This window comes from Clostridium arbusti SL206, from assembly GCF_000246895.1.
Lineage (GTDB): Bacteria > Bacillota > Clostridia > Clostridiales > Clostridiaceae > Clostridium_I > Clostridium_I arbusti.
On the sequence record NZ_BAEV01000015.1, the window covers coordinates 1 to 49,917 of the forward strand.

54 protein-coding genes and 1 riboswitch are annotated in these 49,917 nt (G+C 29.5%); of the genes, 9 read left to right on the forward strand and 45 right to left on the reverse strand.

Translation table 11 applies throughout. The annotated features are described in order from the left end of the window. The first annotated feature begins 284 nt into the window (after positions 1-284). From RH99_RS04500 to RH99_RS20025, 5 genes are all read left to right on the forward strand, one after another. A complete protein-coding gene (locus tag RH99_RS04500) occupies positions 285-1,208 on the forward strand; it encodes an ABC transporter ATP-binding protein (RefSeq protein ID WP_010234517.1) in 924 nt (307 codons plus the stop codon). Then, positions 1,201-2,094 (forward strand): DUF2705 family protein, encoded by an 894-nt coding sequence (locus tag RH99_RS04505; protein WP_010234519.1) that lies wholly within the window; start codon positions 1,201-1,203, stop codon positions 2,092-2,094. Before RH99_RS04500 ends, RH99_RS04505 begins: the two co-directional genes overlap by 8 nt. Before the next feature lie 287 nt (positions 2,095-2,381). After that, a complete protein-coding gene (locus RH99_RS04510; RefSeq protein WP_010234521.1) occupies positions 2,382-2,885 on the forward strand; it encodes a DUF1648 domain-containing protein in 504 nt (167 codons plus the stop codon). Between the two features lie 178 nt (positions 2,886-3,063). Further along, positions 3,064-3,960: a sensor histidine kinase gene (locus RH99_RS04515; protein WP_010234523.1), complete on the forward strand. Its 897-nt coding sequence runs from the start codon at positions 3,064-3,066 to the stop codon at positions 3,958-3,960. A 26-nt stretch (positions 3,961-3,986) separates the two neighbouring features. Beyond that, the gene (locus RH99_RS20025) at positions 3,987-4,145 is read left to right on the forward strand and encodes a hypothetical protein (RefSeq protein ID WP_373854700.1); all 159 of its coding nucleotides are present in this window, start codon (positions 3,987-3,989) and stop codon (positions 4,143-4,145) included. 180 nt (positions 4,146-4,325) lie between these two features. On the opposite strand, the gene fsa is transcribed toward RH99_RS20025, so the two are convergent. The 15 genes from fsa to RH99_RS19345 all read right to left on the reverse strand — a co-directional run bounded on the left by fsa (position 4,326) and on the right by RH99_RS19345 (position 18,548). Beyond that, positions 4,326-4,973, reverse strand: coding sequence for a fructose-6-phosphate aldolase (gene fsa / locus RH99_RS04525; protein WP_010234525.1), 648 nt, complete (start codon positions 4,971-4,973; stop codon positions 4,326-4,328). 55 nt (positions 4,974-5,028) lie between these two features. Next, on the reverse strand, positions 5,029-5,640 hold the full coding sequence (locus tag RH99_RS04530) for an NUDIX hydrolase (RefSeq protein WP_010234528.1): 612 nt from the start codon (positions 5,638-5,640) through the stop codon (positions 5,029-5,031). A gap of 211 nt (positions 5,641-5,851) precedes the next feature. Beyond that, positions 5,852-6,154 (reverse strand): hypothetical protein, encoded by a 303-nt coding sequence (locus RH99_RS04535; protein ID WP_010234531.1) that lies wholly within the window; start codon positions 6,152-6,154, stop codon positions 5,852-5,854. 76 nt (positions 6,155-6,230) lie between these two features. Then, positions 6,231-7,484, reverse strand: coding sequence for a type II restriction enzyme NmeDI-related protein (locus RH99_RS04540; protein WP_010234534.1), 1,254 nt, complete (start codon positions 7,482-7,484; stop codon positions 6,231-6,233). A gap of 84 nt (positions 7,485-7,568) precedes the next feature. Then, the gene (gene dapA / locus RH99_RS04545; protein ID WP_010234536.1) at positions 7,569-8,435 is read right to left on the reverse strand and encodes a 4-hydroxy-tetrahydrodipicolinate synthase; all 867 of its coding nucleotides are present in this window, start codon (positions 8,433-8,435) and stop codon (positions 7,569-7,571) included. Between the two features lie 109 nt (positions 8,436-8,544). Beyond that, a riboswitch (Lysine riboswitch) is annotated at positions 8,545-8,718 on the reverse strand. A 406-nt stretch (positions 8,719-9,124) separates the two neighbouring features. Beyond that, on the reverse strand, positions 9,125-9,349 hold the full coding sequence (locus RH99_RS04550) for a hypothetical protein (RefSeq protein WP_010234538.1): 225 nt from the start codon (positions 9,347-9,349) through the stop codon (positions 9,125-9,127). Positions 9,350-9,421: 72 nt separating this feature from the next. Next, positions 9,422-10,159, reverse strand: coding sequence for an ABC transporter permease (locus RH99_RS04555; RefSeq protein ID WP_010234540.1), 738 nt, complete (start codon positions 10,157-10,159; stop codon positions 9,422-9,424). Further along, a complete protein-coding gene (locus RH99_RS04560) occupies positions 10,152-11,075 on the reverse strand; it encodes an ABC transporter ATP-binding protein (RefSeq protein WP_010234542.1) in 924 nt (307 codons plus the stop codon). The genes RH99_RS04555 and RH99_RS04560 overlap by 8 nt, the downstream gene beginning before the upstream one ends. Before the next feature lie 158 nt (positions 11,076-11,233). After that, on the reverse strand, positions 11,234-12,589 hold the full coding sequence (locus RH99_RS04565) for a sensor histidine kinase (RefSeq protein ID WP_010234544.1): 1,356 nt from the start codon (positions 12,587-12,589) through the stop codon (positions 11,234-11,236). Further along, the gene (locus tag RH99_RS04570; RefSeq protein WP_010234546.1) at positions 12,586-13,305 is read right to left on the reverse strand and encodes a LytR/AlgR family response regulator transcription factor; all 720 of its coding nucleotides are present in this window, start codon (positions 13,303-13,305) and stop codon (positions 12,586-12,588) included. Before RH99_RS04570 ends, RH99_RS04565 begins: the two co-directional genes overlap by 4 nt. 76 nt (positions 13,306-13,381) lie before the next feature. Next, positions 13,382-13,531, reverse strand: coding sequence for a hypothetical protein (locus RH99_RS18505; RefSeq protein WP_010234549.1), 150 nt, complete (start codon positions 13,529-13,531; stop codon positions 13,382-13,384). 257 nt (positions 13,532-13,788) lie between these two features. After that, complete coding sequence (locus tag RH99_RS04575; RefSeq protein ID WP_010234552.1) at positions 13,789-14,898, reverse strand: GerAB/ArcD/ProY family transporter; 1,110 nt, start codon at positions 14,896-14,898, stop codon at positions 13,789-13,791. A gap of 257 nt (positions 14,899-15,155) precedes the next feature. Continuing rightward, positions 15,156-16,340: a Ger(x)C family spore germination protein gene (locus tag RH99_RS04580; protein WP_010234554.1), complete on the reverse strand. Its 1,185-nt coding sequence runs from the start codon at positions 16,338-16,340 to the stop codon at positions 15,156-15,158. Positions 16,341-16,376: 36 nt separating this feature from the next. After that, entirely contained in the window at positions 16,377-17,978 is a 1,602-nt protein-coding gene (locus tag RH99_RS04585) for a spore germination protein (protein ID WP_010234556.1), read from the reverse strand. Between the two features lie 426 nt (positions 17,979-18,404). Continuing rightward, entirely contained in the window at positions 18,405-18,548 is a 144-nt protein-coding gene (locus tag RH99_RS19345) for a hypothetical protein (protein WP_010234558.1), read from the reverse strand. An 892-nt stretch (positions 18,549-19,440) separates the two neighbouring features. On the opposite strand from RH99_RS19345, the gene RH99_RS04590 reads away from it, so the two are divergent. Beyond that, on the forward strand, positions 19,441-20,460 hold the full coding sequence (locus RH99_RS04590; protein ID WP_010234560.1) for a rod shape-determining protein: 1,020 nt from the start codon (positions 19,441-19,443) through the stop codon (positions 20,458-20,460). 359 nt (positions 20,461-20,819) lie between these two features. On the opposite strand, the gene RH99_RS04595 is transcribed toward RH99_RS04590, so the two are convergent. From RH99_RS04595 to RH99_RS19180, 21 genes are all read right to left on the reverse strand, one after another. Then, complete coding sequence (locus RH99_RS04595) at positions 20,820-21,251, reverse strand: hypothetical protein (protein WP_010234566.1); 432 nt, start codon at positions 21,249-21,251, stop codon at positions 20,820-20,822. A gap of 480 nt (positions 21,252-21,731) precedes the next feature. Next, positions 21,732-22,031, reverse strand: coding sequence for a hypothetical protein (locus RH99_RS04600; protein ID WP_010234569.1), 300 nt, complete (start codon positions 22,029-22,031; stop codon positions 21,732-21,734). 286 nt (positions 22,032-22,317) lie between these two features. After that, positions 22,318-24,702, reverse strand: coding sequence for an endopeptidase La (gene lon, locus RH99_RS04605; protein ID WP_010234571.1), 2,385 nt, complete (start codon positions 24,700-24,702; stop codon positions 22,318-22,320). A 29-nt stretch (positions 24,703-24,731) separates the two neighbouring features. Then, on the reverse strand, positions 24,732-24,953 hold the full coding sequence (locus RH99_RS04610) for a NifU family protein (RefSeq protein ID WP_010234573.1): 222 nt from the start codon (positions 24,951-24,953) through the stop codon (positions 24,732-24,734). Between the two features lie 107 nt (positions 24,954-25,060). Beyond that, positions 25,061-25,477, reverse strand: a complete 417-nt coding sequence (locus tag RH99_RS04615) for a MarR family winged helix-turn-helix transcriptional regulator (protein ID WP_010234575.1) — start codon at positions 25,475-25,477, stop codon at positions 25,061-25,063. A 121-nt stretch (positions 25,478-25,598) separates the two neighbouring features. After that, on the reverse strand, positions 25,599-25,784 hold the full coding sequence (locus RH99_RS04620) for a hypothetical protein (RefSeq protein ID WP_010234577.1): 186 nt from the start codon (positions 25,782-25,784) through the stop codon (positions 25,599-25,601). Between the two features lie 88 nt (positions 25,785-25,872). Next, positions 25,873-27,366 carry a WD40/YVTN/BNR-like repeat-containing protein gene (locus RH99_RS04625; RefSeq protein WP_010234579.1) on the reverse strand — a complete coding sequence of 498 codons (1,494 nt, stop codon included), beginning with the start codon at positions 27,364-27,366 and terminating at the stop codon, positions 25,873-25,875. A 198-nt stretch (positions 27,367-27,564) separates the two neighbouring features. After that, complete coding sequence (locus RH99_RS04630; protein ID WP_010234582.1) at positions 27,565-28,488, reverse strand: aminoglycoside phosphotransferase family protein; 924 nt, start codon at positions 28,486-28,488, stop codon at positions 27,565-27,567. Between the two features lie 349 nt (positions 28,489-28,837). After that, positions 28,838-29,173: a YnfA family protein gene (locus RH99_RS04635; RefSeq protein ID WP_010234584.1), complete on the reverse strand. Its 336-nt coding sequence runs from the start codon at positions 29,171-29,173 to the stop codon at positions 28,838-28,840. 63 nt (positions 29,174-29,236) lie between these two features. After that, positions 29,237-30,118, reverse strand: coding sequence for a pentapeptide repeat-containing protein (locus tag RH99_RS04640; RefSeq protein ID WP_010234587.1), 882 nt, complete (start codon positions 30,116-30,118; stop codon positions 29,237-29,239). Positions 30,119-30,333: 215 nt separating this feature from the next. Continuing rightward, the gene (locus RH99_RS04645; protein ID WP_306301450.1) at positions 30,334-32,769 is read right to left on the reverse strand and encodes a Helicase associated domain protein; all 2,436 of its coding nucleotides are present in this window, start codon (positions 32,767-32,769) and stop codon (positions 30,334-30,336) included. A 220-nt stretch (positions 32,770-32,989) separates the two neighbouring features. Next, the gene (locus RH99_RS19635) at positions 32,990-33,202 is read right to left on the reverse strand and encodes a cysteine hydrolase family protein (protein ID WP_243441448.1); all 213 of its coding nucleotides are present in this window, start codon (positions 33,200-33,202) and stop codon (positions 32,990-32,992) included. 36 nt (positions 33,203-33,238) lie between these two features. After that, positions 33,239-33,634, reverse strand: a complete 396-nt coding sequence (locus RH99_RS19640; protein WP_243441449.1) for an isochorismatase family protein — start codon at positions 33,632-33,634, stop codon at positions 33,239-33,241. Between the two features lie 90 nt (positions 33,635-33,724). Next, positions 33,725-33,859 (reverse strand): hypothetical protein, encoded by a 135-nt coding sequence (locus RH99_RS19870; RefSeq protein WP_010234593.1) that lies wholly within the window; start codon positions 33,857-33,859, stop codon positions 33,725-33,727. A gap of 248 nt (positions 33,860-34,107) precedes the next feature. After that, positions 34,108-35,700, reverse strand: coding sequence for a P-loop NTPase family protein (locus tag RH99_RS04655; protein WP_010234596.1), 1,593 nt, complete (start codon positions 35,698-35,700; stop codon positions 34,108-34,110). A 255-nt stretch (positions 35,701-35,955) separates the two neighbouring features. After that, positions 35,956-36,174 carry a GNAT family N-acetyltransferase gene (locus tag RH99_RS19475; protein WP_202802433.1) on the reverse strand — a complete coding sequence of 73 codons (219 nt, stop codon included), beginning with the start codon at positions 36,172-36,174 and terminating at the stop codon, positions 35,956-35,958. A gap of 8 nt (positions 36,175-36,182) precedes the next feature. Then, positions 36,183-36,341, reverse strand: a complete 159-nt coding sequence (locus RH99_RS19480; protein WP_010234600.1) for a hypothetical protein — start codon at positions 36,339-36,341, stop codon at positions 36,183-36,185. 113 nt (positions 36,342-36,454) lie between these two features. Then, positions 36,455-37,195 carry an HAD-IA family hydrolase gene (locus tag RH99_RS04665; RefSeq protein WP_010234603.1) on the reverse strand — a complete coding sequence of 247 codons (741 nt, stop codon included), beginning with the start codon at positions 37,193-37,195 and terminating at the stop codon, positions 36,455-36,457. Positions 37,196-37,331: 136 nt separating this feature from the next. Then, positions 37,332-37,457, reverse strand: coding sequence for a hypothetical protein (locus tag RH99_RS19875; protein WP_279373302.1), 126 nt, complete (start codon positions 37,455-37,457; stop codon positions 37,332-37,334). Between the two features lie 378 nt (positions 37,458-37,835). After that, on the reverse strand, positions 37,836-38,807 hold the full coding sequence (locus RH99_RS04670; protein ID WP_010234605.1) for an NADH:flavin oxidoreductase: 972 nt from the start codon (positions 38,805-38,807) through the stop codon (positions 37,836-37,838). Positions 38,808-38,899: 92 nt separating this feature from the next. Next, complete coding sequence (locus RH99_RS19180; RefSeq protein ID WP_158511934.1) at positions 38,900-39,055, reverse strand: hypothetical protein; 156 nt, start codon at positions 39,053-39,055, stop codon at positions 38,900-38,902. A gap of 292 nt (positions 39,056-39,347) precedes the next feature. On the opposite strand from RH99_RS19180, the gene RH99_RS04675 reads away from it, so the two are divergent. Next, entirely contained in the window at positions 39,348-40,802 is a 1,455-nt protein-coding gene (locus tag RH99_RS04675) for a Sapep family Mn(2+)-dependent dipeptidase (protein WP_010234609.1), read from the forward strand. 167 nt (positions 40,803-40,969) lie between these two features. Here RH99_RS04675 and RH99_RS04680 read toward each other — a convergent pair whose 3' ends face one another. From RH99_RS04680 to RH99_RS04690, 3 genes are all read right to left on the reverse strand, one after another. Then, positions 40,970-41,944 carry a magnesium transporter CorA family protein gene (locus tag RH99_RS04680; protein WP_010234611.1) on the reverse strand — a complete coding sequence of 325 codons (975 nt, stop codon included), beginning with the start codon at positions 41,942-41,944 and terminating at the stop codon, positions 40,970-40,972. A gap of 190 nt (positions 41,945-42,134) precedes the next feature. Next, the gene (locus RH99_RS04685) at positions 42,135-42,323 is read right to left on the reverse strand and encodes a DUF6440 family protein (protein WP_010234613.1); all 189 of its coding nucleotides are present in this window, start codon (positions 42,321-42,323) and stop codon (positions 42,135-42,137) included. A 1,017-nt stretch (positions 42,324-43,340) separates the two neighbouring features. Continuing rightward, positions 43,341-43,790 (reverse strand): hypothetical protein, encoded by a 450-nt coding sequence (locus tag RH99_RS04690; RefSeq protein ID WP_010234616.1) that lies wholly within the window; start codon positions 43,788-43,790, stop codon positions 43,341-43,343. A gap of 286 nt (positions 43,791-44,076) precedes the next feature. Here RH99_RS04690 and RH99_RS04695 point away from each other — a divergent pair, with 286 nt between their 5' ends. Continuing rightward, positions 44,077-44,439, forward strand: a complete 363-nt coding sequence (locus tag RH99_RS04695; protein WP_010234620.1) for a DUF6483 family protein — start codon at positions 44,077-44,079, stop codon at positions 44,437-44,439. Between the two features lie 146 nt (positions 44,440-44,585). On the opposite strand, the gene RH99_RS04700 is transcribed toward RH99_RS04695, so the two are convergent. The 6 genes from RH99_RS04700 to RH99_RS18250 form a co-directional block, all read right to left on the reverse strand. After that, positions 44,586-45,779 (reverse strand): MFS transporter, encoded by a 1,194-nt coding sequence (locus RH99_RS04700; protein WP_010234622.1) that lies wholly within the window; start codon positions 45,777-45,779, stop codon positions 44,586-44,588. Between the two features lie 81 nt (positions 45,780-45,860). Continuing rightward, a complete protein-coding gene (locus RH99_RS04705) occupies positions 45,861-46,652 on the reverse strand; it encodes a carboxymuconolactone decarboxylase family protein (RefSeq protein WP_010234624.1) in 792 nt (263 codons plus the stop codon). Further along, positions 46,642-47,019 (reverse strand): MerR family transcriptional regulator, encoded by a 378-nt coding sequence (locus RH99_RS04710; RefSeq protein ID WP_010234626.1) that lies wholly within the window; start codon positions 47,017-47,019, stop codon positions 46,642-46,644. The genes RH99_RS04705 and RH99_RS04710 overlap by 11 nt, the downstream gene beginning before the upstream one ends. 832 nt (positions 47,020-47,851) lie before the next feature. Then, positions 47,852-48,328 (reverse strand): GNAT family N-acetyltransferase, encoded by a 477-nt coding sequence (locus tag RH99_RS04715; RefSeq protein WP_010234628.1) that lies wholly within the window; start codon positions 48,326-48,328, stop codon positions 47,852-47,854. A gap of 133 nt (positions 48,329-48,461) precedes the next feature. Next, on the reverse strand, positions 48,462-48,884 hold the full coding sequence (locus tag RH99_RS04720) for a hypothetical protein (protein ID WP_010234630.1): 423 nt from the start codon (positions 48,882-48,884) through the stop codon (positions 48,462-48,464). A gap of 68 nt (positions 48,885-48,952) precedes the next feature. Further along, positions 48,953-49,591, reverse strand: a complete 639-nt coding sequence (locus RH99_RS18250; RefSeq protein WP_010234632.1) for a CPBP family intramembrane glutamic endopeptidase — start codon at positions 49,589-49,591, stop codon at positions 48,953-48,955. Between the two features lie 82 nt (positions 49,592-49,673). Between RH99_RS18250 and RH99_RS04730 the strand changes: the two genes are divergently transcribed. Beyond that, the coding region (locus RH99_RS04730; protein ID WP_010234637.1) for a transposase at positions 49,674-49,917 on the forward strand (244 nt) is incomplete at its 3' end.

The following is a 49,917-nucleotide window of genomic DNA, read 5'->3' on the forward strand; positions in this document are numbered from 1 at the left end:
CCATGGGTGTAATTTTAAAATCTTAATACTTTCTTAATATTTGTTTTAGCTGATTTTATTGATTATATTGCATAATAAAACTGTAATTACATTCCACTAAAGATTACTTTTCAAATATAAGTTTGATAAACTCTACTATTACGTATTTGTAAGTATGGTATAAAATTCTTAGGTTTCTAGTGGAGATGTATAGTATCATCTACAGAAAATAATAATTTAATACTGTAGATAAATAATTGAAACTTATTTATTAAAATTAATCAATAAAATTAAGGGGGCAAACTATGAAAGATACAATTTTAAAAACTCATAACCTGTCTAAGAAATACGGCACTGAAATGGCCGTAAACAATGTAAATATGACTATAAACAAAGGAGACATATACGGATTTATTGGAAGAAATGGTGCTGGAAAAACCACTTTAATAAGAATGATAACTGGCTTAATCTCCATAAGCAGTGGTGAAATGGAACTTCTAGGCGCTTCATCCCCTAACCAATTAAATGAAGTAAGAACTATGCTTGGCAGTGTAGTAGAAATTCCAGCCTTCTATCCTCATATGACCGCTAGAGAAAACTTAGAAGTATCTAGGCTTGTGAGAAATATTCCAGGAAAAGAGTGTATTGAAGAAGTTTTAAATTTGGTGAGTCTTAATGATACAGGAAAGAAAAAGGTCAAAAATTATTCCTTAGGCATGAGGCAGCGTTTAGGCATTGCCAATGCACTTTTAGGTAATCCAAGATTTTTAATTTTAGATGAACCAACTAATGGTCTAGATCCTGTTAGTATTGTTTCCATAAGAGAACTTCTAAAGAAGATAAATAAAGAAAAAGAAGTGACTATATTAATATCCAGCCACATACTAAGTGAACTTTCTGAACTCGCCACCTGTTATGGAATAATCAATGAAGGTAAATTAATAGAAGAAATTTCTGCTGAAGAGCTAATTGAAAAATGTAAGCAGTATATAGAGCTTAAAGTAAGTGATGCTAAGAAAGCAGTGGTATTACTTGAAACCGAGCTTAGTATTAAAGATTATTCTGTACAGGAAAATAATATAATTAAAATATACAGCAATCTTCAAGATGTAGGTAAAATAAATACCCTTCTAGCTTCCAAAGGTATAGAGGTTGAAAAAATACTATCTAAAGGACAAAATCTAGAAGAATATTTTTTAAGAATAATAGGGGGTGAAGTTCATGCTTAGACTAATTCATGCAGAAATTTATAAATTGTTTAAAACAAGGATTTTTATTGTACTATGTATAGTGGCTATAGTCATAGGCATGATAATTGTAGGTACATCAAAAATAATGTCCTCAGAAGATGTTATACGAAGCAGCCTACAGGGGATGTCAAAACAGCAACAGGATCAAATGATAAATCAACTGAAACAAGACAGTAGTAATAACAGCAACAACTCTGTATTTAAAGGTGGAAATTTAGGTTTTCACAATATTAGTAAAGATTTATTCCATCCTAAAGTTAGAGAAATATTTCATAACTCCTTTGGCAGCGGCATAATTGAAATACTTATTGCAATATTAGTAGCTAACCTAATTGCCAAAGAATACACCACTGGTACAATAAAAAACATTTTAGCTTATGGTAAAAAAAGAGAGCATTATTATATTGCAAAATTAATCGCTACCTCCATAGGTTTTACTATTTTACTTGGCATTATGGTAGCTGTAGGAACTTTAGGAAGCACACTATTCTTTACTTGGGGAGTCCCTTTTAACGGAGCTGAACTTCTTGGTATAATAAAAACCTTCGCCCTTGCAATATTAATTGGTATAGCTACTACTTCATTTATAATGCTAATCTCCACCCTATTAAAGAGTAGTGCATTAACTATAGCCATAGGTGTAGTAGTATTTTCTAATGTAGCTGCTTTATTAGGTATTTTATATGGTAGCTTTGATTGGTTTGATAAAATATATAGATGTACTCTGTCCTATAACTGGGCTGTTGGAACTTCTATTAACGCTGGTAGTTCTGATATATTTAGAGCTGTAGTTGTAAGTATTATTACCATCTTCATAACAGGAATTTTAGGTATATTAGTTCTTAAGAGACAGGATATAAAATAATTATATGGACTCATAGCAGAAACTCTTGCTAGTATCTTTAAATAAATAAAATTTCATGACTTATTTTACAATATATGTAATAGAATTTACTTATTTATATCATCAATAAATTTTACTTACAGCGAGTTTGTAATTTCTTTAAATTTATCTGAATTACCTAGAAATGTAATCTGTTATCTTCAGCTTTAGATTTGTAAGTTGGAGTATTACAGATTCTAGCTGTTATATAAATATGATACAATATAAGAAATAATATCAATTATATTCATGTATTGGAGGGTTATCCTATGAGTGAAAAAAGACCAGTTTTAAAATTAAGATATTCTTTCTTAGAAAAGGCTTCTATAGTTTTATCTGCTATACTTTTCATAATAAACTTCATAGTTGTAATATTCTATTGGAACAAACTTCCGAGTATAATACCAACTCATTATGATGCTGCTGATAATGTTAATGGGACAGGAGCCAGAGGAAGTATTCTTATATTACCTATAATAAATCTAGCTATACTTTTAATGCTCACAATTTTGAGTAAATTTCCTCATCTTTACAATTATTCTGTTAACATAACTAAAGAAAATGCACAGTATCAATATAAAAATGCGCGTAGTCTAATGCTTGTAATGAATGTAGAGATAACCATTTGTTTTTCTTATATATCACTGAGAACTCTATACTCTATTTTTACAAAAACTAATAGTTTAGGTGTTTTATTTCTTCCTATTTTTCTCTTGTTAATTCTTGGTACTACAGCATATTTCATGTGGAAGATGTATAGAAACAAAGAATGAGGCATGTGAAAATAAATAGTAAGTCAAAGATGCGACGAATATTTTGAATCCAACAAGGAAGCAGGTTCCGAAGATAGTTGGGCTATCTGAGGGTTCTGCTGACGCAGTAGGATTCAAAATAGGCTAGTATACTGACTAGTTATTTATTTGAATATGCCTAATTAAGGGAGTGAGCAAAATGCAGTTTTTAATTCTAATTCTTATTATAATTATTGTGGCCCTGCTCACTTTTATAATAAGGTATAAAAACGAAGTTAAATACATTACCAATCAAGTTACAAACAGCAAAGGTCAATACTGTAGTCTTAGAATGAACTCTATGAATAAAGATATAGAAAATTTAGTATTATCCATTAATGATATATACGAAAAAAATCAGAATGCAACCGTTAAAATGAAACATAGTGAAGAAGAACTAAGATGCAGCATAGCCAACATGTGTCATGATCTGCGAACTCCTCTTACCTCTATAATGGGATATGTTCAGCTTATAGATGAAAACAATCTTACAAAAGAGCAAAAGTATAAATATATGGACATTATTAAAAAGAGAACATCAAGGCTGCAAGACCTCATTACAAACTTTTATGAATTATCAAGAGTTGAAGCTGGTGACTGCAAATTTGATTTAAAGTCCATAAATCTAAAGGATATTTTATGTGAAGCCATAGCTCTTTTTTATGATGACTTCACTAAAAATGGAATAGAACCTAACATAAACATTGAAGAAAATATACCTAACACAATAACAGATGAAAAAGCCGTTATGAGGATATTTTCAAATCTAATGAACAACATTATAAAGCATGGAGAAAAAAATGTAATTATATCTTTAAAAAAAGAAAAAAATTGTGTAGTTACAGAATTTGAAAACAATGCCCCTGGACTAAAAACTAAAGATATAAATCATCTCTTTGATAGAACCTTCACTGCTGATTCAACCAGAAGCAATAAAAACACAGGGCTTGGACTCAGTATAACTAAAGCTTTAGTAGAACAGCTTGGTAATAAAGTTGAGGCTGAATTGTGTGAGGGCATGCTTAAAATTAGAGTTTGCTGGAATATGATGAATTAGCATTATGTAAATTTATAGGTAACTTAATGCTTGCTTTCTCCATAATATTCTTTATAATTGGAATCGCCTTATTATTAAAATTTTCATATCAGAATACTATAAGCCGTATTGGAATATCTTTGTTTGCCTTAATAGCAATCTTAGGTGTTGTTTATGCAAACACTGGTAAGAGATTTAAGAATTAAACTTATACCAATTATTAAAAATACTCTACAGTACATCGAATCAAAATTTTATTTTGATCCAATCTCCTGTAGAGTATTTTCACTTTATAAGTAACTACACTTTATTCAATGACTAACTGCTGTAATACTTCACCGCTATGAAGAGAAAAATGGAGCTAACGGCGACACGTCCCTTGATAATTATCTCTTATTTGTATCCTCATAATCCTTTAAGAATTTTTCTATTCCTGCATCTGTAAGTGGATGATTTATCATTTGGATTATTATTTTATATGGTATTGTAGCTATATTAGATCCCGCCTTGGCACACTCAAGTACATGAATTGGATGCCTTATGCTAGCTGAAATGATTTCTGTATCTATGTTATGAATCTTAAATATTTCTGATATATCCTTAATCAATTGAATTCCAGTGCTCCCTATATCATCTAATCTACCTAAAAATGGGCTTACATAGCTGGCTCCAGCTCTTGCTGCAAGTAATGCCTGTAATGCAGAAAATATAAGTGTTACATTTGTTTTTATTCCCTCTTTATGCAAAATGCTTACAGCTTTTAATCCCTCTTCACACATTGGAATCTTTACTATCATATTCTTATGAATTTTAGCTATTTCACGAGCTTCTTTAACCATTCCAGTACATTCCATTGATATGACTTCTCCACTTATGGGGCCATCAACTATTTCAGTTATTTCCTTTATTACTTCTTTAAAGTCTCTTCCCTCTTTTGCTATAAGTGACGGATTTGTTGTTACTCCACATATTACTCCTAATTCATTGGCCTTTCTTATTTCTTCAATATTTGCTGTATCCACAAAAATTTTCATTATTAATTTCCCCTTTGTATAATATTAAACTTGAAATTTAAGACAACCTTATAACCTATTTAAACATCTTCTCCCCAAGCTGTACAAAAGCCTGAAGCAATATGAAAGCTCTCATATCAATCTTAACTTCTTCTTGTTTAAGTAATTCTTTTACTTCTTCTTGTGAAAGCAGCACTACTTCTATTTCTTCTTCAGCTTCAAGATATTTATCTGACACTTGACCTTTACAAGTACAAAATACCAAAGCAGAGGATTCATCCGTCATACCTGCAGAAGCATATACTTTTTTATTAGTTTTTTCATAGTCTATCTTCACAAGTTCAAGTCCTGTTTCTTCTCTCAGTTCTCTTTTGGCAGCTTCATCAAATTTCTCACCCTTGTCAATAAGTCCTGCTGGCAATTCATATATATAGTCATTTAGAGGTACTCTGAATTGTCTTATACAAACTATCTTATTTGATTCTTCATGCAGTGCTGCAATTATAGACGCATCTGGATTATCTTTCTTTCCATGAAAATACTGACCACTAAGAGTATCAAAACTCTTTCTTGAAGCCATAGTCCAGTTCCTTGTCTTACCTTTTTTATCTTCATATTCTAAATCATAAAGGCTTAAAAATTTTGTCTTTGCTAATGTAGTCAATTTTTTTATTCTACTTTTACTCATAATAACACCTTCAGTTTCTATAATATATAAAGTGACATACTTCTATTTTCTTTTAAAAATATTTTTCTAAATCCCCTACTTTATCCATATCCAATATATCTGTAGTAATAAATTCAAGAGTATTATAAGAAAAATCATCCAAAAGTATATCATTATTCTAACATAACAAATATAAATTTGGATGATTCTTACATGATTTTAATTTATTTTTTTAATTTCTTTCAAACCACTTAACTATATTATTAACTCCATCTGTATCATATTTATTTTTAAGTATAAAACTTCTTACAGAAGAATTATCATCTATACTTATATCTACTGCAATTGACCCTTTATCCTCACCAATTATAAGCATTCCATTTTTTATAGGATTACTTTTAGATTTAAACATCATACCTTTAGTATCAAGATTACTTTCAATGGACCTTACACTATCACATTCAGCTACACTACCTATTTTATATTTTATATTATTTAGTATTTTATCAAAATCATGGCTATTAAAATCGCTCATACAAAGTAAACTCCTTTCAGATAATCTTATATGAGTTTATGTATTATTGATAAGTTTATTCTTTAAAAATAATTTACTACTGATTTTTTGCAATCTTAAATAGTATTTTATAATCATCTCCAAATTTGCAAATACCTCTACAGTTATTATACAAATCAGAAAATAATATATATCTTAAAGTCACACAATCCACGTTTCTGAAAGAAGGTCTTTTTAATTGAGCATCTAGCTCTTTCCTTCTTGAATCTGGTGCAACTAGGAAAAAGTTATGTTTTTTATCTCCCAATGAAGAAGCTAAATCCATAAGTCTTAAAATCCCTGAATATATGGATGTAGTTTTTTCAATTTCAAAAGCACATTCTATTTCTTTACTACCCTTATTTATCCATAGAACATCAATTAAAGAGATTGTCTTTATTACCTCTTTTGAAGCATCTATTTTAGGAGGCTCTGGTAATGTCATGAATTGTAGACTTTTCCCATCAATAGATTTAGTTCGATCATTTACAGCCACAAAAACATCATAGCCCAATTCACTACCGATTTCAGTTAACAAACATTGTACTTTTAAATGTTCATTTTCTTCTTTAATCTCATTTTCAACTTCCTTATGACGTTTTCTTAAAATTTTTTCTAATTTATTTTTATCAAGCTTTAAAGCAGGTTCCCAATTTTCATCAAGTATAATTTTACCAATTCCTACATCAAACAATAACCCAGATATAGCTCCTAAATCTTTAGACAATATAGATTTTAACTCTTCATTTGTTTTTATAATTATTTCTCTCATTTCTAGATAATGCGTCCATGATCCTAATTTCTTCTTTTCATCAAAAATTGTATTGAACCCTCTGACCATAGCCGTATTAAATGGGGGAATTATAGTAGGATGCAAAAAATAAAGTATGTTAGCCACAGCTGGCCCTAATCCTTTAATTTTATATCCGTCTAGTTTTATAATCTCCTTAACAATTTTTTCTTCACTACTAGCAGACAAACAAGCTTCTAAAAACTGTCCAAAAATCCGTTTATTATCTTCATTTTCATATATATCTGGTATTCTAAGCTTTGGTTTCCAATAAAATGGATGAGCTGCACCTTCAAATACTTGTTTTTGTTCAGTTATACAATTTAATACAAACTCTAACGGTGACCCTTTAAAATCATTACCAAAAGTACCTTCTTTAATTGATCTAATAATATCCATTACTCCACGTCTTATAGAACGAAATGCTTTTATTCTCTTTGCATCATACCTAAACCATGTATTATATACAGATTCATCATCAACTTTATATTGTTCAACTAGTTCTTTTAAATTCGATTTCAAATTAAGCTCCCCTTTGATTACAATTAAAAAACATCCAAATTTATATCATTATTTTACTACAATGATACCGATTTGGATGTTTTTTTATATAACTTTATCTATTTTTTCTGATAAAGCTTCTGATATTTCAACTAGTGGCAACCTTATTTCTTGAGATTTTATGAGTCCAGCTTTATATAGACAATATTTTATTGGTGCTGGATTAGGTTCTTCAAATAATAGCGGAATAATATTAGCTACTTCTTTCCATATTTCAAAGGCTTTAAGGTGATTATTTTCTTTTACCTTTTTATAAACTTCAATAAATTTTTCTGTATTCATATGGGCTGATGCCAGTATTCCACCATCTCCACCAAGCATTAGAGTACTGTAGAAGAAACCATCTTCCCCTGTAAGTATTGAGAAATCCTTATCCGAAGGTCTATTTAATAAGAGATCCGTAGTCTGCTTAAAGTCACCACAGGCATCTTTTATCCCAACTATGTTCTTAAACTCTGCAAGTCTTCTAATTGTGTCATTTTCAATATTTCTACCAGTTCTATACGGTATATTATATAGAAGTATATCAAGAGGAGTTGCCTCAGAAATCCTCTTAAAATGCTGGTATATTCCCCTTTGATCCGGTCTATTATAATAAGGGCATACAGATAAAATACCTTTGATATCGTATTTTTCAAACATTTTTACGTTCTTTGCCATTTTCTCAGTGTTATTTCCGCCAAAGCCTACATAGATAGGTAAATTCTTTTCATTGTACTCCACAGTTTTTTCTAATACAGCTTCATATTCAGCTTCAGACAGTGTAGGAGTTTCTCCTGTAGTTCCAAGAGGAATAAAGCCTGCTATATCCATTTGAGAATAATGCTCTATCATATTTTTATAAGATTCAAAATCAACTTGTCCATTTTCAAATGGAGTAATAATTGGTACTAAAATACCTTCAATTTTCATATTTATACCTACCTTCCTCTTACCCTGGCAAAATTATAGTCACAAAAAACTAACAGCAAAGGAACACCTTTGCTGTTAGTATCATAATTTCAATATTAACAATGCACGTGTACCTTGTAGTTCTCCACTATACTATCCATAGTGACAGTTTTGCACATATTTTATGCAAACCCAGAAAACATTCCTGCCAGACTGCTTTCTTCGGCCATAATCCCTTTCTATGTTCTTCGTTGCCTGCAAGCTACGAACATATACTTATAATTACAGCTCCTCTACCCTAGGTAAGAATTCAATTTTTAATGATAATAGTGTATCATATTTTTTTAGGGAGTTCAAGGTTGTATAGCAAATCTATTTTTATGATATTTTAATTTCTACAAATTTAATTTCTTATCTACTCTTCCATATACTGATACTCTTGAATTGATAAAAAATATTTGAAATGAAATAACTAAAATCCATATAATGTATGTGCCAATTGTAATTCTCTCAATGATACCAAAGTATCTAAACTCATTAGCAGCTCCGGCGGCAGTAATACCCCCACTGATAAATATAATTAAACTTGAAATAAGAGAATATATAGTTAAATGTTTAAATTGTGGTATTCTTTTAAAACCTAATCCCGCCAGTAAAGGAGGTAATATACTAATTTAAAACTTTTTCATAATTTAACTCCCTTATTATGATTATTTTATTTCATTGGGTTTTAAATAATCACATATGAATTTTATATGTTTAAACATTTTTCTTATTATTGGAGCTGTATCCTTACCATCATTTGTAGCATGAGCATATTCAAAAGTCATTGCAACTAATGCATAATTGTATTCATCCGCAATCAATTCAGTATCAATTTCTCTTATTAAGTTTTTTTCAAGCATTCTAGCTAACAGCCTCAAGTGTAAATCCATACATCAGAACTCATAACTAAGTTTTATATTCTAACTTTTACTATTTATACACTTACTTAAAGTTTGCTCCCTCTACAATACTATATCCTTATTACAAATAGTAGCTACACTAAGTAATAAAAATATTAAAATATATATACATGCTGTTATAGGAAAATTTAAAATATTATGAGCCCCTGCTTTGCCAATAAACTGGTACGCATACATCCCTCCTGAAAATGTAAAATATATTATATTCTTTATACTCATATCTAATATAACCATAATGAAATTAATTCCAATTCCTAATCCTATCACGGCTCCACTATTATTAATAAATAATGCAATGAAACTTATAACTGTAGAAAATGATAGCAAAGGCAATATAATAATAGCATAACATTTAGCATTATAAATAAAATTATTTATAATGTCTCCTCTATCTCCTAATCCAAATACAATACTCCCTGTAATGTAACTTGTAATAAAGCTGATAATCATAAATATTAAGGCATACAAATATATGGATAAAAGCTTGCCAATTAACAAATCACTCTTTTTTATAGGTGTTATTAAAGAGAACTTCATAGTTCCATGAGTGTAATCTTCTGTAAGTATTTCTGCTATTACTAGCACCATGAAGATTGGTACTATAGGTTTCATTACCATTCCAGAAAGAGTTTGAACTAAAAAATTCTTTGCATTTATTGTACTGTCACTGGTTCCAATAATAGCCATAATGACTATACTTATAATTAAAATAGCTGACAATATATAAAATTTTTTACCACTGAACATTTTTATAATTTCATTTTTTAAAACCTTAAACATCTCTTTTATCTCCTTCTGTTACATTTAAAAAATAATCCTCTAATGAAGTTTCCTTACAATATAAATTTTCCACATTAATATCATTTGAAACTAAAAGCTTATTTATATTTTTAAAATTCCCCTTCTGTACCTTAATTCTTATGCCAGCCTCAAAATCTTCAATATTGCAAGAAATACTCATATCCTTTAGTAGCCTAGAAGTTTTTTCCTTTTCTATTGTATGAATTTCTATTACTTCCTGATCTGTATTTAAAAGTTCCTCAACATAACCCTGAACCCTAAGAATTCCTTTCTCTATAATTCCTATTCTATTACATACGGCCTGAATTTCATTTAATATATGAGATGATATGAGAAAGGTTACTTTATATTTTTTTGATAAATGCTGTATAAGCTCTCTTATTTCTTTTATTCCCTGAGGGTCTAGTCCATTTGTTGGTTCGTCTAATATAACTATATTAGGATTATTTAAAAAGGCCCTTGCAATTCCAAGCCTTTGCTTCATGCCTAAAGAATATTTAGATACACTTTTATTTCTAGCATAAGTCATATCTATCATTTTAAGCACTTCATCTACTCTTTTTTTAGAAATACCATATAAATTTGCCATTAGAAGCAGATTCTTATATCCTGATAATCCTCCATAAAAGCTTGGCGACTCTACCATAGCTCCTATTTTCTTAATAGCATTTTCACGATCTTTTACTACTTCATATCCATTAATAACAACCTTGCCTGAAGTAGGTTTTATAAGTCCAAGCATACTCTTTATAGTAGTGCTTTTGCCTGCTCCATTAGGTCCTAAAAATCCATATACATCACCTTCATATACTGTAATATTTAAATTATTCACTGCTTTTTTCTTATTATATTCTTTAGTTAAATTATGCGTTTCCAGTAAACATTTATGTTCCATAGCAATCATCTCCCTGTATCTATTTGATGATTACATATTATCAGATTGTGATTTCATTATTTCTATATACTTCCTAAGTGATATTTATATATTCATAAAAAGCATCTAACTTTACGGCGATGATTAAAAACTTTACGTTTATGAAAAAGACACCCCTGTCAGGATGTCTTTTCAATAGATTTTATCCATAATTCCTGGATAAACATATTATTTTCAATTGCTGTATTTAAAAATACATTATCGTACTTTTTATTTATAATATCTTTAACAGTATATAATCCTAAGCCTCTACCCTTACCTTTTGTAGAAAATCCTTCTTTATATATTTTATGAATTAATGGCTTCTTTCCAAAAAAGTTATTCTGCACTACTATAACTATGTAACTATTTTTATTCACAATGCATATACAAATTTTTGCATCCTCACATTCTCCTGCAGCTTCAATGGCATTGTCCATTAATATTCCCATTATCCTACATAAATCCATTATATTCATATATACACTTAAGATATCCTCTACAATATCAACTTTTATATCTATTTTCATGGATATAGCCTTTATTAACTTTGTAGATAAAATGGCCTTTAGACCAGTAACTTTAATATATTTTAACTTATCAATATTGCTGTTATTCCACTTTATATCCTTGTCCAAATTAATAATATTATTGTAAAAGAATTCACGAAGTCCTTCTAAATCACTATCATCTATGTATTCCTTAAGTGGTGAAAGCATATTTATGTAATCATGCTTAAATCTTCTTGTTTCACTATACATGTCTTCTATAATATTAGAATATTGTTCGATTTCATGTTTTTCTTCAATTTCTCTTTTCAATTTCACCCTATATTCAACACTTTTATCATAATTATAAACTATAATACTTGTAAGTATGATTGCTATTAGGGGCAATACCTCTGGAACAAAATTTCCAAGTATAAAATCAATTTTTTCCCTATCTACTAAATATGGAAATGTAAATATATATATCCCTTCAATAATTATAGTTAATGGTATGCTTATTATTAAAATCATTCTGAATCTTATCTGCGATGGTAAAAGCTCTTTATGTACTTTTATCCTTGAAGTAATTCTATTTATTATTAAACATGCTGGAATTATAATAAACATCATTATAATAAATTGAATTAAAGTATATTTAAAGGGTATATTATACAATTTTGCACCTGAAAATGTGTATATAAAAATGTATACCGTATTTACAAAGTAAATAATATAAATAGTTGTTAATATTTTTATTCTTATTCTATTTTCATTATTTCTCAATTGAACAATAGTGACAACAGAAAGTATAGGAAGTATTATCGCATATGAACCAGTAGCAAGTACCATTCCTATTACAAATGAAATAAGAAAGTATTTCTTCATATCCTTGATACTTGCTATATTTTTATATAAAGTATAAATTGCAATACAACACAAGCTGCTCATTAGCATAGACGGTATAATAAGATAAAATAGAAATTTATTTATAAAAGTTAAAAACGTCATAATAAAAGTCCCCTCATATACCTGAAGGAAACATAACATTCTTCTCCATTTATCATAATAATTTTATTGTTTTTTTTATCTATCTCTTCAATCTTATCTTTATTCACAATATAAGATTTATGACATCTGTAAAAATTTGAAGTGAGCTTTTCCTGTACATTTTTCAAATTTCCATAAAACTCAAACTGTCTATTTTCCTCATGCACCCTTATCCTGTGAGCTATTTCAGTAGTTTCAATAAATAAAATGTCACAAAGCTTAATATTTATTATTCTAGTATCTTCCTTTATGGAGATGTATCCTTCTTTAAGCTTTCCTTTGTAATAAGTACTGTACGCCTTTAAAAGACAACTTTCTACTCTTTGTTTAAAATCATAATCTTCCTTGATTACATAATCCATAGCTTCTACTTTATATTTAAATGCTAAATAACTCATCTCTAAATGTGTAGTAGTAAATATTATAAATCCTAAAGGATCCATTTCTCTAATTCGTTCTCCTAGCCGTATGCCATTTATATTATTCTTCAAATCTACATCTAAAAAATAAATTCCTGTAATATGATTTTTTTCTGTATAATCTATTACCTCCTCAGGTTCTCCTACACAAAGAGCTATATCTAAATCAACTTTTTCTCTTAAAATAGTATTCTCAATAAGTTGTTTAAGTTTAGCTCTATGCACTGAATTATCCTCACAAATTATTACTTTCATCATACTATTTCTCCTTAATTATGGTTATATTTATATTATATCATAATATAAATTCAGGTTATCTTATTCAGAACTTTTACTAATGAACGGTCTGAATAAAAGACATCTGAAAACTCAAAATTGATGCTCTCCATGCAAGAGACCATCCTTGTTTTATCCCACTAATTATAGCTGGAAGTGCAGAAGCCATTACTACATTCCAATAGAGCTTTATTCCTCTTGTTACCATAACTTTTCCAGCCTTTACATGAAGATGCGTATAAACAAAAATATAACTTCAATTTTCAACAAAAAGACCCGGTACTAGAAATTCTAATTATCACTGCCCTTTTTCCCTGATCCAAGTAATAATAGATAAAATAATGCTTAAAATTAATATAAATATAGGCATTGCCAAGGGATATCTTTGTAGTACATGAGGCTCCCATGGTAGTAAAAATTTCTCCACTTTTTATATCTCCTTTATGTACTTTTCTTCAAAACTCATTAACTTTTTAAATATTTTTCATTTTTCCTATACTTTCCACGAATTAAAGTAACAACAAATAATATACTCGGTAATATTATAAATAGTGGTACAAACAAATTATATTGAATCATTTTTAAACTTGTTTCAATATGTACCAATATATTAGATGACATTGTCATGCCCAAATATAATGCTATTGCTGACACTGGCAAAATGAATACTCTGCTATTCTTAACTAATGTTAACTTTTGAATAGCTCTAACTACTGCAAACATATGAATAGATATTTTGAAAAATATAGTGGTTAGAAAATATAAAACTTCAATTGCATCTAAATTGTCAACAAATTCCCCTAAACTTATTTGTTGAATTAAGGTATACATGGGATAAATGCTATTTTCAAAGATAGCACCTCCCAAAGTTGCTACTGCTATTGCATCAAAAATTGCAATAAATAATCCAGATGTAATAGTAGCTAGTAACGTGGTCCTTATAATTTTCTCAGGTTGACTTACTAATGGCCAAATCATGGCAAGTTCTATAGATTCGCCAAAGGATTGAGTAATACCTACTGGCCATACTGCCTCTAAAATTTGTGACCATCCTTTACCTGCAATAGGCTGTAAATGCTGTATATTCATAATATGTGAGCCAAAAATTAAAATTATTTCAATGGGGAACAGAAATAAAATTACCGGGAAAACTATCTCTCCTAGTCGTGCAATGACTTCTATGCCAGCAAATGCACCATATATCAATACAATCATAAATACAATCAAAACTATAAAAATAGGTGTCTTAGGTAATATTGTTATCGGTATTAAAAATTTCAAGTCACCTACACCGCGCCCTACCTCGTATAATATTAATAGTGTATAAGCCCATGCAATAGGTGTCCCTATCCATTTCCCAAATTGTGCCCGCCACCATTCCACTAAAGTTAATCCAGGATTCATACGCATAAGTAAGGTATATAATAGCATGATTATCAATCCTACAGATGAGGATATTAATACAGAGATCCATGCATCCCTACCCGCAACTGCTCCAAATCCAAACACAATAGTGGTTCCTATCTGATATAATACTGTTAATACATATAATTGATAATTAGAAATACGTTCCATAAAATCCCTCCTCATTTTAACCTGACTAACTTGGCGTAAGTCTCCCACGCACTCTGTGAAAGCGATTCACACAAAATCAAAAAAAAGATTTTGGTTCTCTGCTTGCACTCTGCGAAAGCGATTCACACAAAATCAAAAAAAAGATTTTGGTTCTCTGCTTTTCTTCAAGTGGGAGCTCAACGCCAAGTAAGCCATGCATTTGCAGTTCTAAAATTCAGATGGGGTAAAAGAATTCCCACCTGAATTAAGAACTTGCTTCAATACTTATCATAGTTAGGAGTAAGTCTTTTACTCTGAAGTCCGATATTGGGTATATTAACATCACATATGACTTTTACTTTTACTTTGCTAAATTCTTCACTCCAGTGACCTTTATAATAATTATTCCACTGCTTAGGGTGCTTTCTATATACAGCTGTGCCAAATCCAAATACATCAGATTTTAAATGTTTTTGTACCTTTTCAAGAGCTAACTGAATTGTTCCATTGATATCCTCAGCTACTTTTCCTTGAATCAAATGTATAGTCTCCGGATTACTTAAATCTAAATTTGATGAATTTTCAAAAATATCTCCTTTTATGTTGATTTTAACTTCCATCTCTACTTGCTTTCCATTAAGTATAGGATTAACCTTAGTATTTGCATTTACTATTTTTACTCCCACTACACCATTGCTCTTTTTATCTGGAATGTCTGTTATTATACCTGTCTGTATCTCATTACGAAGCCACAATGCTCCTCTAGATTCTTTTGAATTTAACCATCCAACTAATTTATACTTGTATAGTACAGCCGCTCCATCTATACCTGAAGTTATAGAATCAAAGCTTCCACTTACATCTAATGGTGTTATCATAACTTGAGCTGCAATGCCTTCTTCTCCTTCTTCATTTATCATATTTAAAAAATCCTTGAAATTAACTTTGAAGCCAGCTTCCAATTCTTCCTCTTTTACAAACTTTTCAATAATACTCCTCTCTAACTTTGATTCCATACTCAATAGTTTAGCTGCTAATCCCTTTGTAAAAAATACATATGATCGTAAATGGGATTCTGGATTTCTGTAAAGAAAATCAATAACGTCTGAAATACCATCTCGTGCCAAATTTTCTCCTATAAAAATGCCTCCATTTTGAGAAAAGAAAAGTCTTCGAGATAATTTCTTTTCAATCCTTCTATAGGCATCCATTACCCCTTCTCCCTTTTCTGATACTAATGTTGTTGATTCAGTCCTAGCAGAACCAGCAGATAATAACCCACCAAAACCCGCAGATCTAGTAACTGGAATAAGAACTGAAACAAGGATTTTACCATCTTCCATTTTATCTAGCCCTATTCCAGATACGATAGCTATATTACTTACTTCAATGGAATCACTTGTGCAACCAGTAATTAATTGTATAATTATAATAATAATCACTAAAAAGCTCTTCTTTTTCATAAAAAATCTTCCTTCCAGCTTATGATCAAAGCTTAATTACTTACTCTTAGAAGAACGATTACTTGCAGTTTTCTTCATACGATTAGAATTTTTAGTTTCTATAAAATCAGGTCTTGAAATCATAGCCCACCAAGGTGCTCGTATAAAGGTATCTTTCAAATCAGATAGGCTCAATGGAGATATTGATGTTAAAAAAGGAATACCAAAAGAACGCAGTTTTTCCATATGAATTAGAGTAAAAAAAGCACCAATAAATATTCCATATAACCCTAGAGTTCCACCAAGAATTATCATAGGAAAACGAGTTATACGAATAGCTGCTACTAAATTCTGTCTAGGCATAGTAAAAGATGCAACACCAGTAATTGCAATGACAATAACTGTTGCTGCTGAAACAATGCCAGCTTGTATAGCAGCCTGACCTATTACTAATCCACCAATGATACTTACAGTCTGTCCTGTTACCCTTGGAAGACGAATACTTGCTTCCTGTAAACCTTCAAAAAAAATCTGCATCAGTAAACTTTCAATAAATATCGGAAAGGGAACACCTTCTCTTGAAGATGCTATAGTAAGCAATAGGGGCCTCGGTATCATACCTTGATGAAATGTTAACAGCGCAATATAGAAAGAAGGTAAAAATACACTTAAAATTAAAAATAAATAACGTATCCATGTGATTAGACAAGATGTAAAGTATCTATCATAATAGTCTTCACTAGATTTCATCATATCAATAAAGGTATGTGGAGCCATTAGTGCCATTGGTGTATTATCTATAATAATTCCTACATGTCCCTCAGATAAATTAGCTGCTAACCTATCTGGTCTTTCCGTAATTCCAAATTGAGAGAAAATTGAAAAATGATTATCCTCTATTATTTCTTCAATAGTTATACTTTCCACTATTGTATCTATATCTATTTTAGACATTCTATTTAGTATTTCCGTTACCAAGGAATCTTTAACAATGCCATCTATGTACATAACTGCAATATCTGTTTGTGACAAACGACCAAGTTTCATACTCTCTATTTTTAGCTTAGAGGTCTTTAACCTTCTTCTTACTAAAATTATATTGGTACGTAAATTTTCCGTAAATCCTTCACGTGGACCTCTAACAACCGATTCTACTTGTGGTTCCTCTACATTTCTCTTATCAAATTTTTTTACATCTATGGATATAGCTTGCTGTATTCCGTCAATTAATAGAACAGTGTTACCTTTAACTACATTATCTACAACATCCTGAATATTCGTATATAATTTTATGTTTGATGCTGTAATCACTCGATTTTGTAGCAAATTTAGTATTTCGCCTACAAAAATATTTTTATTTTGTAATTCTTTTTGTCTATAATCTATTAATGGTCTCAATACATCTGAATCAATTAATTTAATATCTACAAATCCATCTATAAAAATCAATATTCCTTTTCTTGTACTAGCAAATTGAAATTTCCTATACACTATATCAGAAGATTTATTAAAAATTGTTTTAAGTTCTTGAACATCGCTTGCTAAGTTTCCACTAAGAGCTTGATTTTCTATATATTCTTCATTTGTTGAGAAAACCTTATCAATATCATCAGGGGGTACTGCTGATTTATCATAAAATTCATCCATGTTTGTTCCCATTTCAATACCTCCATTTTTATTTTAATTGTAACTTCTATACCTTGAAGTATGAATATCTAGATTTATTCTTCCTTATATATCAGTTTTTATTCTGTACTAATTTTAAAAAATTGCTGACACATGTTTACAGATGAACATTATAGAATTAATAAGGGGGTTCTGCCATCTAATTATTATTTTTATCTGTCTTTTTAGCAGATGGTGAATAATAATATATGGATTATTTTAATTTCAGGTAATACCTTGGCCTTTCTTCCCACAATAAAATACTCCCTCCATAGTAACAGTTTTATTATTTTAACTATCTACTATAAAGGGAGCATATCACTATGCAACTTGACCTAGTTTTTTATTTAATAACATGTAAATTTAAAAAAACTTTTTTACAATCTATTTGAACCGTGGTTGCCATATCCCGTTAAACACCTATGGTCTCACATACTTCTTAATAGATTCATATTTAGATTTATTCTTTTCAGAAGGATCAATGTATTCAAAATCTCCATTCTCGTTTTTTCTTATGCCTAGTTTTGCATACTGGTTATCCTTAACTTTACGTTTATTTACCATAATTATCACCTCTAGCAATTAGTATGGAAAATAATAAATTAGTTTATACCTCATAAAGTTTTTCATTTTAAAATTTATAGCTTTTAGTTCATATTATGTGCATTTTTAATAAAAGCACCTGTATATCTGGTATCAAACATTATATTAATATCATCATCTTGAATTTGATAGTATACTCCATCCGGCTCAAGAATAATTCTGTGTTTGCTCCAATTTGAAAGATTAACTCCGTTCTTATCTGCACTTATATCAAAGGAAGTCTTAGCTAAACGTTGTTCAAAAGTTCCAACTGCCTCCCCTTTTCTGCAAAGTACTTGCTATGAAAGGCTTATACTCCTCGATTAACTATTTAATTCTTCTTGGCTTTTTTTGCTTTCTCTACTCGTTCCTTAAGAGATTTCTTAAAAAACATCTTTTCATCTCACATTAAAACATTCCATATATGTTTGATATGAAACTTATAAAGTTTAAGGTTATATGTACTTTAAACATGAATTGAAACTTATAAAAATATCAGTTTAAGATCAATAATAAAAATCTCGTTTATGAACAGTTATATATTGCTTTGTAAATGTAAAATAATTCTTATATTAATAAATTATGGTTATACAAGAATTATTTGTACATTGAAAAATGAATTAATCAAATATATACTGATGGCAGGTAAACTTTATCTATGAGAGAACTTTATGGAAAATGTAAATCCACTTCTTTAATTGAAGCAAGTTCTTAATTCAGGTGGGGATTCTTTTACCCCATCTGAATTTTAGAACTGCAAATGCATGGCTTACTTGGCGTTGAACTCCCACTTTCACAGAGTGCGCGGGAGACTTACGCCAAGTTAGTCAGGTGAAAAAAAGACATGTTGCAAAATTTGAAAGGAGAAATTTTGATGAGATTTTTTATAACGTCTAAAGATATAGGCATAGATTTAGGCACATCTAATACTTTATTATATGTAAAAGGAAAAGGCATTTTATTAAGAGAACCTTCAGTAGTAGCTATAGATGTTGTAAATGAAAAAGTTTTAGCTGTAGGTTTAGAAGCCAAGAAAATGATAGGTAGAACCCCCAAGGATATTATAACTGTTAAACCTTTAAAGAACGGGGTGATTGGTAACTTTGATTTGGCTCAACAAATGTTAAAAAAGTTTATTGAAAAAGTTATTGGCAAAGGTGCTTTTAAAAGTTCTAGAATTGTAATTTGTCATCCTTCAGGGATTACTGAAGTTGAAAAGAGAGCAATTAATGAAACAATAATTCAATCAGGGGCGCGTAAGGTTATGTTAATTGAAGGGCCTGTAGTTGCCGCAATAGGTGCGGATTTACCTGTAAATGAGCCCGTTGGAAGAATGATTGTGGACATAGGTGGCGGTACTACTGAGGTAGCTGTTGTCTCTCTTGGAGGAATTGTTACAAGTAAAACTTTAAGAGTTGCGGGGGATGCATTGGATGAGGAAATTATTAAATATGCTAGAAAAGAATTTAATTTGATGATAGGAGAAACAACAGCTGAAAATATTAAAATAAAAATTGGTTCTGCATATAAAGATGAAAATGAAGAAGAACAGAGTATGAAAATAAAAGGAAGGGATTTAACTACGGGTCTTCCAAAGATTATTACTATTACAGAAAGCGAAATAAGAGAAGCTTTAAAGGAGAAAATAGCCTTGATGATTGATGCTATTAGAACTACTCTTGAAAAAACCGAACCAGAACTTGCTGCGGATATAATGGACAAGGGTATAATGCTTTCAGGGGGTGGAGCTCTTTTAAAAAATTTAAATAAACTTATATTTAGAGAAATACATATACCGGTATATATTGCAGAATCTCCCCTTGAATGTGTTGCTATGGGTACTGGGAAGTGTCTTGATATGATGGATAAAATCGGTGATATAAAATATAATTAGGGAAAGCGAACAAACGGAGTATACCCTATTTGATAGACACATAGGAAAATGTGTATAATAAGTGCATAAAGAAGTATGTTTTGGTGGAATGGTGGACAAGATCGAATTTTCAGTAGAGCATAAAAAAGAAATAATTTTTTCCCTCTAATCCATGTGATAATAGATAGTAGTAATGCTAAAATGAAAATAAATATAGGCATTATCCACGGATCATGTATCATTTTCTTATTCCTAATTTTGCATACTGATTATCCTTTGTTTTACGCTTGTTAGCCATCATTATCACCTCTAGTAATTAGTATGGAGAATAATAAATTAGTTTATACCTTTGCCTTGTGATTTTAATATATGTATACTTCCTACAATAATTCAGCAAACTTATCATTAAAATACACCTTTTTCTTTAAGGTATAAACTAACACTATAATAGACCATATAACATTACCATAAAAAAGTTTTTCACTGTACTGCTGAGATAAAGTTATATTTGTTATTAAAAAGTATATAGTGTAAATTATCATAATCCAATATCCCCATTTTTTAAGCTTCAGGTATCCATAAGCCATTATAAGAGAAATTAAAGATACTAATACTCTCATAATATTCTCAGGAACATTAGGCACCCCAAATCTAAAGGCAATTCCATATTGTTCTGTAGTGTTTGCGAATAACGTTAATATTAATACAATTGCACCTAAAATATAAAAGTATCCAATTAATACTACTCCTAAAGGTCTTTTTGCGATCATTTCATCTAACTCCTTAGAATTTTTTAAAATAAATTTTCTCATAATGACATTTCCCATTAAACTTAATAACTAGTCTTGTCCTTAGAATAAATATATCAAGAATACTTAACTTTGTTAAATTTAATTAATATTATTTTGAATATTGATTATGTTTAATTTTGGGTTATCAACGCTTAAGATAATTTTTGAATAAAGAACGTTTGTGTAAAGTTTTATAGAGATTCCTCCTCCTTCATTGTTTGTTTTAACAAAAACATTTTATCACGAATGAGAAGTAAATCTCTACAGATTTTTTTAATACAACATATTTATAAATTAATTTCTACCGGCAACACTTGCTAATTTAAAGATAGGAATTCTATACTTTTATTTTTATCCTTATTATAACTAGATTTCATACTTTTAATTCTATTTTTACTTATATTAATCTCAGGTACGTTTGTCCAATTTTTTTATAATTTAACATATACACATATAAATTAAAATATATCCAAACATACTCATATAGCTACTTTCTAATTATTAATGATGATGATGATGTCTTTTCTTTTTATCATCTTTTCCATTGTCTTTTTTAGAATCATTACTTCCATCTTCTTTATCTTCCCCACTACTTAATATGCTTTCCATTACGTCTACAGCTCCGCCTTCCGTTTTAACGTAAGCAATATGAGGTATTTCTATCATTACTATACCTTCATTGTAGGTAACCACAAGCACATTTCCAATTATAGCTTCTATAACTGCATTTTCTATTTTGTCCCCTGATTTAAAACCAATAACCACATAACTTTTAATTAATTTTGATAGTAATTCCTTCATTTGTATCCCTCCTTGTATCTATTGTCAGTAATATATTATGCTAGGTTATTTATATAGTTACTAGATATTACCAATTTTGAGATATGCAAGTGAACTCCTTTCAGCAAGCTGAAACATCGTGAAATCAGGTGGTGACTCTACCCCATCTCATTTAAAAGTTCCCCCTACGCTTCGCTTAGAGGTGGAGATATTAACCTTTAATGCATGAAAGGTTAAAAATTACAACATATAAAAAGAAGGTATATAGATTTAATTTACATAAATCTATATACCTTCTTAGTTAACTCTATACCCTAGCTCCAGTATTTATAGAATCTGTTGTCATTTCTAAAATCTCTGGTTTTGGAAGTTCTATGCCAATAGTTTCTTTCATAACATCTTCAATAGTGTCTACAAGAATGAATTGTAATTCAGCTTGAACATCTTTAGGAATGTCCATTAAATCTTTTTCATTGTCCTTTGGTAAGATCACACGTTTTATCCCTGCACGATGAGCTGCTAACACTTTTTCTTTAATTCCACCTACAGGAAGTACTGCACCTCTTAATGAGATTTCACCTGTCATTGCCAATTTAGGATCTACTTTACGACCTGTTACTAAAGAAGCAATAGTTGTAAATAATGCTACTCCTGCAGATGGACCATCTTTTGGAATAGATCCTGCTGGTACATGAATATGCAAATCATTTTTGTTAAATTCAATATACTTTAAGCTAAGTGCTAACCTTGAACGAATTAAGCTTTGAGAAATCTTAGCTGATTCCTTCATTACATCTCCTAGTTGACCTGTAAGAATTAATTGTCCACTTCCAGGCATAAGTGCACCTTCAATAAACAAGATGGCTCCTCCAACCGGCGTCCAAGCTAGTCCTGTTACAACACCTGGTGCATTGTTTTTACCCGCCTTATCATACTGAATAATTTCATGTCCTAGAATATCAAATAGCATATTATCTTTAATTACATAAGGCAAGTCCACTTTACCAAGTACAATCTTTTCAGATACTACTCTTGCAACTGCTGCTAATTGACGTTTAAGACCTCTTACTCCAGCTTCTCTAGTATATTTTTCAATAATTGCCTTTAAAGCTTCATCTTCAATTTGAAGTTGATCATCACTTAGACCATGTTGTTCTAGTACTGAAGCCCATAAATGTTCTTTTGTAATATGAAACTTTTCACGGCTTGTATAACTGCTGATATCTATAATTTCCATACGATCTCTTAATGGCTCTGGAATACTTACTAATGAGTTTGCCGTTGCAATAAAGAACACATCAGATAAATCATAAGGCACTTCTAAATAGTGATCTGAAAAAGTATTGTTTTGTTCAGGATCTAAAACTTCTAATAATGCACTGGCAGGATCACCACTTGCAGATGCCATAAGCTTATCAATCTCATCTAAGATAAATACTGGATTCTTTTCACCTGCACGTTTCATTCCCTGAATAATTCTCCCTGGTAATGCGCCAATATAAGTTCTTCTATGTCCTCTAATTTCCGCTTCGTCTCTGACTCCGCCAAGACTGATTCTAACATATTTGCGTTGTAGTGCTTCTGCAATACTCTTGCCAAGACTTGTCTTACCAGTTCCCGGAGGACCTACTAATAATAAAATTGATCCCTGTTTATTCTTTTTTAGTTTCATCACTGTTAAATGCTGAATAATACGATCTTTAACTTTCTCAAGTCCATAGTGCTGTTTATTTAATAGATTTCTTGCAGCTTCTATATCTATATCTCTAATCTGACTTTCTCCCCAAGGTAAACTTGTTAGTAAATCAAGATAATTTGCAATAACATTTGTTTCTGCACTATTAGGCCCTTGTCGTTCTAATTTACTCAGTTCATCTAATGCAATCTCTTTCACATCTTCAGGCATATTAGCTGCTTCTATTAATGACTTATAATCTTTTTTGTTTTTTGCTATGTTACCTTCTGATTCATTTAATTCTTCTTCAATAGCTTTAAGCTGTTGCCTTAGCATATTTTCTCTATAGTTTTTATTAACCTTATTATTAAATTTTGCTGCCATTTCCATTTGAAATTTTATTGATTCTTTTTGATCTATCAAGATATCTAGGAATCTCAAACCTTTCTTTCTCAATGAACGAATTTCTAAGAATGCTTGTCTCTCTTCAAAGGATAAATTCATAAATGGGAATAAATAAGCAACAATCTTTGTAATATCCTCTAATTTATTTATATATCCCACATAAGCTTCTGAACCCTTAAAGTTTTCACTAATTTCAGAAACTAAAGCCTTAATGTAGTTTATCATTTCTTTTTGATTTTTTTCATCTAAATCTATAATATCTGGGATAAGATTATAATTTACTCTGTAATTTGTACCATCAGGAATAAATTCTTGTACCTGAGCTCTTTCAATTACATCTATGGCAAATTCATAACCATCCTTTAATATTTTTCTGTCTTCAATCTTGATTAATGTTCCCACATTATAGAAATCACTTTGTCTATATAAGTCTCCAGTATGTCCTTCTCTAGGAGCTAATACAATGCCATAGAAATCATCCTGTGCAACTCTTTGATAAACTTCATTACCAATTTCTTTATTAACTTTTATTGTTATATTTTTTCCATGTAATAAAACTGTATTGGGTATAACAACTAAAGATAATTCCCTATTTACATTCAATTCTTTCATTACAATCATCTCCCATTATTTTAGTTTGACTATACTCCTATAACTTCTTTAACTTCAGGGATGTTATTTTTTAATTCTGTTTCGATTAAATTTTTTACTGTCATCTGAGAAAATGGACAACCACTACATGATCCTTGTAACTCAACCTTTACGATTCCATCTTCTGTAACGTCTATCAATTTTACATCTCCACCATCTCTTTGTAATGCTGGACGAACCTTATCTAATACTTCAATTACTTTATCTTTCATATTTATTCTCCTCACTTTTTAATATTTAATTTTTATATGTTTTCTTAGTAATTTAGTTAGTTTTTATTAACCTAACTTTATTTCTAAAATTTTTTAATTTTGTTTTTTTACTTAACTTTTGATAAAAGAGTTATTAATGTATTAATTTCATCTTCATCAAGACTCTCCATAATCCTAGATACTACTTTTTTAATAGTTAGATCTTCAAAGCGTGCTATGCATTTTCCCTTATCCGTAAGATGAATATAATACACTCTGCCGTCTTCATGACATTTTTGCTTGTAGATACAATCTAATTTAATGAATTTTTTAATCATTTCTGTAACTGATGGTTTAGATAAATCTAAAATTTCCGCCAATTTACTAGTGGTAACATATTCATACTGGTCAAATTTCTTTATATATTCAATTTGACGAAGTGTTAATTCTGACATACTGAATTCATCAACTAGTTTGCATGAACACTCACCCTTTATCTTCATTAATTCACTATAAGTGTCATAAAGCTCTTTATTAACATCCACAAGATCACCTCATTAGTTTGTTAGGTTTTCCCTAACAACATCGTAACTTATATTGTTTTGTTTGTCAATAGAAAAATCTGAATATTTAAATAAATCTTCCATTAAAAATAATTTAAATCTATTACAATCTACTATCTTTCTTATCTTCTAACTTGTCCAAAATATTATCTATCTTTTTATCCATCTCTTTATTTCTATTAATAAAATTTCTAAGCCCTCGTATTGCTATGTATATACCTGCTATAATTCCAATCAGTATTAGGAAATTAATAATTGTAGATATAATAGTAAAATAATTAGTTTCCATATAAATCCTCCTCTTTGTGATTTAATAAATCAAAATTGGGAAAAATTGCACCCCAGGGGTGTAATTTGGGGTTGTAATTTTTTTCAATTCATTTCAATACTTCTTTTACATATTGCCATGTTCCTCCATTATCCTTTGATTGGTACAAACCTTTTGAGCCTCCATTATAATCTCCATCAGATCCTTGTCCAACTAAAACATTTAGAATTCCATCTTTCTCATAAGGCATTCCAGGTAAATCAAAAGGATTATACGCTTTGCCACTACTTAATGTTACTTTCATTGCTGGAAAATCCACCTTTGTATAAGATACACCTCCATCTTCTGTTCGATATAATTCTCCATTCCTGCCGCCACTATGAGATAAACAAATAAATCCAAGCTTATTATTAAGAAAAGTTATTCCTGCTGAAACTCCAGTCATTCCTGAAAATGGATCTCCATTTATAGTCTTCCATGTGGCTCCAGCATCAGTAGTACCCTCTAATGAATAAGATCTGCTTCCCGCCGCAGCTGCCGTTATTTCTAAACGATACCCAACTAGCTTTGATAAATAAAATTTATCTGGGGCGTTATCTGATTGATCAGAAATCTTTTTATTTTCTTTTGAAGTATTTGATGTTTTAATATTGCCTAAACCATCTGTTAAATTATATCTAACAGGAGTATATTTATTCTCTTTACCTGGTACATATACAGACACAGTGTATCCTACCGCTTCAGAATAAGCATTAACAGCTGAATTTATATTTCCCTTTGAATCAATATAAACAACACCATTTGTATTATATCCAAAGCTTCTTTTACCATAATAAAGTATACCAAACTGATTTTCAGACCAGTTTCCCACTGTTTTCCTAAGGGGTATTACCTTCATTGTTTTAATTAACGGTTCTAAAAGTTTATCATCACTATAATCTGCCTTCACATAACCATTTAAATATATAGTTATATTCTCTGACTTATTTCTGTCATAAGTAATTAAATAGCTTTCTAATTTACCTTTAGTGTTTTTACCATAAAGATATGTATCAAAAGATGTAATTTTACCATAAGAATCAAATTTAAGACTAAAGCTACTTGCAACATATAACTTTTTAGGCATATCTACTTTTTTATTAATATCTGTAAAGATCCCTTCTATGCCATTTTTGTATATATTATCATCCTTAAGCTTTACAGTTCTTTTATATTTTAGATCTCTTATAAACCATGATAGCTTTCCATTATAATTTATTGTATTATGATATATTTTAACTCCATAAAAACATGTTATTAGAAGTAAAATTATTGCAACTGTACAAATCCATATAATTTTACAACGTGAGTATAACTTATATGAATCTACACTATCTTTGGCTGCAGCTGCTGGCTTTTTAACAATCCTAATTATTAGAATTATAAACCACGCTAAAAAAAATAGCATACAACCCGATAATACAGTTATATTATTATTAACTCTTCCAAACATACATAATTTATATAACTCATAAAATGAAATCCAATATACTAATATAAATATTGAGCAGGTTATTATTGATAAGATTAATCCTTTTTTTGTAACTTGTTTGTATTTTTTCATTTTTACCTCTTTACTCCATCTTAGGCACATTCAAATAAATAACTAGTCAGTATGCTAGTCTATTTTGAATCCCACCGCGTCAACAGAACCCTAAGATAGCTCACTATCTTAGGAACCTATTTCCTTGTTGACTTCAAAATATACGTCGCATCTTTGTCTTGTTATTTATTTTCATATGCCTTATTTTTATAAATATGATTATAAGATGTATTTATCTTTATTTTGTGAATACCATTTTGGAACTATCAAGTTAAAATTGTCATAATGATCAAATGCTTCAAGACAGCGTTTTGTCATTCCAATAATTTCTTTATTTCCAAATTTCTCTGCCCATTTAATTGAATACAAAGATGCATGTGCCACATATACAGCTTGAATTCTCCAAAATTCAGTTGGGGGGGTGCCATCAAAGTATCCATGAATTTGTCCTACTGAAAATGCAACACTATGTTCCACATCAAAGCTTTGAATTTTATAAAACTCCTCATATCTATCTCCACATTCCCAGCGATTAAAATCTATAACTCCAATTTTCTTATTAGTAGTATATATTAAGTTTCCCACATGAAAATCACCGTGCTCATAAACAGGTGGCGTCTTACATATAATCTCAATATTACTTCTTACAAATGCTATTGCATTTTCATCATTTGGAATACGAACAGCTGAATTTTCATATTTTTGTAACTGTAATAACTTTTTAGAAATCTTATTTACGTAAGGAACATCTTGTACATCTACTTGAATACTATGAATTTTTCTTAAAACTTTACCTGCATATATACCAAGGTTATATTGTTCTATTTTAGGTATAGAATTTAATCTTTCCTCAAGAGAATTACCATCTACCCAGCTTAAAAGCATATAAACATTTTTATGTTCATTGAAAAAACCAAACTCTATAGCTCTAGACATTTGAAAATCAAGAGCATTAAACTTCTTAATAACTTGAAACTCCTTCTTTTTCTGTTCATAAGTATCAGAAGATGATATGCGAAGTAAGTATTTAATATTTTTATTATCTTCTATGTAATATTTTTCATCAGATGACCAACCATATTCTATTTTTCGTATTTTTGTCCACATATTTGAATTAGTTATATCATTAAAATTATAATCCATTATATACCTCTTAAATTATAAATAATCTTTACTTCACGCTATACTACTAGTCTCTACTGATTATATATAACCAATAATACCATATTATTGGTTATATAGTAAATTATAATTACTAGAATTAAAAATCATAACTTTCATGACATTTCTATTGAATTTATAATATAATAATTTTTTAAAATAGGATGAATCTATATCTATACTGATAATGAAAAATAACAAACCTAAATATTTTCTTTTAGATTTCGAAGAATTTAGCAAAGAATCCGCTTCAGAAGAAGAAAATTTAAAAACCAACTTTTATAGTGATCTTTTTAATCGTAATATAGGAAGATTGCGAATTAAAACATATCTAATTTCTTGGGGCATACATAATAATAATAACACCAATTAATGCTATAATCCCACCAATCAAGTCAAATTTATCTGGAATAACATTATCTATTTTCCATCCCCATAAAATTGAAAGAACAATAAATATCCCTCCGTAAGTTGCATATACTCTACCAAAATTGGAATTTGGAGGCTGTAATGTAGGAATAACACCATATAAAACTAATACTACTGCACCTATAATTCCATATAAAACAGGTTTACCTTCTCGTAACCATAACCATACAAGATAACCACCACCTATTTCAAATACTCCCGCCAATATAAAATAAAACATTGATTGTACTAATTGCATATGTATACCTCCCACTTAAATCTATAATCTTGATACATAATTAATTACTATCTACTCCATCATCTACTTTGACCAATAAGTTGGTGGAACCAGCATCATGGGTAGCTTTGTATGAGAATCACCCTTAGCCGTGTTTAGCTGAGCCTGGGTAAGAAAAATGCTATTTGTGAGATTAGCTCCACTAAGATCAGCATCTCTAAGATCTGCTCCTATGAAATCAGCCCCGCTTAAATCAACTCCTCTAAGGTTTGCCGCAATAAGGCATGCTCCTCTAAGATCTGCACCTTTAAGATTGTTTTTTCTAAGATCTGCACCTTTAAGATTGTTTTTTCTAAGATCTGCACCAAAATAATCTAATGGCTTAGAGTTGTAGTTACGATTTTTTGAAGAAATTTTCTTTCTACTGCAAGCTTTAGCACGTACCATATCACTAGTATTTTTAAGCAGTATGTTAACCTTTGTCCTATTAGCATCTATATCCAAGGTTAATAGAGAATCAACGCCACAAAGAGTAAGAGCTTCAATACTATTCAACAATGAACTTATCTCAACTTTCACATTCTGGTCTGTTTGCAGGATAAATGCTTCTGTTAGATACCATATCATTTCATGAAGTTGCCTCATAATTAAAAACACATCAAACATTTGCTTTGCAGTTTCAGGATTTCTTCTCCAATCCTTTCCGCCATATGTAACCTGAGAAACTTTTTGTCCTGCTCCAAAGCAGTGATAAGCGGTACATCCTTTAAGCCCATTCTTCCTAAGATTTTTATGAACAGAACATTTAAAATCAGATTGTAAGTTTATGCAAGGCTTACCGGCATCTTTATTCGTTGGGAAACCTTCCGCAGCTGAAAAGTATAATGCTACACAACATAGTCCAAAACATTTTTCGCAGTCAATTTTCAATTCTTTATTACTCTTATATTCATGTGTATATATCATATTTATTTACCTCATATTAGAAAAATATAAATAATTCTTCATTTTCAAAATTTTTTTGTAGTGAATACGAACAATATAAGAAAGTTGCGAATTACTTATCTATCCTTTTTTGAATTACTCTGTTTTGCTACTTTTACTCTCATGTAAGCCACGTACTTTTGTAATTAATAAAGTCAGTGTTAAGAAATATATATTATATGTGCTATATGCAATAATTATTTAGCATTAAAATCAAATTTTGCATCACGCAATTTATTTATCTTTTCTTCACTCAAAGTACCTTGTCTGTAACATTTCCTTTGTCTAGCTATCCAGTATGAAAGCTCAGAGTTTTCATCTCTACGAACAAACATCCTCCCTACTTCATTAGTAAATTTAATATATTCTTCAAACATATTCTCCCATTTTTCATCTTTGTTAAATGTAAACCCAATTTCTTTTAATAGTTTTATTTGTTCATCAGAGAGAGGTTTCCTTTTTCCTTTTCCATTTAGTTTTTGTTTTTGTTTAATAGTCCATTCATGAAGAGAAAATTTATCTGCTGGATATGATTTTGGAACACAACAATGACCATTTTTTTCTTTGAATTTTTTGAATTCTTCGTATGCATCCATCCATCTTGAATCAAAACCCCAATCAAATCCTATTTCATTTAGTGCATTAATCCTTTCTTCTGTCATATGTTCTTTTTTACGTTGAGTACCAACCCAAAAAGCTAATTGTTGGTCATCATGATAATGTCTAGGAACTCTACAATGACCATTTTTTTTCTTGAATGCCTTTAATTTTTCATACATTTGCCACCATTTATATTCATTTAAGTCCCATATAAAATTTAATAAATTAAGCATATCTATTCTTGCTTCAAGTAATTTACTTTGTTTAAATAATGTTCTTTGTCTAGAACACCATTTATTTAACTCATATTCTTCTATTGATACTATTGTGGTGTCATAAATGTTTTTATATTTAACTAGCTTATTGTACCAGTATTCCCACACATTGCTTAATTTATCTTCAAGTTCATCAAACAACTCTTTTGTTTCTTTTGATTCATCAATAATTGTAAAAGAAGGGCAATTATTTTCTAAGCCTAAATTAGCTCTCTTATTTAGCTCTCTTATTTTTGCTTCCTCTAAATCTTCAATGAAATCACTAGTACATACATTGTTAAAGTTATTCACAAAATCAAATATAATCGGATTTTCGATATTACCACTTTGAAGTGCTCTTCCAATTTGTTGATAGAACACTCTTGGTGATTTAGTGTTTCGTAATAATATTACTCCAGAAACATTATCTATATGGAGTCCTTCGTTTAACATATCAATTGCAAATAATAAATAAATTTTTGAGTTTTCTTTTCCTTGTTTAAATTTATTTAGTTCATCGCCAGCTTCACTATCATCGCTTATTACTCTATATTTTTTTATATTATTACTTAGATTAGATTGCTTAAACCATTTTTCAACTAACCATTCCATTTCATATAGATGTTCTTTGTTTTCGCAGAACACAATAAACTTGTTTTCATTATTTTTAATATACTTTGCTATAATATAAGGTATACCCTTACTACTATCCCAATCTTTTCTTATAGAAGTTAATTTTTTCGAATAGATAGTTTTATAATTTTCATCTATATTAGAATTAGCTATCTTATTTGATAAGTTGCATACTTCTTCATCTAAGGTATAAAGTGCTGATATATAGGTTGGCATTGGAAGTATCTTTTTAACGATTGCTTCCGCTAAACTCAGACTTACAGCAATATTGTTCTCAAACAATTCTTTAGACATATCCCTTTCATTATCTGAATATCTTATAGGTGTTGCAGAAGTACCTAGAATAATACTCCTTTTATTGTTATCAAGCAGTCTTTCTACTCCTCTTCCCCAAAACTCTGCACCACATCTGTGAAATTCATCTAAGATTATTAAATCGTATTTTAGCAACTTCATCTCTTCTCCAGTAAGGTTTTTCAATTTAGCGTATGTCATAAAATCTGTGTTTTCAGCTATCCAAAAACATTTTTTCTTTACTTGCTCAAGTATATGTATCGATGGAGCTAAAACTATACATCTTTTATTGATGAAATCAGCTAAGTATTTTATTATAATATAGCTTTTACCAGTTCCAGTAGCTTGAATAAAGGCAATTTTCTTTTTATGTTTAAGAAGTTTTTTTGAGTTTTCATATGCAATTTTATTATGAGCATATAATTCTATATTAGGTTCTTCTGATGGTATTTTCCCATAGTTATCTATTAGTTCTGATACATAATCCCAACTTTCTAATTTCATATTAAACTCTTCAAGTTCTTTTGAAGCCTTAACAAAGCCATTAATTGAAATCATCAAATAACTATTACATTTATATAAATCTTTTGACTTTTTCTCAAATTTAATAAGTTCAATTTTAGTTTCATCAAATGTTAGAGGTCTATTATAGTTTTTTGCTTGAACTATTAAGAATATCTTTTCTGGCAGTTTAGGATGGTATAAAAGAATATCAGCTCCAGCATCATCTTTACCACCATTATTTACAGATAACCATCCGTTACCTTTGAATAACTCCACTAAATATTGTTCAAAAAGTGTTCCTTTTTGCTTGATATCAAATTTTTCAAGTATAGTTTTTATTACAGTAATATCTTTTTTTTAGTTAAATCAAGTAACTGAGATAATACTTGTTTTATCATATTTCATCCCTCTTGCTTAAATTATTCTACTGTAAATTATATAAGAAATGGCCTACTTATAAAATTAAATAAACCGCACAGTCGAAATTCTTATTATTCGCTTTATTTTACCTTTCTTTAATATCTTTTAAAGAAAATTTAAAAATAATATTCACCTATTTTTCCTCATATCACAATATTTCATCAACAATTTTAATTCCATTGCCTTTCATTTCCCATAGTGAAATAACTTTCATTAAATCCCCATCATGAGTTCCAAAATCAAAAGTTTCAACCCCATTTATAGGCACGATTATTCTCTTGTTGAGATTTTTCTCATTAAAATAAGTCTTAAGTGTAGTGGCAAAATGACTGACACATATATCGGCTTCACAACCCACCACTATGTAATTTTCTATAATATCTTCATTCTTTTCAAGTCATTCCTTAAAACCCGGTGCATGAAATCCATTGGTACTGTTTTTAGAAATCATAGCCGCGTCTTTTCCAATTACCTCCTCTGTATTTAGTTCATCTATAAGTTCACTTTCTTCTGTACCTTTTATGCAATGTTTTGCATAAGTAGTTAGTTCTGAAGAATTTTCTTCATGTTCATCTAAAAAGAATATCTTTTTATACCCATTACTCCTTTTGTTTAAATCTACAATAGCATCTATAATAGAATTAATTCTAGGAGATGAAAGCATTCCTTTGTTTACGAAGCCTTTTACCATGTCAACCGTTACTATTACCGTATTCTCCTCTGGAAAATCCTTTAAGTATACTGTGTTTCCTTTAATTTCTTTTTCCATATCAAAAATTTTATTAATATCCATAAAAGTCCACCTTTCTTCAGTAAATAAACATGCTTCCAAATAGGTCTGCTTCTAGCCTATCTTCCTCAATTTATTCATCCAATATTTGGGTTACCAAAGTCTATTGTTACTTATTCCATTAATATCATCTATTAACCCGTATATGCATCCAGTAAAAATAGCAAAATTTAATGATAAATCACTGGCTGTTACTATTCTCCAAGATTTAGTTCCTTTTTTATACATATTCCCCGCTGCTACTCAAAACATGGTCAAATGTATCCATATTGAGATTATTACTGTTTCACCGCACTCCGCCTTGCCTAAGCTACTACGGTTTGTATAGCACTCCACAACAGCTACAAGATGTACAATTTCTAATGGGCAGGTATAATTATCTCTAATCTTCATTATAATACCTCACGTATAAGATTTGTTTTTGCTAATAATTACATCTTAGTGTACTACTCTGATAAAAAGGCTGCTTTAAAATTCTAACAATATACCTCTAAAATCTTCTTTTCCTTTTCATGAACTTTAACAATTACTTCCTCTGTCTTCCCTGATACTCCCTTAACTTTTCTAAAGTCAAATATTAAGAGGTACCCATCCTCTAATCCATATTGCTCTAAATATTGGCCCAGTTGTACAAGTCCTTTTTCATGATACTTATCTCCCCGCCATATTTTAAGTTCCAGTATATATATCCTTTTTTCATAGGTTATAATTATATCAAACCTTTTTTCTTCTCCACCCTTTACTTCCTTAAAGGCAAAGCCTGTGCCATTTATTATGGGACTTAAAAAAGCAAGAAATAGTAATCTCCCATCCTCTTCTAAAAAAGCTTCTCTTTTTTCTGAGTGCTCATGCTTCATAAATTCCTGAAATTTTAATAATATCTTTATTACATTTAAGCTGCCATCTTTTTCTATAAAGTTTAATCTATAGTTGTAATTTGACATTTCAGCGTATTTATTTTTCCTTATGACCTTCATCATCATATGATTATAAAGGAGCTGTTCATAAATTTTGTTGTTTATTTTACAATTGCCATTTTGTTCTTTTAGAATACCATATATGGTCCCCAGATTTACTATTTCATCTGTCTTTATATAAGTTATACTTTCCCCTTCTAAAATTATTCTGCTGACAAAATCATATAATTCTTTATTATTTTCAATATTTTTAATCAGGCTTTGAAAGTTTGTGTTGTCTTCCTTTAGAAGTTCTTTTACAGCAAAATCTAAATATTCATTTTCCCAAATTTTATCATTCTTATCCATAATCTTTTCATCTATTATCTTACACAATTTACTTACAAAGAATGGATATCCTGAAGTATAAAAATAAAGTCTATCTGAGAAATATTCCCTATCCAATTTTACATTCTTATCTTTTATATAATCCTCAAGCATAGTTCCTATTTCTTCTTTTGAAAAACTCATATCCACATCAAAATCTGAAGCTATATTCCAAGGACTGTTATATTTATGTTCCTCATCTGGTCTCATCTTTAACTTCAAAGTCTTTACATCGTGTACTCCTGCTAATATTACGCTGTGAAAGGTTTTATCTTTTCCTGAATTTCTAAGCAAATACTTATTTCTGAGCATTCCTAAGAAACTTAAAAAAAGCTGATTGTTACTGCTTTTATCCACTTCATCTATCATCAGTATTACTTTTTTATTGACTTTCATAATAAATTTTGTGACAGCTTTTGATAAATCATTAAAGGTATTAACTTTGCTCTTTTGGTCTTCCAAAAAATCAGCTAAATCTTCATGCTGTAAAAACAAGCTATCAGCTAATATCTGTAAAAATTCTTTTACAAATCTCTGTTCTTCTTCAAAAATCAAATCCCCAACACCTTCAAAACTTGTAGATATAGTTAGGTATTCACTATTTTTGTCAAGTCTTCTCTCTAACATATACAAAGTAGTGGTCTTTCCATACTGTCTTGGTCTGTTTATTATAAAATACTCCTCATCTTCTATGAGTTTCATTATATTCTTCAATTTCTCCGATATATCTATCATATAATGTTTTTCTGGTATACATGTACCTGTAACATTAAATCTCTTGCCCATTATTTTTTCACCCCGCTTATTGTATATATTTTACCACATTATATAAACCTTTAAACAGAAAAAAAGCTGCAAGATATGCAGGATTTATTTTACTTACCACTTAAAATATTCTTCATCCTGTGAACTTTTTAATTAACTTGTTAACCCTATATATGGCATCCCTATTACTTTTTAATTATAAAACAATCTTTAGTCCACATCTAATTACTCTTGCTCCATAACATAAAAAAAGTTATAAGTTAATATAGATAAAGTTTAGTTATTTGTTATCCACTCAGACTTTAAAATTCCGTACTCATAGGTATCTGCCCATAAGGGTTCTCCATTAATATCTTTCTTAAAATATATATTTTTGAGAAGAGTTCCTTCATATTTCATTCCTGATTTTTGCAATACTCTACCTGATGCTTGATTTTTACTTCTGTGAAATGCCTGCACTCTATTGAGATGACCCTGACTAAATGCATATTCAATAACAGCTTTTAAAGCTTCAACTGTATACTCATTTCCCCATAATTTTCCTGAACTTCACGACTACTTATCCAGTTTTTAAATACGCTTTTAGTATCTGTTATTTCAAATTTACGGAGAATTAACCTTTTTGTTTCTATAGTTTGTGTTCCCATATGATTAAATAACATTACAGAGTACCTCGCATTTTTATAATAATAGATCTAATTTTCATTTTGCTGGCTATTTTAATCTTTTTAAAATAGCCATATTGTAGTACCTTTTATTTCTCCCAAGTATTTAACTAACCTAATATCTTATCAATAGCATATAAATTTTTAATTATACTATAATTTCTATAGGCAAATTTATTGTATATATACAATCTCCAATCTCTGCATAGTACAAAAGATTTAATACCTAGTTTTATTGCGCCCTCACAATTTCTTATGCTGTCATCAATAAATATAGATTCTTCAGCTGAAACATCTAATTCTTCAAGGGCTGCTTTATACATTAATTCATCAGGTTTAGTTACACCCTTTATTGAAGATACAACAAAAGATGAGAAATAATCTCTTAGATTAGCATTTATAAATACATTCTCCAATGATGGCCACGCATCTGACACCACTGCCAACTTATATTTTTTACTTAGTTTAGGTATAAGCTCAATGACATCTTTGAAAAATGCATATTTATTATAATTATATACTAAATCTCTGGTAATAGATTTTACATCTTCCTCTTTTAACTTTAATTGTGGCAAGCACTTTGAAAATATATTATAATATTGAAAAAAATGTGTGTATTCTTCCTCTTCATTTACAATTAAATTCTGCTTACTGATGTATTCACCTGCTTTACTAAGTGCTTCTCTCTTTTGTAAAGGTGATATGGAATCGAACTTTTTTCTATCTACATAATTGAAAAAATTAGGGGTTATAAACCAACTACCCGTAACCGGCTCATTTAATACTCTTCCAGAATCTATTAGAATAGCTTTAATTCTTTTATTATTAAATGCTAACGATTTTTTTGACATAGAACTTCCCTTCTTTATTCAAATAATTTATTTTTAAATTTTTCTATTCTTATTTTTATTGAGAAATATATAACTGAATTGAACATATATTTACTATTATTCTAAAACTTTCTCACATATCTCCAATAGAGGTAAATTAACAAGTTATTATCTCTATATCAAAAAAACGTTCTTGAAATTCTACAAGTGCTTCAATCTGTTGTCTATTATATTTATTAGAATTTCTTGCCACTACCATTTTATCTTGATTATCATCTATCAACCAACAATTAGAATACTATATAAATATATCCATTATTGTTGTATATTAAATTTGTTCTGGTATTTCCCCAATATAAAGCTAAAACTCTATATACTTAAATTTCTCAGTATATAGAGTTTTATATTTTAATTATCCATATTCAAACTCATACATATCATGATTTATATTTCAAGACTTTTTAACCTGACTAACTTGGCGTAAGTCTACCACGCACTCTGTGAAAGTGATTCACACCAAATTAAAATTTGGGTTCTCTACTTTTCTTCAAGGGGGAGTTTAACGCCAAGTAAGCCATGCATTTGCAGTTCTAAAATTCAGATGGGGTAAAAGAATCCCCACCTGAATTAAGAACTTGCTTCAATTACTATAAAATTTTCATTATTTTTTTGCAGGACATTTAGTATGATCTGTGAACCAAAAACATTTTTTACACCCAAAACACTTGTTTACAGGTTTACTATTTATAACATGATTTGCAAATTCATAATCTGCAAGCATTCCTCTTCCTATACTCACTAAATCTACATAGTCATTTTCGATTAAGAATCGTACCTTCTCTTCAGTTCTAATCTCATTAACAGCTATGACAGGTATATTAACTACCTCTTTTATCCTGCATGCACTGTAAGTTATAAAGCTACACTGAAAATCTTCTGGAACATCACCCTTTGGAGGATTCATACCAAAAGAAATATTAAGTAAATCAATACCAGCTGATTCAAATGCTTTGGCAGCTTTTATACCGTCTTTGCTCTGTGGAAGATATTCTCCCATACGCAGACTGATAATAAATCTATCTCCAGTATCCCTCCTAATCTCAGGTAAAATTTCTGTTAATATACGTGCCCTGTTTTCAATAGGACCTCCATATAAATCCTCTCGCTTGTTGTACTTTCCATCAAGAAATTTACAAAGTGTAAATCCATGGGCAAAATGATATTCTACCCCATCAAAGCCTATATCATAAGCTATTTTGGCTGCCCTTTTCATATCCTGCTGCATTGAATAAATCTGCTCACTGGAAAGTATATTGATATCCATATCTCCACATGACAATTGTATCATCACAACTGCACCATATTTATGACAGTTACTTACTATCTGACTCAAAACGTCTTTATTATCCTCTGTCCATAAATTTGTCCCCTGTACTGCACCAGACACATTGGTTGCCTGTACTATAATCAGCCCAGCCCCTCCTTTTGCACATTCTGTATAATGTTCAATATGCTGCTTTCCATAATAAGAACCATTATCTCCATGAAAAGAAAATGTTACCATTGGTGGCATAACTATTCTATTTTTAATATAGTGGTCGCGTATGATTATTTCATCCGATATTTTTGTCATATATCATGTCCCCCCTTGTATTCTTTACTAACAAATTTATACTTAATATAATAAGTATATCAGTAGGGTATAAGAATACAAGTACGCACATTTTAGTGCCTTAATATATGAGCATAATAGATGACTTTGCTAGTTGGACTAACTTCGATTACTCCAATCTTGATTGTACCCGTAGCAGCACATCTAGCAAAGCCACTAGAAAGAAGTCTAGTCAATAAAATTATTATAACTAAAGCTTTTATATTCATTTTACTTTGATATAATAGAATTATAAGAAATATTCAGTAATGCCAACTGGAAATACTAGAGGCTATTGATTTTGTTAAAGCAAAATCAATAGCCTCTTTTGCTTAAGGCACATTCAAAAAAATAATTAATGACAGCAGATGTTATATTACCAATCCATGAAATATCTTTAACAAAAATGGAGGTGTAATTGTTTAATTATTACAATGCTATCATATATGAATACTTTAAGTAATTTTGTTATATAGGATGTTTAGTTACTGAATAATATTAAATAGTTAGGGGGAAAAGTATATGTCTATTGAATTAAATGATAGTGAAAGAGAATTATTAAAGAAAGTAGAAGTCTGGCTTAAGGAACATAAGGAAGAACTAGTACAAGATATTGAAGCATGGGTTCGTATACCAAGTGTAAGTATATCAGATGAAAATACTAAAGGTGCACCTTTTGGAAAAGAATGTGCAAAGGTATTAGAACTTGCACTTAAACGTAGCAATGAATTTGGATTTAATACTAATAATCATGAGGGGTATGCAGGTTCTGTTATTTATGGTGATTATGAAAACAGTATTGGACTTATAGGTCATTTAGATGTAGTACCTGAAGGGGATAATTGGATTTATTCTCCCTATGAACCTGTTAGAAATGGAGAGTTTTTAATAGGAAGAGGAGTTTCTGATAATAAAGGTGCTTCTGTGGCTGCTTTGTATATTGCTAGAATATTTAAAGATCTAAATATTCCCATTGAGCATGGTATACATATTATCTATGGGTGTGCAGAAGAAACTGGTATGGCTGATTTGGCATATTATGTGCAGCATAAACAAGTTCCATTGGTCTCCCTAGTTTTAGATGGTAATTTCCCGGTATGCCATGGACAGAAAGGCGGATTTAATGGCAGATTATTTATACCAACCGGAAAACATCTCCTTAGTCTAAAAGGAGGAACAGCAAAAAATAATGTACCTGATTATGCAGAAGTTCTTCTTAAAAACATTTCATTGCCAGAGGTTTTGTCATCTTTGGATAAAGATTCAAAGAATATTTCAGATTATGTAAGAGCTGAGGAGCAATCTGATGGTATTTTAGTATATGCTAAAGGACGTTCAGGACATGCAGCTAGCCCTAAAGGTTCTCTTAATGCAATTTGGATTTTAGCTACTGCACTTAAAGAAAGTGGTTTATTTAAAGACAAAGATCAGAAAGCAGTGGATTTTCTATCTTCATTTTTATCAGATTATAATGGAGTGGGAGCAGGTATTGGATTTGAGGATGAAGTATCTGGTAAACTTACACTAAATGGTGGAATTATAAGATCCTTTGAAAATGGATTAGAGTTATTTATTGATATTAGATATCCTATTACATCAAATGAAGAAGATATAAAGCAGGCACTTAAGCTGAAAATTGAACCTTATGGGGTACGTATATTAGATGTTAGAAACAGAAAGCCTTATTTCATTGAAAAAGATGATGCTAAGGTAAAGGTATTGACAGATACTTATAATAGTTTACGTGAAGAACATAAAGAACCTTATGTTATGGGCGGAGGAACTTATTCCAGGGTATTACCGGAAGGCATTACTTTTGGACCTGGTTTTCCAGATATTAAAAAGCAAGGTATAGATTTTCTGCCAGATGGTCACGGAGGTGCACATGGACCAGATGAAGCATTACATATACCTTCATTGTTAGAGGCAATAAAAATTTATGTACTTTCAATAGTCAGGTTAGATAAATTGATATAAAGCCAAAAAGCATTTAATCTTTTTTACGTTAGATTAAGTGCTTTTTTCTTGTATCCAGTTAAAAACTATTGATATTTTATATAATAATATTCAAGTTGTAAAATACCATGTTATTTAAGAACACTATGGTATTTTGTCATCCTAATTTTTATTTATATTACCAGTAATCAAAACCACTTTTTCCTATTTATTACCATAGATAGAGCAATCACACTTGTAGGAAGCATAATCATTCCGAAAACGATCCAAAAGGAATTTTTATAATCATTCATTGGAATTCCTGCAACATTCATTGAAAACAATCCTCCCACTAATGTCATGGGTAAAATCACAACCTGAATAATTGTAAAAATGGTCATTAAATTGTTACTTCTATTATTTGTAAGTGAAGTAAATGTTGAATCTATTGACTCAATAACTTCTTTATCATTCTCCAGCATATCCCATATCTTTTCAGCTTTATCTGTAATATCATCAAAGTAAACATCCATATTTTCCGGAAGGTACTTTACAATAACCTTTTCTAAAGTAAGAATTACCGGCCTTACAGGTTTAACTATTCTTCTGAAATTAATTATTTGCATTTTAGTTATAGATATGTTCTTGAGCATCGCCTTTGAAGTATTTTTAAAGATGTCATTATTGATTTTATTGAGCAATATTCCAATTTTATCAAGCATAGGCATGCAATAATCAAATGCCCTCTTGATGATTTCATACAAAAGTAATGCTGATCCCTCGCTCATATATTCAATTTTAGCTTCATCCTGTGAGTCACAAAGTCTGGATAATGTCATGAGAGGTTTCAATTCTCCCTCATGAATTGTAATTAAATAGTTTGCTCCTATGAACATATCTATTTCAGCTGGCTCAATTGTTTCCAGCTGTTTTTTATATCTTGGCATATGCATAACAATAAAACAATAATCATCATAATCATCAATTTTTGATCTTTGATGCTCTGTCATACAGTCTTCAAGCAGTAATTCATGAAAATCAAATTTTTCTTTCAGCATATCCATATGAGCATTAGTGGGTTTCTCGATATCAATCCAAGTTAGATTTTTATACTTAATTTCTCGTATCGTTGAAGCAGTTAATTTCACATTACTAATTTTTTTAGCTTCATATTTTTTAAACATATATTATATTCACCCCTCAAGTTATAGAATTTTACAATCTACAAGTACATAACAAAATTCTATAAGGAACATATTAACTATTATCTATTTTATTTATGTAAAAAATTCTCTAAAGTTTATATTTATCGAATCCATATCTATCATCTACTCTACAAATTTTGTATCCTAATCTTTTTCCTCTAAATCAATATTAGTACTCTACTGGTGAAACAACAGGTCTTCCATCTTTATCTAACAATACCGTTAGTCCACCAGCATAACCATCAGCAGTAAATAAGTAATTTATTCCTGTTTCTGTATCTACAATTATTTTAAAACTGGATGCCAATCCCTGTTTATATATAACTTTAAATCTTTTATTTTCATCATTTTTAAACATTCTTTATCCTCCTATATTTTTATTACTTTATAATAATATTTTATAATTCTTACTTAATTTCTATAGAAATTATACCATATAAACCATTATTGAAGAGTAAATTCATTCTATAAACACCACATTAGTCAATAACTACAAAAAATCAAACCACCAATTAGTTATATATTATATATAAACTAATTGGTGGTTAAGCAACACCTAATTCATTTGAATCTTCTGATATTATTTGAATATTCATCACCCTTTTTTGATTTTTATATGCTCCTCGCATTATAAAATCTGCTATTTTTATTGATTAAATTTTTATTGGACACATATGATTTAATAATTAACATCCATATAAATTATATTTATATGGCTTGTGAACTGCTCCGACATATAGAAGTAAGAAGTTTCTACTTCCGAGAGTTCGTAATTGAGACTCTTTATAGGCTTGAAATCCCATTACAAAAGGATACTGTACTATAATCATCTGTACATAAGCCTTGAATTAAATATAATTTTTAAGATAAAAGCCACTAAATTTTATGTCTCAATAAAACCTAGCCTCTAGTATCTCTAGTCAGCTAATTACATTTCACATCAATCCCATATTCTCAATCTTTTAAACTGTACTAACATTATTATATAGTCATACTTTAAATCAAATACTTAATATCTGTATTCTGTATCTTCTATATCCTAATGCCTTTAAACATTTTTCTTAATCCTTTTATGAATTAGGGTTGCTAGAAGAAGTTTTTTTATATCTTCTTCATGCTTTTATTATAATGTAAACGTTTATATTTGTCAATTCTTTTTATATTTATTTAGGAAAATATTTTTCATAGAATATGAATGTCATATTGCTATTTATAATTTGCATCTTTTAATTTGGCTTTGATTAAAGATATATCCATAAAAAGCTCTCTCTGAACATAATTTAAATGATCCTTGATTCACCCGGAATATTATCTTGAATTAAGTATAATAATCATTACTTAATTTAAAATATACGAACATTACGAATTATTACTTTTAAGATTGTTTTTGTTCTCTAAGATAAATTTTTATTTCTTCTTTATTTAATTTACGAATTTGAACATTAGGACTTTCAATATATTTTTTAGATATATAAACAGGCTTTTCATTCTTACAGAATTTATCTTTGTTCCTCGATAAGTAATTTTTTAGATCTTCTTCAGTGTGAAAAATTTTATAAGAAATTCTATTATTCTTTCCTACAATTTCATATATTCCGCAAACATCTTTACAAACTACTTCTGCTATTCTCAAATATAATTTAGCAATCTCTAATGTTTTGAAAGGAAAGTTCCACCTATAAACGTTTCTTTTATTATCTTTTTCTATACATATACATCTTCCACATGTTGAACATATATATTGAGTATGATTTTCTAAACATTGTTCTGGATTTAAGAGTGGCGTTATTCTTGAATTTTTACTATAGCACTCTTTACATATCACGTTATTCACCTACTTTATATACTTTTTTTCTTCGCATTTACCTACAAATCAATACTAATTATTTATAAAAAAATCATACCATATTATGGACAAAAAAGTAAATTGCAGTACATTCTTTAGTATCATAACATTACAGTTATGTGGCTACTATCTTTAAAATAGAAAATTAATATATACATCAATTTGAAAACTTCATTCAAGATGATATAATATATATTATTATTACTTATATGTAATTTCTTATACCAATGTTTTATATTTCTAGATAATGGGGAGTGATTTGTATATGAATGAAAGTGATTATATAATGAAATTAATAAAATCAAGTACACAACTATTGGTTACCATTTTTTCAGGGAAAAATGCTATGGATAGTTTGCTTAATGAACAAAATGGTAATGTAACAATTTCGGAAAATGATTTATTACCAATTATGCTCAATAATTATATAAATGCTGGTAAAATTAATGAAGCTGAAAATATGATATTTGAACATATCGAAACATGTAAATCACCCTTCAATCTACAAATAGCTTTATCATTTTATAAAAAACTAAATTTATGGAGTGATGATAAACTTGCCAAATGTAACTTTTCAAGAAATGAAATAGTAGAAGGCTTAAGAGATGTAAAAAAAATATATGAATAAATTTAGTTTAGTAAAAGTTAAGTGTTTGTAATAATCATAAAAAAAGGCAATGATGCCTTTTTAGTTATTGAATAAAATATATCGATACTATAAAGTAGTTATATTTTGATTTTTTATCCAGATAAAAAGTTATTAGATTTATGTTTTTATTGAGTAAATCCATGCTTTTTTGACATATATGATACAATTAGTGCAAAAATCAATAATATAAACAGTACTTTTGTAAATGAAGCAGCACCAACATTTTTAAGAAGTATTCCTCCTGCCAAACTGCCACCTGCTATAGCTAAGTTCCATACAGTGGTGCTTATTGACATAGCTATATCCACGCCTTCATCTACAACGGTCTCAGCAAGTGCTGTACTTAACAATGTTGATGAACCACCAAATGTTAACCCCCAAATAGCAGTACATATATATATAACCATAAAATTATTACTAGCCATGCCAAATACAATTGAATCCAATGCAAAAACAGCTATACTAATTAAAACTAACATACGTAACCAACGATCAATCAATAAACCTACGAGCCATATACTTACAAAGGCTGAAATACCAAAAATAAGTAATGCCAAATCAATATGATTGCTCATACCCAATGATGTAAGAAATGGGACTATATATGTATAAATAATATTATGAGCCAGTATCCAAGTCATAATAACAAACAGTATAGGGCGTACTCCAGGAGTAGTAAATATACTTAAGACAGATATGGAAGATTTAGTGGCCTGTCCTGGGTAATCAGGTACTTTTAAAATTACCCATACTATCAATGTAAGATTAAGCATTGCCATGAATCCAAATATATAGCGCCATCCAATAATATTACCTAAAAAGGTTCCAAGAGGTACACCAAAAGTTAAGGCAATTGGTATACCTATCATTGCTATAGCTAGCCCTCGTCCTTTAAGCTGATCTGAGACCATGCGTCGAGCATATCCAGGAATCATTCCCCATGAAATACCAGCAGATACTCCTGCAAGAAAGCGTGCAATTAGTGTCAATATATAATTAGATGATAATGCTGTGATACTGTTAAAAATAAGGAAACCACAAATAGATATAAGAAGAAGTGGACGACGTCTCCACCTTTGAGTGACAACAACTAATGGAATAGCGGCTACTAATGAGCCAATAGCATATAAGGTAACCAACTGACCAGCAAGACTTTCTGAGATTTTAAGTCCTTTGCTTATCTGTGGTAACAAACCTGCTGGAAGTGTTTCTGTCATAATGGCTGTAAATCCTGTCATAGCTAGGGCAAGTAATCCTGGCATTGGAAGATAATTAGAATGATTAGAGTTAATTCTATTAGATTTTATATTATTTTTCATTTTGATTTTGCAGCTCCCTTTATATTATGTCAATCTTCAAATTTATTACTAAAATAATAATTTAACTGTATTTAAATAAAATTATTCGTTTCTTTCTTTTAAAACTTCTTTTAAAATATTTGTTCCATTTATAGCTTTTGGGAAACCTGAATAAACAGTAGTTAAAAGCATAATTTCTTTAATTTCATCAGCTGTTAATCCTATATTAAGTCCTGCATTAATATGAAATTTTAATTGTGGCTGAGCAGTTCCTAAAGCCGCTAAAGCTGAAATTGTAGAAATCTCCCTATATTTTTTATTTAAATTATTTCTTGCTGCAATATCTGCTTGACCACATACTATAAATTTAACTAAGTCCGGTGAAAAATCATTATAAGTTTCTTCAAGAAAATTTACCTGCTTACTGTCTAATTCAGAAAGTTCTTTTACACCAACTTCATATCTTTCCATAGGCGAAATTTTATTTGTTGGTTCATCGCCTATACAATCTTTTATTCCTTGCTTTTCACGTTCCTTTAACACATTCTTTAACGCGTTCATTGCATTTATACATGCTGGAAAACCAGCGTATGCAGACATTTGAAGTATTATTTCTTTAATTTCATTAATTGTACAACCAACATTTAATGCTCCATTTATGTGAACCTTTAATTGGGGTTCAGCATTTCCAATTGCTGTTAATGCCGCAACTACAGCCATTTCTTTTGATTTTAGATCCAATATATTTCTTGAATATATATCACCCCAAACGTACTCAATCATATACTTAACTAAGTCTGGAAATATATCATTCAAACTATTTTCTACATCCCTACCAGCTTTTCCATCTACCTCACGCAATTTTATATATCCTCGTTTTAATCTATCTTCCATTAATATTTTCCTCCATTTCAGTATAAATCTTAATTTTTTTTGCAACATAATCTCGTGATTTTAATAACTCTTTAATTTTATCTTCAATTAATGCTAAATGTTCTTTCATAATATTTTTTCTTTCTGTAATAGTTGAATCTCCCATCTTTCTTAATTGAGCGTATTCTTTCATTTTCTCTATAGTCATTCCAGTTTCTCTAAGTCTATTTATAACTTGAAGCCATTTTATATCTTCTTCACTATAAATTCTTTTTCCAGATGAGTTTCTTTTTATACTTGTGATTAATCCTATACTTTCATAGTACCTGAGAGTATGTGGTTTTAATTTTATTAATTTTGACACTTCGCTTATTTCAAATTCTGCCATAGCAATGCCTCCCTTATTTAAAAACATACCACTTAAAGTATACTTTAAGTCAAGTTATAATTTAAAATTTAATTAAGGCATATGAAAATAAATAGTAAGTCAAAGATGCGACGGATATTTTGAAGTCTACGAAGTACAAATAATAAGATTATAACAACCACAAAAAATCAAACCACCAATTAGTTATATATTATATATAAACTAATTGGTGGTTAAGCAACACCTAATTCATTTAAATTTTCTGATATTATTTGAATATTCATCACCTTTTTTTGATTTTTATATGCTATCTGCATTATAAAATCTGCTATTTTTATTGATTAAATTTTTATTGGACACATATGATTTAATAATTAACATCTGTTAAATTATATTTATACAACTTGTGAACTGCTCCGACATATAGAAGTAAGAGTTTTCTACTTCCGAGAGTTCGTACTCTAAGACTCTTTATAGGCTTGAAATCCCCTTGCCCCGAGGATACTGTACTATAATCATCTGTACATAAGCCTTGAATTAAATATAATTTTTAAGATAAATTTCACTAAATTTTGTGTTCCAATATAGCTTAGCCTCTAGTATATCTAGTAAGCTAATTATATTTCATTTCCATTTCCATTTCCATATTCTCAATCTTTTAAACTGTAATAACATTATTATATAGTCATACTTTAAATCAAATACTTAATATCTGTATTTTCTATACCCTAATGCCTTTAAACATTTTTTCTTAATCCTTTTATGAATTAGGGCTGCTAGAAGAAGTTTTTTTATATCTTCTTCATGCTTTTATTATAATGTAAACGTTTATATTTGTCAACTCTTTTTATATTTATTTAGTAAAATATTTTTCATAGAATACTAATGTCATATTGCTATTTATAATTTGCATTTTTCCAGTTTTTTCATAACCCAATTTCTCATATAAATAACAATTTCCTCTTTCCTGTAGTATAGTACTTAATTCCCACTTTATTGCATCATAATATATCTGTTCAATAATTTGAAAAACTTTTTGTGCAATCCCTTTTTCTTGGTACTCTGGTAATATAAAAATAGGACTTACACCATAGCTTTTATTATCTTTTTTTATTATTCTAATCCCACCAACATCCATCCCGTCACTTTTAACAATATAGTAATCTGTAGATGGCTGATTGATTCTACCAATCACTTTTTCTATTGGTTCATTTGCAGGATTTATTTCAAAATCTTTATATCTTTCCAATAATGGCATGAATGCTTTAATTTGCATGTGATGAATAGTCTCTGCATCCTTTAGTTTAGCTTTGATTAAAGATATACCCATAAAAAGCTCCCTCCGAACATAATTTAAATGATCTTTGATTCATACTTAAACACAATTATTTATCAAGCTAATTTATGGTTTAGTGAACTTTAATAGAAAGTTGCGAATTAAATATAGCTATAACCTTTATGTACTATTTACTTTTATATTCATAAGGTTTTATATAAGACTCTTCTTTATAATCTAATTTATTATATAAATTTTTAACCTTATCTATATCACTATTATGAATTTTATAGGATAAATTATCAATTACAACTTTTCCACCTGAAAATGTTATTGAATGTTTTTCTTTTCCAGAAGTATGTATAGATAAAGTCCATCCCTTTGTATCGTCTTGCTTCATTTTCTCTTTTTTAATTGAGTTTACAACATCCATAACTTTTTTAATATCATCTTTTTTAGTTATTGTTTTTTCTTTTGGTGGACTTGGCAATGTTATTATTGTTAGGCTATCTATATCATTTACATTAATGTTATCTGCTGAAACTGATTTATTTGCACAACCAGAAAATGTTAACATAGATATTAGTAGAATTAATATTAAATTTTTCATAAATACAACACTTCCTTATTTCCATATTTTATTTATTAGAAATATAGATAGACTTCATATGTGGCAATTTATGACGCTTTCCTTTTTATAGAAAGCATTCCCCATATACTTATACTTGCAGCCATAATTATTGAATAAACTACAAATAGAAAATATGGCACAATACTACCTTGATTATATTCGGGACTTATCAAAAAAAGATTCAAGCATAAATTTCCTACAAAATGCCATATGGAAGCTGGAATAACATTCCCTTCTGATTTTTTAGTGACCCAGTAATATCCAAAACTATCTGCAATACACTCAATTAAAAATAAAATTAATGGTGCTGACATAGTTCCTAACCAAAAAAAATGATAATGCCATAACGCCCAAACGCTGCCAAGAAGTATAGGTGTTATTAAATTACCGCAAAACTTATCTAATTTTTCTTGTAAAAATCCTCTCCATCCAATTTCTTCTGCAATAAAAGCCCACATAACTATTATCAGTTTTTTTGAAGTAATACCTGTTATAAACGGAGTACTATCCACAAAAATCAGAGATGTTAACTTTGTAATAGTTAATACAGCTAACGGTAGTATTACTGATAATACAATATAGCGTATTTTTATATTATCAAAATAGCACTTTTTTAAAAATATTCGTATTCCTGCACCGCCACCCAAAATTGCAGTTACAATCAATGCTGCAAGTGTTGGTGTCATTGCTTCTCTCTGACCCCATAATAACCTTCGACAGAATCTAACGAGCATGGTAGTATAAAAATACACAGTGGAGGTTAGAACTATGGGAAGAAGAAAGTATACTTTAGATGAAAAAATAAAAATAGTTGAAGAATTAAATAAAGGGTTAACTAATGCACAAATATGCAAAAAATATGAAATTACATCATCAACATTATCTACATTTAAGAAGCAGCTTAATGTAATTAATGCAACAGAGCCAAAGGATAAAAAGGCTACGCCTAAAGAAAAAGCTCTAGAAGAAGAAAACCGTAAACTTAAAGAGCTTATTGGCAAAAAAGAGCTAG

What these genes read in the sequence shown, in the direction of transcription:
- RH99_RS04500 (WP_010234517.1), top strand. Translation starts at nt 285, where the DNA reads ATGAAAGATACAATTTTAAAAACTCATAACCTGTCTAAGAAATACGGC.
- RH99_RS04505 (WP_010234519.1), top strand. Translation starts at nt 1,201, where the DNA reads ATGCTTAGACTAATTCATGCAGAAATTTATAAATTGTTTAAAACAAGG.
- RH99_RS04510 (WP_010234521.1), top strand. Translation starts at nt 2,382, where the DNA reads ATGAGTGAAAAAAGACCAGTTTTAAAATTAAGATATTCTTTCTTAGAA.
- RH99_RS04515 (WP_010234523.1), top strand. Translation starts at nt 3,064, where the DNA reads ATGCAGTTTTTAATTCTAATTCTTATTATAATTATTGTGGCCCTGCTC.
- RH99_RS20025 (WP_373854700.1), top strand. Translation starts at nt 3,987, where the DNA reads ATGCTTGCTTTCTCCATAATATTCTTTATAATTGGAATCGCCTTATTA.
- fsa (WP_010234525.1), bottom strand. Translation starts at nt 4,973, where the DNA reads ATGAAAATTTTTGTGGATACAGCAAATATTGAAGAAATAAGAAAGGCC.
- RH99_RS04530 (WP_010234528.1), bottom strand. Translation starts at nt 5,640, where the DNA reads ATGAGTAAAAGTAGAATAAAAAAATTGACTACATTAGCAAAGACAAAA.
- RH99_RS04535 (WP_010234531.1), bottom strand. Translation starts at nt 6,154, where the DNA reads ATGAGCGATTTTAATAGCCATGATTTTGATAAAATACTAAATAATATA.
- dapA (WP_010234536.1), bottom strand. Translation starts at nt 8,435, where the DNA reads ATGAAAATTGAAGGTATTTTAGTACCAATTATTACTCCATTTGAAAAT.
- RH99_RS04550 (WP_010234538.1), bottom strand. Translation starts at nt 9,349, where the DNA reads ATGGATTTACACTTGAGGCTGTTAGCTAGAATGCTTGAAAAAAACTTA.
- RH99_RS04555 (WP_010234540.1), bottom strand. Translation starts at nt 10,159, where the DNA reads ATGTTTAAGGTTTTAAAAAATGAAATTATAAAAATGTTCAGTGGTAAA.
- RH99_RS04560 (WP_010234542.1), bottom strand. Translation starts at nt 11,075, where the DNA reads ATGGAACATAAATGTTTACTGGAAACGCATAATTTAACTAAAGAATAT.
- RH99_RS04565 (WP_010234544.1), bottom strand. Translation starts at nt 12,589, where the DNA reads ATGACGTTTTTAACTTTTATAAATAAATTTCTATTTTATCTTATTATA.
- RH99_RS04570 (WP_010234546.1), bottom strand. Translation starts at nt 13,305, where the DNA reads ATGATGAAAGTAATAATTTGTGAGGATAATTCAGTGCATAGAGCTAAA.
- RH99_RS18505 (WP_010234549.1), bottom strand. Translation starts at nt 13,531, where the DNA reads ATGGTAACAAGAGGAATAAAGCTCTATTGGAATGTAGTAATGGCTTCT.
- RH99_RS04575 (WP_010234552.1), bottom strand. Translation starts at nt 14,898, where the DNA reads ATGGAACGTATTTCTAATTATCAATTATATGTATTAACAGTATTATAT.
- RH99_RS04580 (WP_010234554.1), bottom strand. Translation starts at nt 16,340, where the DNA reads ATGAAAAAGAAGAGCTTTTTAGTGATTATTATTATAATTATACAATTA.
- RH99_RS04585 (WP_010234556.1), bottom strand. Translation starts at nt 17,978, where the DNA reads ATGGGAACAAACATGGATGAATTTTATGATAAATCAGCAGTACCCCCT.
- RH99_RS19345 (WP_010234558.1), bottom strand. Translation starts at nt 18,548, where the DNA reads ATGGTAAATAAACGTAAAGTTAAGGATAACCAGTATGCAAAACTAGGC.
- RH99_RS04590 (WP_010234560.1), top strand. Translation starts at nt 19,441, where the DNA reads ATGAGATTTTTTATAACGTCTAAAGATATAGGCATAGATTTAGGCACA.
- RH99_RS04595 (WP_010234566.1), bottom strand. Translation starts at nt 21,251, where the DNA reads ATGAGAAAATTTATTTTAAAAAATTCTAAGGAGTTAGATGAAATGATC.
- RH99_RS04600 (WP_010234569.1), bottom strand. Translation starts at nt 22,031, where the DNA reads ATGAAGGAATTACTATCAAAATTAATTAAAAGTTATGTGGTTATTGGT.
- lon (WP_010234571.1), bottom strand. Translation starts at nt 24,702, where the DNA reads ATGAAAGAATTGAATGTAAATAGGGAATTATCTTTAGTTGTTATACCC.
- RH99_RS04610 (WP_010234573.1), bottom strand. Translation starts at nt 24,953, where the DNA reads ATGAAAGATAAAGTAATTGAAGTATTAGATAAGGTTCGTCCAGCATTA.
- RH99_RS04620 (WP_010234577.1), bottom strand. Translation starts at nt 25,784, where the DNA reads ATGGAAACTAATTATTTTACTATTATATCTACAATTATTAATTTCCTA.
- RH99_RS04625 (WP_010234579.1), bottom strand. Translation starts at nt 27,366, where the DNA reads ATGAAAAAATACAAACAAGTTACAAAAAAAGGATTAATCTTATCAATA.
- RH99_RS04630 (WP_010234582.1), bottom strand. Translation starts at nt 28,488, where the DNA reads ATGGATTATAATTTTAATGATATAACTAATTCAAATATGTGGACAAAA.
- RH99_RS04635 (WP_010234584.1), bottom strand. Translation starts at nt 29,173, where the DNA reads ATGCAATTAGTACAATCAATGTTTTATTTTATATTGGCGGGAGTATTT.
- RH99_RS04640 (WP_010234587.1), bottom strand. Translation starts at nt 30,118, where the DNA reads ATGATATATACACATGAATATAAGAGTAATAAAGAATTGAAAATTGAC.
- RH99_RS19640 (WP_243441449.1), bottom strand. Translation starts at nt 33,634, where the DNA reads ATGGATATTAATAAAATTTTTGATATGGAAAAAGAAATTAAAGGAAAC.
- RH99_RS19870 (WP_010234593.1), bottom strand. Translation starts at nt 33,859, where the DNA reads ATGTATAAAAAAGGAACTAAATCTTGGAGAATAGTAACAGCCAGTGAT.
- RH99_RS04655 (WP_010234596.1), bottom strand. Translation starts at nt 35,700, where the DNA reads ATGGGCAAGAGATTTAATGTTACAGGTACATGTATACCAGAAAAACAT.
- RH99_RS19480 (WP_010234600.1), bottom strand. Translation starts at nt 36,341, where the DNA reads ATGTTATTTAATCATATGGGAACACAAACTATAGAAACAAAAAGGTTA.
- RH99_RS04665 (WP_010234603.1), bottom strand. Translation starts at nt 37,195, where the DNA reads ATGTCAAAAAAATCGTTAGCATTTAATAATAAAAGAATTAAAGCTATT.
- RH99_RS04670 (WP_010234605.1), bottom strand. Translation starts at nt 38,807, where the DNA reads ATGACAAAAATATCGGATGAAATAATCATACGCGACCACTATATTAAA.
- RH99_RS19180 (WP_158511934.1), bottom strand. Translation starts at nt 39,055, where the DNA reads ATGAATATAAAAGCTTTAGTTATAATAATTTTATTGACTAGACTTCTT.
- RH99_RS04675 (WP_010234609.1), top strand. Translation starts at nt 39,348, where the DNA reads ATGTCTATTGAATTAAATGATAGTGAAAGAGAATTATTAAAGAAAGTA.
- RH99_RS04680 (WP_010234611.1), bottom strand. Translation starts at nt 41,944, where the DNA reads ATGTTTAAAAAATATGAAGCTAAAAAAATTAGTAATGTGAAATTAACT.
- RH99_RS04685 (WP_010234613.1), bottom strand. Translation starts at nt 42,323, where the DNA reads ATGTTTAAAAATGATGAAAATAAAAGATTTAAAGTTATATATAAACAG.
- RH99_RS04695 (WP_010234620.1), top strand. Translation starts at nt 44,077, where the DNA reads ATGAATGAAAGTGATTATATAATGAAATTAATAAAATCAAGTACACAA.
- RH99_RS04700 (WP_010234622.1), bottom strand. Translation starts at nt 45,779, where the DNA reads ATGAAAAATAATATAAAATCTAATAGAATTAACTCTAATCATTCTAAT.
- RH99_RS04705 (WP_010234624.1), bottom strand. Translation starts at nt 46,652, where the DNA reads ATGGAAGATAGATTAAAACGAGGATATATAAAATTGCGTGAGGTAGAT.
- RH99_RS04710 (WP_010234626.1), bottom strand. Translation starts at nt 47,019, where the DNA reads ATGGCAGAATTTGAAATAAGCGAAGTGTCAAAATTAATAAAATTAAAA.
- RH99_RS04715 (WP_010234628.1), bottom strand. Translation starts at nt 48,328, where the DNA reads ATGGGTATATCTTTAATCAAAGCTAAACTAAAGGATGCAGAGACTATT.
- RH99_RS04720 (WP_010234630.1), bottom strand. Translation starts at nt 48,884, where the DNA reads ATGAAAAATTTAATATTAATTCTACTAATATCTATGTTAACATTTTCT.
- RH99_RS18250 (WP_010234632.1), bottom strand. Translation starts at nt 49,591, where the DNA reads ATGACACCAACACTTGCAGCATTGATTGTAACTGCAATTTTGGGTGGC.